Here is a 57,229-nt window from a genome sequence, read left to right on the forward strand (position 1 = left end):
GCCACGGCTAGGAACAGAACCACAAGGAACGCGAGCGCTCCGGCCCACCACAACATCGGGTTGGCCAGATCGGTGATCGCCGCCGAGCAGCTTTCATGGACGCACCCGTCTTCGCCACGTTTAGTGCCTTCGTAGAAGAACGATGTGGGCCGGCCCATGAACCACCACGTCCACGGGGTTGACGCGTAACTGTGCTCACTGGAAAGACCGGCGTGGAACTGTGTAGATTCCCGATGATACCGGTACAGGGAGCGGAACCAGTCCGGGAACAAGCCGCCGATGCCAGCAGAGGGATGCTCCGCGGACCACTGACGACCGTAGCCACCGCTGCCAAAAATCCAGCCGGACCACGTCGCCACATAGCTCACGGCATACAACGGAATGGCGGTGAGAAGAGCTGGAAACCAGTCATACAGGAACGTGGTCCGCAACGGTGCAGGCTGATCCGGCAACTCTTGGGCCAAGATACGGCGGCCCTGCCAGTCCCAGGCCAGCGATAAGAGACAGAACATGCCAACGAACGCCAAAGCCGAGAGCTTTACAGAGGTGGCACAGGCTAACAGGACCGCTGCCAGCAGCCACCACGGACGCCAAAGACGGGCGACGAAACGAGGCTGCTGGCCGGATACAGCGTGCTGAAGCAAACGCTGTCGGTGCCAGCGTTGGTCGTACAGCAGCGCCAAGAATGCGGCTAAGACGAACAGGGCCAAGAAGATATCGAGCAAGCCAGTCCGCGACAGCACCAGATGGTGACCGTCCACGGCCATGAGGATTCCGCCTAAGACGCCGAAAAACTGTGCCCGCAACATCCGGGTCACAATGATCATGAACAGGAACACCATGATGGTTCCGGCAGCTGCAGCGGAGAAGCGCCAACCGTAACCGTTGTCGACGCCGAAAATCGCCATTCCGGCGCCGATGATCCACTTGCCTAGAGGCGGGTGAACAACGTAGCCCGGCTCATCCAAAGGCTGAGGGTTCCCGGCCACAAAATCGGGGTTCGGTTCCTCCGGCCACTTCATCTCGTGACCAAAGTTCCACAGGGCCCAGCCGTCTTTGACGTAATAGGTCTCATCAAAAATGAGCCGGCCCGGATAATCCAAGTTCCAGAACCGCAGCAGTCCGGCAACCACCGTGACCACGGCGAAAGCCGCCCAGCCCCACCGCGTGAACACGACCGGGTCACCCGACAGACGGGCACGCAACCGCGCCGGCACACCCGTGGTGGGCCTGCGCCTTTCCGGTGCGGTGGTGGTGATACTCATCAGGCTTATCGTACCCAAGACTGGGCGTTTAGCCCCTGCGCATTACCGTGAAAGCTAAAGCCGGTAGGGTAGTGGACATGTCTGGAACCATCACGCTGGCGGCCACACCGATCGGCAATCTCTCCGATATCTCCTCCCGAGTTCTGGAACTGCTGCAGCACAGCCCGCTGATCGCCGCTGAAGACACCAGACGCACCCAACAGTTGCTCAACGCACTCGGGGTCACCGCTGCAGGCAAGCTAACCGCCTACCACGAGCACAATGAGGCAGCCAAGACCGCCGAACTGTTGGCCGCGGTGGAAGCCGGAACAGATCTGCTGGTGGTGACCGATGCCGGCATGCCCGCCGTGTCCGATCCCGGCTATCGGCTGGTCCAAGCCGCCATTGCCGCCGACATCCCCGTCACCTGTGCCCCCGGCCCGTCCGCGCCACTGGTGGCCCTCACTCTCTCCGGGCTACCCACCGACCGGTTCTGTTTCGAAGGCTTCTTGCCCCGCAAAGCCGGCGCCCGAGCACAACGCTTGCAGGAGCTCGCCGATGAGCAACGCACCCAAGTCTTCTTTGAGGCCCCGCACCGGCTGTCTGCATTTCTCGAGGCTGTTAGTGAAGCGTTCGGATCCGACCGGCAGGCGGCTGTCTGTCGAGAGCTGACCAAAAAGTTTGAACAAATCCGCAGGGGCACCCTGGCTGAACTGATCGCCGAGCAAGAAACCGATCCAGCCCGTGGCGAAATCGTGATCGTCGTGGCGGGCGCCGAACCACAAACGGTCGATCTCGACACGCTGGCCGCGCAAGCTGTTGAGCAGCATCGTGGCGGCGAACGGCTGAAGACCGCTGCCGCCGCGCTCGCCAAAGCGCACGGACACTCCACCCGCCAGATCTACCAGACTGCCTTAGATCTGATGGCCGAGCAGTCATAGCGCACAGCGAGAATCATTAGGCTCCTAGCGCACGATAGGCCGTTTCACCCTTCACGGACACCGTCCGTGTGCCGCGGTTGTCGTAATCTAGTAAGCGGAGAACAAACGTTGCCTGACCCCTTATCTTTCGACCAGAGGTGATTGACGCTATGAGCGTGACCCAAGAACGTGAACAACAGGTGCTTGACTCGGTGCCCACCGGCATCCTGATTAACGGTCAGTGGCGGGACGCCACCGGCGGCAAGACCTTGGATGTCCACGACCCAGCCACCGGCAAGGTGCTGCTGTCCATCGCGGATGCGACCACCGAAGACGCGCTCGCGGCCCTCGACGCAGCCTCCGAAGCCCAACGGGACTGGGCCCGCACCTCCGCGCGCGAGCGTGCCGAGATCCTGCGCCGTGCCTTTGACCTCGTGACCGAGCGTGCCGAAGACTTCGCGCTGCTGATGACCATGGAAATGGGTAAACCGCTGGCCGAGGCCCGCGGCGAAGTCAAGTACGGTGCCGAGTTCCTGCGCTGGTTCTCTGAAGAGACCGTGCGCGACTACGGCCGGTACTTCACCAGCCCAGAAGGCACCAACAAGATGATCGTCCAGCGCAAACCTGTCGGTCCATCGCTGCTGATCACCCCGTGGAACTTCCCGCTGGCCATGGCCACCCGCAAGGTAGCCCCCGCCGTTGCCGCCGGTTGCACCATGATCCTCAAACCAGCCAAGCTCACCCCGCTGACCTCCCAGCTCTTCGCCCAGGTCATGCAGGAAGCCGGCCTACCAGCAGGCGTGCTGAATGTCGTGTCCTCATCATCAGCCTCCTCCATCTCCGGCCCGCTGATGCAGGACGACCGCCTACGCAAGGTCTCCTTCACCGGCTCCACCCCGGTGGGCAAGCGGCTGCTCAAGGACGCCGCAGACAAGGTCCTGCGCACCTCCATGGAGCTGGGCGGTAACGCCCCGTTCATCGTGTTCGAAGACGCCGACCTCGACAAGGCTGTCCAGGGCGCCATCGATGCCAAGATGCGCAACATGGGTGAAGCCTGCACCGCGGCCAACCGTTTCCTCGTCCAGAAGTCCGTCGCTAAGGAATTCAACGAGAAGTTCGCCGCCGCCATGAGCGCACTGAAGACCGGCCGTGGCACCGAAGACAGCACCGATGTGGGCCCACTGGTCGATGACGGCGCCCGCAACGACGTGGACAAGTTGGTCCAAGAAGCCGTCAAAGCCGGGGCAACCGTCGCCGCCGGTGGCGCCAAGGAAGAGGGCCCAGGCTACTTCTACAAACCAACTGTGCTGACCGACGTGGCCAACGACAACCCGATCCTGCAGAACGAAATCTTCGGCCCGGTCGCCCCGGTGACCACCTTCGAAACCGAAGAGGACGCCATCCGCATGGCCAACAACACCGAATACGGTCTGGCCTCCTACCTCTACTCCAAGGACTTCAACCGACTCATCCGGGTCGCCGAAGGCCTCGAGTTCGGCCTGGTTGGTTTCAACGCCGGCGTCATCTCGAACGCCGCCGCACCATTCGGTGGCATGAAGCAGTCCGGTATGGGCCGTGAAGGCGGCGCCGAAGGCATCGCCGAATACACCACCACCCAGTACATCGGTATCGCCGACCCGTACGCCAACTAGTAATTTCCCGCACACACGTAGGAGCCCTGCCCACCATGACTGCGACCATTCCCGGTCACACCCCTGATGCCTACCTGCAGAAGGACACCACCGGTGACGGAGACCAGTCTGGTGGGCAGCGCGCTGCTACCGAAGAAAACACCGGGCGTCGGCGCAACCTCACCTACCCGCCGGCACCCGAGCCGTTGCCCGCCCCCGTCGTGGACAACCACACCCACTTGGACTTGCGCGACGGAAACATCAACCTGACCTACGCTTCAGCGCTGGACACCGCTGAAGCGGTCGGGGTGCCCGGAGTGATCACGATCGGCTACGATCTTGGCTCATCCGAGCGCGCCGTCCAAGCCAGCTACCTTGAGCCACGAATCCGGGCCGCAGTGGCACTGCACCCCAATGAGGCGCCGCAACGCGTGGCTGATGGCAGCTTCACCGAGGTTTTCGCGCAGATCTGCACGCTGGCAGAAGACGAACGCGTCGTCTCGGTGGGGGAGACCGGCCTAGATTACTTCCGCACTGGCGAAGACGGGATCGAGGCGCAAAAGTATTCGTTCGCCGAGCACCTGAAGCTGGCGCACCGGCTGAACAAGCCGGTGCAGATTCACGACCGGGACGCCCACGACGATGTTGTCGCGGAGCTGGAGAAGGCCCGCGAAGGTGGTTATCTTCCTCACAAAGTTGTTTTCCACTGCTTCTCCGGAGGCGAAGAGCTGGCACGGATATGTAACGAGAATGGCTGGTACATGTCGTTTTCTGGAACCGTGACATTCAAGAACTCAAAGGACTTGCAGGCCGCGCTACGGATCGCCGATCAGTCTCTGATTCTTGCGGAAACTGACGCGCCTTACCTGACCCCGCATCCGTACCGGGGACGGCCGAATGCTTCCTACTTGATGCCGAACACGGTCCGCTTTATGGCGGAGCATCTCGGAGTTGAATTGACCGCGTTCTGCCGCCAACTGCAGGACAATACCGACCGAGTGTACGGTCAGTGGTTGTTATCAATTTGAGCTAATGTCACGATTCGGTTACGATACTTAACCTAGAAGCTGGGATCAGGCCATTCGGCAGAACCGTTCGCATAACTTTTCTGTTTGGATGAACCCTGTGCCCAGAACCTGCAAAGTATTGGAACTTCGTGGCTCGACCAAAGAAAAAACTCGTCCTGATCGGCACGCAGCTTGCTGTAGTTGCCGCATTGATCCTCGGCCTGATCGGCTTCGTCGGTAACAACAAGACTGTTGCCGTGAACGTTGACGGCCAATCCCAAGAAGTAAGCACTTTCGCTTCTGACGTCCGCGGCGTCCTGGAATCCGGCAACATTGAACTTGCCGCCGGTGACGAAGTAACTCCATCCCTCGATGAGCCGGTGACCGCTGACACCGTCATCAACATCGCCAAGAACAAAGAGATCCAGTTGGAGATCGACGGCGAAACCAAGACTTACAACACCACCGCAGCTACCCTGGCTGAGTTCCTGGACAGCATTGAGCTGAAGAAGAATTCTGAAATCGCTGCTGACCTCGACGCGGAACTCGTCTCCTTCACCTCCCCAATCGAGGTGACCACCCCGAAGAAGATCATCGTGGTCCAGAAGGGTAAGAAGAACAAGACTTTCACCTCCACCGAGTCCACCATTGGTGACGCGCTGAAGGCTGAAGGCGTCAAGCTGGGTAAGAACCACAAGCTGTTCCAGGTGACCAAGGCCAAGGCCGAAAAGGGCAAGAAGGCCAAGACCGTCAACAAGGCCCTGAAGCCATCCGCCAAGTTGGAAAAGGCCGTCAAGGTCCTGATCCAGGTGCACTCCACCAAGTCCGATAAGGAAACCGTCGCGATTCCTTACGAGACCACCACCACCAAGGACAACTCCCTGTACGAAGGTGAAAAGAAGGTCAAGAAGGCTGGCGTAGCCGGTACCAAGACCATCACCTACAAGCTGAGCTTGGTTGACGGTAAGGTCACCGACAAGGTCAAGACCGACGAAAAGGTCACCAAGAAACCAGAAAACGCTGAAGTTCTGGTCGGTACCAAGAAGCGTCCTGCTCCAAAGCCAGCTGAGAACAACAACTCCAGCTCCGCCAAGAAGAGCAGCAGCTCCTCCTCTTCCTCCTCCAGCAGCTCCTCTGCTCCAAAGGCCAACACCACGAACGTTGGTGGCGCTTGGCAGAAGCTGGCTCAGTGTGAGTCCGGCGGTAACTGGTCCATCAACACCGGTAACGGTTACTACGGTGGCCTGCAGTTCTCCGCTAGCTCCTGGGCCGCAGCCGGTGGTACCAAGTACGCTCCGCTGCCACACCAGGCAACTCCAGCCCAGCAGATCGCAACCGCTGAGAAGCTGCGCGCCAACGGTGGCTGGGGCCACTGGCCAGCATGCTCCGCTCGACTGGGCCTGCGCTAAACGACAACACTAGAAGGCTCTTCGAGCCACATAACTGAAGAACCTCTCACGCTGGGCGGTATCGCGAATTTCACGCGGTGCCGCCCAGCGTCGTTGTCAGTCATGATGGACCGAGTGCAGGGCCAAAGTAGTTAAGATAGAAAACGTGAGTGAACCATCAAGGCTGTTGTCTGCAGCTGATATCCGGCTGCTAGCCGACAAGGCTGGAATCCGCCCGACCAAAACCCTCGGGCAGAACTTCGTCATCGACCCCAATACGATCCGTCGCATCGTCGCCGCAGCAGAAGTTACCGCTGACGAGCATGTTTTGGAGGTCGGTCCCGGGTTGGGCTCGCTCACTCTGGGGCTTCTCGACGCAGCTGAGAAGGTTACCGCAGTAGAAATCGATGCGGCGCTTGCCGGGCAACTGGCCGAAACCATTGCCGAGTATCGCCCTGAACGGGCTGGCCAACTGCACCTCATTCACTCCGATGCCATGGAGGTCAGCGCCGAACAGATCGCCCAGACGTCCGGATCCCTACCATCGGCGCTCGTGGCGAATCTGCCCTACAACGTTGCCGTCCCAGTCCTGCTGCACCTGCTCGCCGAACTACCGGAGCTGCAACACGCGCTGGTGATGGTTCAAGAAGAAGTCGCAGACAGACTGGCAGCCGACCCGGGCAGCAAGGTCTACGGTGTCCCCTCAGTGAAAGCCAGCTGGTACGGGCACGTACGCAAAGCAGGAGTGATTGGCATGCGGGTGTTCTGGCCCGAACCAAAAATCACCTCCGGGCTCGTGCACTTCCGGTGTTACGACGAACATGAAGCGGCACGGGTGCAACAGGGCGCAGACCGCGAACTGACTTTCGCGCTGATTGACGCGGCCTTCGCGCAACGCCGCAAAACACTGCGCGCCGCATTGGGGCCAGCCTTGGGCAGCCCCGCGCAGGCCGAGGATGTGCTGCGCAGCGCCGGTATCGACCACACCTTGCGTGGGGAACGGCTCACCATCTCCGACTTTGCCACTATCGCGCTTGCCGCCGCTGAGACGGAGGTCCGATGAGCCCGGAGCGTCAAAACGCCGCCGAACTGTTTGGCTACGCCACCGCCAATGCGCCGGGCAAGATCAACATCGCCCTGCACGTGGGTGCGCCGCGCGCCGACGGCTACCACGAGCTGCAAACCCTTTTCTTGGCGGTGAACTGCGCCGAACAGGTCCGTGCGACCTCGGTCACGGACGGATCCATTACCGCAGAATTCTCCTCTCAATCGGCCAGCCACATCGCCTATCAGGGGCTGCCTACCGACGAATCGAATCTTGCCGTCAAGGCCGCCTTGTTGCTGCAACGCGAATTCAACATCGACGAAGGCGCGCACCTGACCATTACCAAGAATGTGCCCATCGCTGGGGGCATGGGCGGAGGCTCCGCAGATGCGGCCGCAGCTTTGGTCGCCTGCGCAGCACTATGGGGCATCCAAATGGACCGTCGCGCGCTGGCCGAATTCGCCGAACCACTTGGAGCGGATGTGCCCTTTGCTGTCCTTGGCGGGGCCGCACTCGGCGCCGGGATCGGCCATGAGCTCACCCCGTTGCTCACGACCGCCCAGACGCACTGGGTCATCGTGCCGGCCACCGGCAACGGCCTGTCCACCCCGAGCGTGTACAAGGAGTTCGATCAGCTCCACGGGTACCGGCCGGGACAAAACGACACCGAACCGGAGCCCATCAGCACCGAACTGCTGCGCGCCTTTGCTCAAGGCGATCCACGCACCCTGGCGGGCTATCTGCGCAACGACCTACAGCCTGCCACCTTGGCGCTGTACCCGGAACTGTCCCAAACATTGGAGCTAGGGTTGCGAGAAGGTGCGCTCGCGACCATGATCTCCGGTTCCGGACCGACCATCATGATGCTCTGTGACGACGCGGAAGCCGCCAGTGCGCTGGCGCTGCGCCTCAATGACGAATACCAACTTCCCGCTTGGCCGGTCACCGGACCTGCCGCCGGGGCGACAATCTGTTAGGAAAGTACACCTACCTCTATGGCCCATCTGCTTGGCTGCGAAAATATTGGCATTTCATTTGGCACCCGCACGGTGCTCGAGTCCGTCTCCCTAGGCATTGACCGGGGGCAGCGGATCGGTATCGTCGGCCGCAACGGTGACGGCAAATCAACCCTGATGCGAATTCTGGCCGGCGTCCAAGAACCCGATCACGGCCGCGTCACGGCCCGCAACGACATTTCCGTGGGCTACCTAGCCCAGCGGGACAGCCTGGACGATGCCGACACGGTGTCCTTCGCGGTCGTCGGAGAGCGGGCCGAACACGAATGGGCGGCTGACCCAAAGATCCGTGACGTGATCGACGGGCTGCTCACCGGCATCGACTGGAACGGCACGGTAGGGGAGCTGTCCGGTGGTCAACGCAGACGTGTCGCGCTGGCACAACTACTGGCCGGCAATGACGATGTGCTCTTCCTTGATGAGCCCACCAACCACCTCGATATTGAGACGGTGCACTGGTTGGCCGAACACCTCAAGAACCGCTGGCGTCCCGGTGAAGGCGCGCTGCTGGTCATCACCCACGACCGGTGGTTCCTCGATGAGGTGGCCACAAACACTTGGGAAGTCCACGATGGCATCGTTGAACCGTTCGAAGGCGGCTACGCCGCCTATATGCTGGCCCGGGTAGAACGAGACCGACAGGCAGCCGTTGTCGAACAGAAACGCCAACAGCTAGCTAAGAAGGAGCTCGCGTGGCTGCGCCGTGGCGCACCAGCCAGGACATCGAAACCAAAGTTCCGGATCGACGCGGCCAACGCGGTCATCGCTGATGTGCCAGAAGTCCGTGACAAGGTGGCTCTGACAAAAATGGCGACAGCTCGACTGGGCAAAGACGTCATTGATGTCGAGAACATGAGCTACCAGCTGCCCGAAGGCCGCGAACTGTTCGACAAAGTCACCTTGCGTTTGGCGCCAGGTGAGCGCATTGGCATTTTGGGAATCAATGGTGCCGGCAAGACCACGCTCGTGCGCTTGATGACCAAAGATCTGGAGCCAACAGCTGGACGCGTCAAACACGGTAAGACGATTCAGACCGCCGTGCTGGACCAGAATCTTGCGGATCTGGCGGCGACCACCAACCGCCGGGTCATTGAGGTGCTCACCGAAGAAAAGAATGTTTTCGAAGTCGACGGTAAGGAAGTCTCTGCAGGTTCGCTGCTGGAGACCCTAGGGTTTGCCGCCAAGCGCCAGTGGACCCCCGTCAAGGACCTCTCCGGTGGTGAACAACGCCGCCTGCAACTGTTGAAGCTGTTGGTCACCGAACCGAATGTGCTGTTCTTGGATGAGCCCACCAACGATTTGGATACCGACACCTTGGCGGCGGTGGAAGATCTGCTGGACTCTTGGCCCGGCACCCTGATTGTGATCTCACACGACCGGTATTTCCTCGAGCGCGTCACCGATCATCAAGTGGCGTTGCTGGGTGATGGCAAGATTCGGGACCTGCCTGCTGGCGTGGATGAGTACCTGCGCCTGCGCAAGGAACAAGACCAGTCCGGGCCGGCAGCCTCCACCCGGGCGACCAGTACGACCGAGTCAGGCAGCGACTCCGGTCCGACGAGCACGCTGTCGGGTGCTGAACGGCAGGCGGCGCAAAAGGAAGCGAACGCGACCGAACGCAAGCTTAATCGGATCACGGAGCAGATCGACAAGCTCGAAGCTGCGATGCATGAGATTGACCCGCAGGACTTCGTGGCTTTGGGGGAGAAGTCGGCTGAAATAACCCAGCTGCGCGCAGAGCAGGAAGAATTGGAAGAACGCTGGCTGGAGCTCTCCGAAATCCTCGAAGGCTGAGCCGCTGCAACCCCGCTGTGTGAGTCCAATCCCTAGCCAAGGGCATCAGCAGTGCCAGACAATGGGAAGCATGAGGAACGGTATAGAGTCTCCGCAGAAACTCCCTTGGCGATGGGGGACTGACACCGGGCTGCAAGCCCCGCCATATTTGCAGCGCGAACCGGCATCCTCGTTCACGCTCGCTGCACGCGCCGTCTATACCGCAGCAGACACCCAGTCCCTCTACCTGTGGCTGTGCCAATTGCGTCGAGCACCCTACAGCTATGACTGGATCGACAATTTCTTTCGCCAAAGTCCGCGCACACCAGACCCGTCGCTGACGAATCTAAGTATCGGGCAGACCGTCATGACGATTTTCGACCTTGTGGACTTCCAGCCGCACCGGTACCTGACCCTGAAAATGAAACCGGGTCTACCGACACGAATCTTCGGTTCTTTGGTCGTGCACTACTCGATCGTCACCGAGGAGCACGCGCAGGTTTTACGCGGAGATCTCTGGATGGCATCAACCGGTCCCTACTTTGGGCGGCTGCGACGATTCCTGCTGGCGTGGGGAGACATCATCATGATGCGCAAACAGTTGCTCACCCTGACGGCGCTCGCGGAACAGACCGACATGGAGCAACGCCTAACCGAGCAGCGGCACTGAATGATCGGTGCCGAGCCGTTTGATCACTAGGGTAGCTAGAAACCTAACTACCCTCTCTATCCAATGTGGTTTCTCGGCCTGCGTCGTTGCGACTGACAAACTAGTTGGGCGCGAGATGGACTTACGGACTGGCTACCTGAGTTCGGAGAGCCTCACGCTTGTCTTCACCGACCCACCAAATGATGAGTAGCGCGACGAAGGTGATTCCCGTTCCTACAAGTTCACCAACCCTTGGTTGATCAACAATTGCGAAAAATATGCTGGCAACCAGGTAGAGGGATGGAATGATCCCACCGAGCCAGACCGGCGGACGACGGCTGAGCCAAACATGGAGGAATACCAGCGCCAGTCCAATGAGACCCCCAATTGCCAGTACCCAAGTAGGCAGGTCCGCTAGTGAATCAAATGACATGATTTGCTTCTTTCAAAACATTCGAAACTACATTGTCTGCCGCTAACCAACGTGGAGCAACGACCAACTCCTAAGAGATCTGTAAGCATAGCGCCAAAACCGAGTGTGACACGGCCATGATTCCGCCGAAAGATAATGGAGGATGACGGCAGGGAGCAAAACTTAACTGTGCAGCGGCACTGAATGATCGGTGCCGAGCCGCTTCATCACCAAGGTTGAGGTAAGCCGTTGAACCCCGGGGATAGCAGTTAATCGGGTGTCGAAGAGCTCCTGATAGTGCGTGAGGTCTTTCGCGAAAACTCGAAACATGTAGTCCGGATCCCCGAAAAGGCGCTGCGCCATCACGATGCTGGGTTCATCCATGACAGCCTGCTCGAACGCTTCAAGGGTTTCCACATCCGTGCGAGCCATCGTTGCGAAAACCAGTGCCTCAAAGTTCAGGCCAACTGCCTCCGGGGAGATCACGGCCCGGTAGCGTTCGATGGCTCCGGACTGTTCAAGATCCCGCACCCGCCGGTGACACGAAGACAAGCTCAGGCCGACCTGTGCGGCCAGATCTGTGGTGCTAATGCGACCATCTTCCTGAAGGATTGAAAGGATTTGTCGATTAAGGGCGTCCATAGCGAAAAATATACCGCGTTTACCCGGTTGACAGGCGAAAAAGCGAAGCACATTTCAGAAGAAAACAACTAGAGTTTTCAGATATCAAGCACATTCTCGCTTGAAGTGACCACATCTTTCGTAAGGGCCAGCCATGGAAATGACCGCCGTACTCGGCTTTGCGCTCATCGCATTCACGCTCATTGTCGTCCCTGGACCAGACTGGGCCTACATCCTAGCTGCCGGGGCTCGAGACCACGTCGTGGTCCCCGTGGTATCCGGGGTGATGGTCGGCTACGCCTTGATCACCCTAGTCCTCGTGGTGGGCCTAGGTGCACTCGTGGCAGCGGTACCAGCTGTGCTGCTCGGGCTAACCGTGGCAGGGTCCACCTACCTGTTGTACTTGGGCTGGAAAACCGTACGCAGCGCATCCGCCGCCGAGTACGGTCAAGTGCAAGGTGCCCTCGCTTCCAGCTCGCGCGCTTACTTTGCTCGAGGGGTAGGTGTCAGCGCGTTGAACCCCAAAGCCTTGCTGCTCTTCTTGTCGATCTTGCCGCAGTTCACCCGGGTCTCGGCAGAGTGGCCGATGCCCGCCCAATTCGCTGCCTTGGGTGGTATCTACATTGTGATGGCATCGCTGATCTACCTTTTCCTCGGCTTTGCTGCTGACAAAGTCTTGGGGTCTAGGCCGCAGGTCGCTCAGATCCTCACCCGGGTTGCCGGGATCGCCATGATCTGCCTCGGCGTGGGCCTGATCGGGGAACAGGTGCTGGAGTTTGTCTCCTAGGTGAGAGCGCTCACCGCCAAATAATTTGCTTTCCCCCTAGTGACTCATGGCAGAATAGAGAACTGTGCCAAGCAATGAAGCCGCTTTAAAGAAGCTGCTTTCAACGCAAGGTATGGTCCGCCCTGGTGTAATGGCAACACGCCAGCCTTTGGAGCTGTGCATTCTAGGTTCGAATCCTAGGGGCGGAACGCTATAAGCCGACCCTCAATCTTGAGTTACTGGAGGCACACATATGGTGGCACCCACCGCAGTAATCGTTCTCGCCGCGGGTGCAGGGACTCGCATGAAGTCTAATACACCAAAAGTGATGCACCAGATGGTCGGCCGCTCCATGGTGGGACATGCTCTGTTCGCCGCCAAAGCACTGAACCCGGAACACCTAGTTGCTGTGGTGCGCCACCAGCGCGACAAAGTTGCCGCGCACATCACAGCGTGTGAACCATCCGCGATCATTGTTGACCAAGACGAAATCCCCGGTACCGGTAGCGCTGTCAAAGCAGGTCTTCACGCCCTGCCCAATGAGCTGACCGGCACAATCGTCGTCAGCTACGGCGATGTCCCGCTACTCACCTCCGAACTCATCGCTGAATTGGTTGCCGAGCACGAAGCCCACGGCAACGCCGTCACCGTGCTGACCACCAAGCTCGAAGACCCAACCGGATACGGACGTATCATTCGATCCGCAGACGGTGCCGTCGAACGCATCGTGGAACAAAAGGACGCCACCGAGGAAGAACGCGCCGTGCAGGAAATCAACTCCGGCATCTATGCTTTCGACGCAGCCATGTTGCGCACCACCCTGCCGAAGGTCACGACCGACAACGCTCAGGGCGAGATGTACCTGACCGATGTCCTGGGTCTGAGCCGCCAAGCCGGCGGCCGCGTCGCAGCCCTGGTAACGGATGACCGCTGGCAGGTTGAAGGCGCCAACGATCGCGTACAGCTAGCCACCCTCGGCCAAGAACTGCAGCGCCGGGTCCTAGAAGGCCACATGCGTAACGGCACCACCGTTGTCGATCCGGACAGCACGTACGTTGATGTCACCGTGACGCTGGAGCAGGACACCACTTTGCTGCCCGGCACCCACCTGCACGGCACGACCCACATCGCGGAAGATGCCGTGATCGGTCCGGACACCACTCTCATTGACTGCCGCGTAGAAGCAGGCGCCACCGTCACCCGGGCCCACGCCACCGAAGTCGTGGTTGGCCCGAATGCTAAGGTCGGCCCCTTCACGTATATGCGCCCCGGCACCCAACTCGGGGAAGACACCAAGGTCGGCGCCTTCTACGAAACCAAGAACATCACCTTGGGCAAGGGATCTAAACTCTCGCACCTCGGCTACGCAGGCGACGCCGAGATCGGCGAGTACACCAACATTGGTTGCGGCAACATCACGGCCAACTACGACGGCCAAAACAAGCACCGCACCATCATCGGTGACTACGTGCGCACCTCCTCCAACACCGTCTTCGTGGCACCCGTGGAAGTCGGCGACGGGGCGTACACCGGCGCCGGTGCCGTGGTCCGCAAGAACGTCCCAGCCGGCGCACTGGCCATCTCAGTCGCGCCACAACGCAACTCCGAAGACTGGACCCTGACCAAGCGCCCCGGTACCCCAAGTGCAGAGGCTGCTCAGGCGGCCAAAGAAGCGTAGACTAAAACTTGTTTCTCTCACCAAAACCCGCACAGCATAAAGGACAGCGCACAGCGAATGCATGAGATTACCAAACACGTCGACAAGCGGATGGTTCTAGCCTCCGGACGTGCCCACCCGGAATTGGCGGAACAGATCGCCGAGCATCTTGGTACCGAGTTGCTGCCGTTGAGCGCATACGACTTCGCCAATGGTGAGATCTACGTTCGCAGCGCCGAATCAGTCCGCGGTAAAGACATCTTCATCCTGCAGTCCCACCCAGCCCCGTTGAACAACTGGCTGATGGAACAACTGATCATGATCGACTCCATGAAACGTGCCTCCGCAAAGCGGATCACGGTGGTGTCCCCGTTCTACCCGTACGCCCGCCAAGACAAGAAGGGCCGCGGCCGCGAACCGATCTCCGCACGTCTTGTCGCTGATCTGTACAAGACCGCCGGCGCAGACCGCATCATGAGCGTTGACCTGCACACCGCCCAGATTCAGGGCTTCTTCGACGGCCCCGTGGACCACCTGTTCGCCGTTCCTCTGCTGGCCGACTACATCCGCACCGAGGTCGCGGATGAAGAGATCACCGTGGTCTCCCCGGACACCGGCCGTGTCCGCGTCGCTGAACAGTGGGCCGAACGCCTTGGCGGCGCCCCACTGGCATTCGTGCACAAGTCCCGCGACTTGACCATGCCGAACCAAGCCGTTTCCAAGCAGGTTGTGGGCCAAGTAGAAGGCCGCACCTGTGTCCTGATCGACGACATGATCGACACCGGCGGGACCATCGCCGGCGCTGTCCGCGTCCTGAAGGATGCCGGTGCGAAAGACGTTATCATCGCCGCCACCCACGCCGTGTTCTCCGATCCAGCCGCCCAGCGCCTGGCTGAATGTGGCGCCCGCGAAGTCGTGGTCACCAACACCCTGCCGATCCCGGAAGAAAAACAGTTCGAACAGCTGACCGTTCTTTCGATCGCGCCGATCATTGCCCGCGCCATCAAGGAAGTATTCGAAGACGGCTCCGTAACCAGCCTCTTCGACGGCAACGCCTAAACTTTCCAAGACACATCGGACCGGCTCAGCCGCCACACAACGTGGGGCAGGGCCGGTCCAATGTCGTTAACGAGGAGTTGCCCTAGAAACTACCTCCACTACACGGTGCAGCCGTCGGGACCGCACGCCCCGCCGCGGCCATCGGCCTGACTTTGAGGCGGCGTTTCCGAGACGGCCCGCTGACGGTCGTGCCAAGCCCTTCTCAACGCCTCTAGGAAGACCTCTACGGGCTGAGCACCGGAGAGCGCCAGCTTCATGTCAAAGACAAAGAAACGCACCCCGCTGATCCCGAGCTGACGGGCCAGCGCAATATCTTCCGCCACGGCACCGGTTCGCGTGTTACTGCTGAACTCATCTCGGATCACAGCCTCGTCAAGACCATGCTTGGTACCGATCAGCACCAAGGTCTCAACATCGCCAATGTCCAGGCCCTCTTCGAAATGGGCTCTAAAGAGCGCATCAATGATCTGAGCCGCGCTTTCCTCCGACTCGGCAAGATGGATCAGTTGGTGAGCCTTCATAGAGTTAGCAATGATCTGCCCGGAAAAGTTCGGCTCTAGACCCTCATCCCGCAACTGCGTAGCCACCTGAGAAAACATTGCCTCAATGGCGGCCACATCAGCGCCCTTGCGCTGCGCCAAATATTCGGCAGCCGTCCCCTCGAAACGTTCGGGAGCATCCGGATCCAATTGGAAGCTGTGATACTTCACCGCCACCTCATCGGCATGCTCGAACTTCGCCAGCGCCGTTTCCAAACGTCGTTTACCGATGTAACACCACGGGCAATGAATATCCGACCAAACATCAATGTGCATACTGTCCACAACCACGTCGCACACCCGGCTATTCCATGTAAGACTGTCCGTGCTGGCCGGTACGATTGACAGCAACATGACATGGGAGTGCACATGCTTCAGACCGAGGTAACTTACACGACGTTCTACGATCAGGGGGTCTCCTTGATCGCCCTGTACACATCCTTGCTGCATCAATCCACCACGCTGGAGGACAAGAGTTTTTGGCAGCGGCACATCCGGCTGACCAGCGCCGAACTAGAAGCAGTCGCCCCCGATGACCGCCACACGCAGAGCACCCTGTATCACCGCTGGCAACCACTGGAAGAACAGCTCAACCAAGTCCGCTCCATGTTCTGAGCCGGCGTCGATTTTGTCCGGTGAGAAACCGTGCACTAAACTTGAACCGATTGCCCAGGCGAGGGAAGCCACCATGAGCTTCCGTTATCGACGAGGCTAAGAGTTTACCGCCCACTGCTGGGCACCGCACTCTTATGTTGCTTGTCTACTCGTTCCGGGACCGACAAGAAAACATAAGAGTTTTTTTGTTTCCTGACGAACATCCCGCAAGGAGAACACATGTCTGCTAACAAAATTCTGATCCCAGCAGAAAAGCGCACCGAATCCGGTAAGGGTGCCGCCCGCCGCGCCCGCCGTGACGGCAAGGTCCCAGCCGTTGTCTACGGTCACGGCACCGAGCCACAGCACCTGCTGCTGCCAGCCCACCAGACCTTCTTGGCTGTGCGTAACCCGAACGCTCTGCTTACCCTCGATATCGAAGGTGAAGAGCAGATGGTACTGCCAAAGGAAATTCAGCGCGACGTCATCCGTGAAGACCTGCTCCACGTTGACCTGCTGATCGTCCGCCGCGGTGAAAAAGTCATCGTTGACGTTGCCGTCAACGTTGAAGGTGAACCTGCCCCGAACACCGTGTTCAACCTCGAAGAGGTCACCGTGTCCGTGGAAGCAGAAGCCACCAACCTGCCAGACTCGGTTACCATCAACATCGAAGGTCGCGAAGCCGGCGAGCACGTCTACGCTGCTGACATCATCACCCCAGAAGGCGCAACGGTCCAGCTGGAAGACGACTACGTCATTGCCACCATTTCCGAGCCAGTTGAAGTTGACCTCGGCGAAACCGACGAAGACGAAGCCGCTGAAGCCGCCGAAGGCGCACCAGCTGCTGAAGCTGAAGAAGCAGACGAAGAGTAAAGAACTCCTTGTCAGCTGACACGTACCTCGTAGTCGGGCTCGGGAACCCCGGGCCCGACTACGCACGTACCCGCCACAACATCGGCCACATGGTCGTCGACGAACTCGCCGACCGTCACAGTGGCACCTTCACCGCGCACAAATCCAAATGTGTGCAAGCCAGCGTCCGAATCGGCTACGGCGGACCCAAAATGGTGCTGGCCAAAACCACCAGCTACATGAACGTCTCCGGCCCACCCGTCGCAGCACTCATGAAGTTCCTCTCCCTCGGACCCGAGAACCTGATCGTCGTCCACGACGAGGTCGACATCGCCTTCGATGCCATCAAGCTCAAACGTGGCGGCTCCGAAGGCGGACACAACGGACTCAAAGACATCTCCCGCGTTCTCGGCACCCGGGACTACCTGCGCGTGCGGGCCGGTATCGGCCGCCCACCAGGACGGATGGACACAGCTAAATACGTGCTCCAGCCCTTCAACGCGACCGAACGCGAGACCCTGCCACTGCACTTAGATCGCTGTGCGGACGCCGTGGAAGCACTCATCACTGACGGGCTCACCACAGCGCAAAACAAGTTCCACTGACACCTGGCTGAACTTCAGCAGGTGACAATGAATGACACAACGCTAGTTCGCGGCTGCGTCGACCGCTTCCAAAGCCTTCTTCAGCACGGCAGGCAGAGCAGACTCCACGCCCGCAGCCACCTTGTTGCCCACGAATGGGATCGTGCAGTTCACCACACCCTCCACCACGGCGTCACAGCCAGAGTCGGAGTCGGTCAGGGTCAGCTGCATCTTCACATCGGCCGGAACCTTCGCCGGATTCAGCTCAACATCCGCCTCATTACCGGTGAACTGAATCTTCATCGTCACCGAGAGCGGGTTCGGCAAGAACTTCTGCACCGTCTCCGGGAAATTCGAGGTCGGCACCAACAAGGTAGTGTGGATCTTTGGGTTGTTGGCATTACCCGCCGAGGAAAAGCTATGAACCGAGCCATCGAAGCGTTCTGCCATGTGCGTGACAAAATCCTCGTCACAAATCGTCCGCTTGACTGCGGCGGAATCATGGTTGAGAGATGACTGGACTTGGAAGCTCATCAGCTGCCTTTCTTACGGGGTCTGTCAAGAATACTAGCCTTAAGCCAGCTAAACGATGAAAGGTAACCGGTGTCACTAAACGGGATCACCAGCGTCTTGAACCGCAACCAGGGTTTCCGCACCTTGGCAACTGCGTCCGCGCGCCCCGGAGCGGATCGCACCCCCGAACTGCTGATCACCGGACCATCGGGCATGCGCTCGGCCGCCCTTGCCCAGATCGCCTCCGGCCTCGCCGACCCCGCCATCCTCTTGGTCACCACCGCCACCGGGCGGGAAGCCGAAGACCTCACCGGGGAACTGAGCAACTTCCTGCCGGCCGAAAAGATCGCCCTGTTCCCGGCGTGGGAGACCCTGCCACACGAACGCCTCTCGCCACGCTCAGACACGGTCGGTCAGCGGCTGAAAGTGCTGCGCAGACTTGCCCACCCAGAAACCTCACCGGATGGCGCACTGAAGATCGTGGTCGCACCGATCCGCTCCCTGTTGCAACCCCTCGTCAAGGGGCTGGGCGAGCTGGCCCCAGTTGAGCTGAAGGTAGGGGACGAGCACGACTTCAACGCCGTCCTGCAGCAGCTCAGCGCCGCAGCCTACTCCCGCGTCGACATGGTCGCCAAGCGCGGCGAATTCGCGGTCCGTGGCGGCATGATCGACGTCTTCCCGCCAACCGAATCCCACCCCATCAGGGTGGAGTTCTTCGGTGACGAAGTCGACCAAATGCGGTACTTCTCCATCGCCGACCAGCGGACCTTGCTCTCCGTGAACTCTGTCGAAGGGGCCGATGCCCACCCGCAGCGGCTCTACGCGCCACCGTGCCGGGAAATGCTCATAACCCCCTCTGTGCAGTCCAGGGCCGCGAAACTCAAGAACGAACTGCCCGGCGCGGCCGACATGCTGGAGAAAATCGCCGGTGGCATCGCCGTGGAAGGCATGGAGTCCTTAGCACCTGTCCTAGTGGACGGGATGGAACCCTTGAGTGATGTGCTGCCGGAGAACTCGCTCGTGCTCTGTTACGAACCGGAACGCGTCCGTCACCGTGCCCATGACCTAGTCGAAACCAACGAAGAGTTCCTGCACGCCGCGTGGGAGTCCGCAGCATTTGCCGGCGCGGCAGCGCCTGTTGACACCGTCAACGTCGGTGAGATCCCCGGCGGTTTGAGCTCCGGAAGCTTCGCCACGCTGGCCCAATTACGCACCCAAGTGCTCGAAGCCAACCAGTCTTGGTGGCAGTACGGTGTCATGGGGATGGACCTAGATCTGGAGCCAGAGTTAGCGGACGCCAACTCCATCACCCTGCCAGGCCGCGAGCCGAAGTCTTTCGGCGCTGACCTGGAGCGGCTCTGCGCCCATGTGCGGGAGCGCGCCGCGGAGAACTGGCAGATCGTGGTGGCTACCGAAGGCCCCGGTTCAGCCCAGCGCCTGGGCGAACTGTTTGTCGATGAGGGTATTTCCGTTCACCGCGTCGAAAACCTCGATGAAGAGCCGCCGGCCGGGCTGGTGACCGTAACCACCGCTGTGACCGGCCACGGCTTCGCCTCGGATGAACTGAAATTTGGGCTGCTCTCCGAAGCGGACGTGCTGGGCCGGTCCATGGCCTCCTCGCAGCGCTCCGGCAAGACCCTGGCCCGTAAACGCCGTAACGCGGTAGATCCGCTGACGTTGAAAGAAGGCGACTACGTGGTGCACGAGCAGCACGGTATCGCCAAGTTCGTGGAGCTCCAGAAGCGCCGCAGCGGCGGAATCAAGGATCCGGACACCTACCGCGAATACCTGGTGTTGGAATACGCGCCCACCAAACGGGGCGCACCCGGGGACCGCCTGTTCGTCCCGACCGATCAGCTCGACCAAGTCACCCTGTACGTGGGTGGGGACGCGCCTGCCCTGTCCAAGATGGGCGGCTCCGACTGGGCGAACACCAAGTCGAAGGCCAAACGTGCGGTCAAGGAAATTGCCGGGGAGCTTATCCGCTTGTACTCGGCCAGAATGGCTTCGCGCGGCCACGCATTCGCCCCCGACAGCCCGTGGCAGCGCGAACTAGAGGAAGCTTTCCCGTTCATCGAAACCCCGGATCAGCTGACCACCATCCACGAGGTCAAAGAAGACATGGAGAAGGACATCCCCATGGACCGGTTGATCTCCGGTGACGTGGGGTTCGGCAAGACCGAGGTCGCCGTCCGTGCCGCGTTCAAGGCGGTCCAAGACGGCAAACAGGTCGCCATGCTGGTTCCCACCACACTCCTAGCCAAGCAGCACTTCGAGACCTTCACCGAGCGTTTCTCCGGCTTCCCCGTTCGGGTCCGGTCCCTGTCCCGCTTCCAAACGGCCAAAGAGTCCAAGGAAATCTTGTCGGACCTCAAAGACGGCAAGGTCGACGTCATCATCGGTACCCACCGCCTGTTAGGCAAAGAGGTCCAGTTCAAAGACCTTGGCCTCGTCATTATCGATGAGGAACAGCGCTTCGGCGTTGAACACAAAGAAGCGTTGAAGAAGCTGCGCACCAACGTGGATGTACTGGCCATGTCCGCAACGCCCATCCCGCGCACCTTGGAGATGTCCCTGACGGGCATCCGCGAGACCTCCACCTTGGCCACGGCGCCGGAAGAACGCCATCCGGTGCTGACTTACGTGGGCGCCTACACGGACCGGCAAGTCACCGCTGCCATTCGCCGTGAACTCATGCGCGAAGGTCAAGTGTTCTACGTGCACAACCGGGTCTCTTCCATTGACAAAGTCGCGGCACAAATCCGCGAACTGGTTCCGGAAGCCCGGGTGGAAGTGGCGCACGGCAAGATGAGCGAAGCCCGGCTGGAACAGATCATCGTGGATTTCTGGGAAAAACGCTTTGATGTGCTGGTCTCCACCACGATCATTGAAACCGGGCTCGATATCTCCAACGCGAATACCCTGATCGTGGATCGGGCAGACGCCTACGGTCTGAGCCAGCTCCACCAGCTGCGTGGCCGCGTCGGACGTGGCCGCGAACGGGCCTACGCCTATTTCCTCTACGATGCAGGAAAACACCTCAACGAGACCGCCCTAGAGCGGCTGAAAGCCGTAGCAGCGCACAATGAGCTCGGCTCGGGTATGCAGCTAGCCATGAAGGACCTAGAGCTGCGCGGGGCCGGCAACCTGCTCGGTGGCGAACAGTCCGGCCACATTGCCGGGGTTGGCTTCGACTTGTACATCCGGATGGTCGGGGAAGCCGTCGCCGACTTCAAGGCCGAGGACGCCCCGAAGATCGAGGAAGTCAAAGTTGAACTTCCCATCAACGCTCATCTCCCGCACGATTACGTGCCGGGTGAACGCCTGCGCCTGGAGGCCTACCGCAACCTTGCCCAAGCCTACGACGAGCAGGCCATCGAAGAAGTCATCGACGAACTCAAAGACCGGTATGGGACCCCACCGGAACCGGTGGAGAACCTGCTCGGGGTGGCACGGCTACGCAACAAAGCCCGGGCGTTGGGTGTGCATGACATCGCGCTGATGGGTAAGAACATCAAGTTCAGCCCGGCCCACCAGGTGCCTGAGTCCCGAATGCTGCGGCTGGCCCGGATGTATCCGAAGGCGCAATACAAGAAGGCGCTGGATGCCATCTTGATCCCTAAGCCCATGGTGGGCCGACTGACCACTGAGCCGCTGGTTGATGCGGCTTTGCTGGAGTGGACGAACGAAGTACTCGATAACATTTTCACCTTCCAGCTGGGCGCCACGACGGAGGATTAGAGGCCGGGTCGCTCTAGACAAGAGCGTTGGCGGGGGAGAAGAATTGTCACTGTTACAGCTTCCCGCTTGTTAGGAGAAGGTCCATGCCTCAGTACTTGCTGTCCGTCTACCACGGTCTAGGAGCCCAGGACGATCCACTGGGCACCTACGAAACGGCAGAGGACCGAGACGCTGCGCTGGCCAGGGTCAGCCAATTCAATCAGCAACTGATGGATGAAGGGCGGTTCGTTTTCGCTTGCGGTCTGACCGACCCGAACACATCAATCACGGTTCACGCTGACGGCAAACCACGCAGCGCTCAGGCACCGCTGCCGGAAGCCGATGTGTTCATCAGTGGCTTCTGGGTGGTGGAGGCCGATGACCTTTCCGCGGCCGAACAGGTGGGCTTAGAAGCCTCCGAAGCCTGCGGGCAGCGCGTGGAGGTTCGACAGCTCCAAGAAGGTTAGGCAACGCGCAGCCGCGCCAAACAGGAAGGGCCCGGATCACCATCATTGGTGAGTCCGGGCCCTTGCCGTTCAGAACCGTGTGCTTGCCGTGGAAGCTACCTCAGATCTTAGAGGTCTGGGTGGTTGTCCATGGAGCGTGGCTGTACGGCCATTTCTTTGTGCATGTCTTCTGCCGAAGCGTTGCGGCCGGTGACAGTCTTCAGGACGAAGAAGACCACGGTCAGCAGACCCAAGCAGACCAAGCCTGGAATCCAGACGTTATCGAAGTCCCAGAAGCTCAACGCGTAAACGGAACCGAGGAACAGGCCGAAGAAAACAACAAACATGATGATGTTGCTGACCAGCTGACCCTGACCGGAGTAGTTCACGACTTTCCCATTGGAACGCATAGATGCTCCTCAACAATTGCAAGTGATTGGGGCCTTGACCCCGGCGGTGATGATGTCTCTGCGGTACAGCTTATCAAGTGACAGCCATTTTCTCGCATTAATACCCGGTGGCACCGGCCTCTTCGGCGCCCGAACAAATCTGCACTCCCGCCGAAGCGCCCAGCCGCGTGGCTCCGGCTTCGATCATGGCTTCAGCGGTGGCCCGATCACGGATGCCGCCGGAGGCTTTGACCCCCATTTGCTCGCCCACAGTAGCGCGCATGAGAGCCACATCTTCCACGGTGGCTCCCGCGGTGGAAAACCCGGTGGATGTCTTCACAAAGTCGGCACCGGCAGCCTTGGCTGCGCTGCAGGCGAGGATCTTCGCGTCGTGCTCCAGCAAAGCTGTTTCGATGATGACCTTCACAACAACTCGTTTGGAGCGCGCCGTGACCCGTGCAGCGGCAACCACGGCAACGATGTCCTCGTGGACGGTCGCCTCATCGCCGGCGATGGCAGCAGCGACGTTGATGACCATGTCGATCTCATCGGCGCCCTGCTCGATGGCCCACCGAGCTTCGGCAGCCTTCAGCGATGGTGGAAGGGCCCCTAACGGAAACCCGATGACGGTGCATACCTTCACCTGGCTCTCCGACAAGTTCTGCACGGCGCGCGGAACCCAGACCGGGTTCACACACACGGAAGCGAAACCGTACTTGTCGGCTTCTTGGCAGAGCTGATCGATGGCAGCCGAGTTGGCTGTGGCGGCCAACAGGGTGTGATCGATCAGGGGCGCGATCGAACGTGCAGTTTGTGTCACTGTGCTCCTTCAGTCTCAAGGATCGTCGTCATTTGGTCTGTCAAAACATTCAGCAGATTGGAAGATCTGCCTTCGGCCGGAGCCCACGTGTGGAGATAGATCTTCAGCTTCGGTTCGGTACCGGAGGGCCGCATGATGACACGGGCGCCTAAGGACTCATCGCCGGCCTCCAGCAGGATCCCCGGCGTCGGCGGTAGCCCGGAAGCCGGGCTGCGCAGATCGTAGGCCAGCCTCACCGGCAAGTCAGCTAGCTGCTCGAGTCGACGCAGAAGACCGCCGGTAATATCGCTGGCCTGATCGGCAGCTGCCAGCGGTAGGGTCAACTGTGCCGAGTGGGTGTGACCGTACCGGCGGGCCAACTGGTCCAAATACTCAAAGGCGTTGGTCTCTCGCTCGTACAACCAGTGATAGATCTCCACCAACGCAAGGGCCGCGCTGATCCCATCTTTGTCCCGCACAATGTTCGGAAACAGACAGAACCCGATCGCTTCTTCGTAGCCGTAGCGCAAATTGTCTGTGGCGGCGATCCACTTGAAACCGGTCAGTGTGCGGTTCACTTCAATGCCGTGGGCTGCACCGAGTGCCGGAAGGGCTGAGTGCGAGACCAAGGAAAGAGCAAACACGTCACCGGCGGTGGCCTGTTCCGTGTCGACCAGCCAACCGGCGATCAGCATCCCGGTCTGGTCTCCGGTCAATTGCCGGTATTGACCATCGGTGTCTCGGAAAGCGACTGCACAACGGTCCGCGTCCGGGTCGTGCGCCAACACCATGGGGATTTTGGCTTGATCGGCAACGCTGATGGCCAGATCCAGCACCCCGGGCAGTTCCGGGTTTGGGAAGCTCGTGGTGGGGAAGTTCCCGTCAGGATGAAGCTGTTCAGGAACCGGGATGAGACCGGAGAAGACGGATTTGGCGAGTGCGGCCGCGAAAGCCCGATATCCGACACCGTGCATGGCCGTGTACACAAACGGCAAATCCCCGTTAGGGGTGGCCATTTTCGTGGCCAACTCATGAGCGTATTGATCAATCAGCTCGGCCGGGTCCTCAGGGGTAGGGACATCACTTGAGTCTGGTAGATCCTGCTCCGCGACCGCAAGGATGGCCGCGGCAATCTCTTGGTCGTGCGGGGCGTTCAATTGGGCGCCGTTACCCAGCCTGCCGCCAAGGTAGACCTTCAGGCCGTTGTCCGCCGCCGGGTTGTGGCTGGCGGTGATCATGATGCCAACATCAGCGTTATGACGATTCACGGCGTACGCCAACACGGGAGTCGGAATCGGTGCGCTGTAGGTTCGGACGTGATGTCCGGCTGCGGCGCAGATGCCGCTGACCGTCTCGGCGAAACCGGCAGAGGATAAGCGCGCGTCAAAGCCCACGACGATGTTCGCTGGCCCGTCAATGCGCTCTGCTAGCCACGCGTTAATTCCGGCGGCCGTTTGCGCGACCACCAGCCGGTTCATGCGCAGCGGTCCGGGGCCAACTTCGGCCCGCAAACCGGCCGTGCCGAACTCCAGTCGCCCAGCGAAAAGCTCTTGGAGCTGGGCCTGATCATTCGTGTCCAGAAGTTCTTGGAGTGCGGCGACCGTGACCGGGTCGGGGTCTTGTGCCATCCACCGCTGCACGAGCTGCATGTCCAACGCCGTGTCCGCGCTCACGCTTGGGCCTCCGCCAGGATCGCGGTGGAGAGGGTCTGCAGGAGTTTGACCAGACGAGGTGCCGCTTCGGCGCCGGCGGCCATCACCTCTTCGTGACTGAGCGGGGTCGCACTAACTCCGGCTGCCAGATTTGTCACCAGCGATATCCCGAGTGTTTCCATACCCATATGTGCGGCCGCGATGGCTTCCAGTGAGGTGCTCATGCCTACGAGGCTGGCCCCCATGATCCCGGCCATGCGCACTTCGGCCGGGGTTTCATAGTGCGGACCAGGAAACTGTGCGTACACGCCCTCGGTCAGATCCGGGATGTGCTCGTGCGCCACCGCACGCAACCGGGCCGAATACACATCTGACAGATCCACGAACGTGGCACCGACCAGCGGGGAAGTGCCGGTCAGGTTCAGATGATCAGAGATGAGGACCGGGGTCCCCGGGGCAATCTTCGGATCCAGCCCGCCACAACCATTGGTCAAGATGAGCCGTTTACAACCGAGGGCAGCGGCCGTGCGCACCCAGTGGGCGCAGGCTACCGGCCCGTGTCCCTCGTACAGGTGGGTGCGGGCCCCAATCAGCAAAATATGTTGGTTGTTCGGGGTCCTGATGATGGTCAAGGTTCCCTTGTGGCCGGCGATTACGCCAGCAGGTGGGGCACCGTCGAGTTCTCCTGCCGGCAACACCGCCACCGTCTCACCCAGGTTGTGCTCATCGGCAAGCTGCGCCCAACCGGAACCGAGCACGATGGCCAGATCGAGTTGGGATACTCCGGTGCGGTCCAAAATATCGTCGGCAGAGGCGCGTGCGGCGGCAAAGCCGGGATGGTCAACGTCCAAAGCGGCAGCAAAAGAACTCATATTCCCATCCTATGGTGCCCCTGCCTCGCCATCGGCGAACGACCGTGCTGATCCGCGGCATCTAAGGTGAATTTTTGGCACCGATGGGAGAGAATGGGGCGTGTGAGTGAGCTGAAAAATAAGTCAAGAACATCCCTGACGATCATTGGCGGCGGGCCCGGCGGATACGAAGCAGCGCTGGTAGCAGCCAGACTCGGCGCACAGGTCACGGTTGTGGAACGGGCCGGCATCGGCGGTTCCGCAGTCCTCACCGACGTCGTACCCTCCAAATCACTCATCGCCACTTCAGATGCCATGCGCAGACTGCGCCAATCACCATCCATGGGCGTACGCTTCGGCACCGGAGAGCACAATGACGTGCGTGACCCGGACGCCTCAGTTGACTTGGCGGCCGTCAACAAGCGACTGTTGCGGCTGGCCCATTCACAGTCCACCGACATTCGCCGGCTCCTGCAGGCCAGCGGTATCCGCGTCATCAAGGGCACCGGCAAGTTGACCGCTGAGCGGGACGTTGAACTCGTTGAGCTCGCCGAAAACCCCGAAGAGGGCAACCGGGAGCTGCCCGAGACCCCGATCAAGGTCGGGGACGTGCTGCCTTCCGACGCCGTGCTGATTGCCGTCGGTGCCCACCCACGTGAGCTGCCCACCGCAAAACCGGACGGGGAGCGGATCTTCAACTGGACCCAGTTGTACGAGATGGAAGAGCTGCCCGAGCACCTCATCGTCATCGGTTCCGGTGTCACCGGCGCCGAGTTCGCCTCCGCCTACAACCTGTTGGGCTCACACGTCACCCTGATCTCGTCCCGTGACCGGGTACTGCCGGGGGAAGACTCCGACGCAGCCGAAGTTCTCGAAGATGTATTCGTCCGGCAGGGCATCGAGGTGTTAGCCCGTTCGCGTGCCGAATCTGTTGAGCGCATCGACGACGGCGTGCTGGTCACCCTCTCCGACGGTAGCCAAGTCCGCGGCTCACATTGCCTCGTGGCAGTCGGATCGATCCCCAACACGGCAGACTTGGGTCTTGAAGAAGCCGGGGTGGCGGTCAGCGAATCCGGCCACATCCAAGTTGACGGTGTCTCCCGCACCTCCGCGACCAACGTGTACGCGGCCGGTGACTGCACCGGGGTTTTCCAGCTCGCCTCCGTTTCTGCCATGCAGGGCCGCACCGCGGTGGCACACTTGCTCGGTGACGGCGTGAAACCATTCCGCCCCTACCAAGTGTCATCCAACATTTTCACGGCACCGGAAATCGCCACCGTCGGGATCACCCAAGCGATGGTGGACGCCGGCGACTATCAAGCCGACGTGGTCAAACTAGACTTCGCCACCAACGCCCGGGCCAAAATGCTCAACGTGCAAGACGGTTTCGTCAAGATCTTCTCCCGCACCGGTTCCGGTACAGTGCTAGGTGCCGTCGTGGTAGCCCCGCGTGCCTCCGAATTGATTTACCCGTTGGCGATCGCCGTCACCCAGAAACTGCATGTGGACGCGGTGGCCGAGACCTACACGGTCTACCCGTCGCTGTCCGGATCAATTGGGGAAGCGGCACGACGCCTGCACATGAACTCCCTGATGCTCTAACACGCGGCTTGGCGCCGTTAAAACTCTGTGGGCCCGACCAACACGGTCAGGCCCACAGGGTTATCTACGTCGTTTTTAGTCTTCGATGGTGGCGATCACGGCACCGGCGTTGACGGTGGAACCAATCTCAGCATCCAGGCCGGAGATCGTCCCGGACTTGTGCGCGGTCAGTGGCTGTTCCATCTTCATGGCTTCTAGGACCACGATCAGGTCGCCCTCGTTGACGGTGGCACCGTTCTCCACGGCCACCTTCACGATGGTGCCCTGCATGGGGCTGGTCAGCGAGTCACCGCTGGCGGTGGTGGTGGCGCTCAACCCGGACCGGGAGGAGCGTGGCTTCTTCCGACGCAGGGTGGACTTCACGCCGGCGCCGATGGCCTGCGTTGCCGCAGTCAGCTGAGACGGCAAGGTCACTTCAATGCGTTTGCCGTTGACCTCAACCGCGATCTTCTGCCGCTCCGCCTCGCCGTCTTCACCGGCCACACCGGGTGCATCGAACGGGGCAATGGTGTTATCGAACTCGGTTTCGATCCACCGGGTATGCACGGAGAAGGGGCCCTCCTCCGGAGCGAATGCGGGGTCGGAAACAACCGCGCGGTGGAAGGGCAGCACGGTGGGCATACCCTCGATGGTCATCTCTTTCAGGGCGCGACGGCACCGCTGCAGTGCTTCTTCACGGGTGGCGCCAGTGACGATCAGCTTGGCGATCATCGAGTCAAAGTTACCGGAGACGGTCTGGCCCGCCTCAATACCGGAATCGACACGCACACCGGGACCGGAAGGGATGTTCATGGCGGTGATCGTACCCGGGGCCGGCATGAAGTTCCGCCCCGCATCTTCACCGTTGATACGGAACTCGAAGGAGTGCCCGCGCAACTGCGGATCTTCGTAGCCCAACTCCTCACCGCGTGCGATGCGGAACTGTTCGCGCACCAAGTCCATGCCAGTGATCTCTTCGGTCACCGGGTGCTCGACCTGCAGGCGGGTGTTGACCTCAAGGAAAGAAATCGTGCCGTCTTGACCGACCAGGAACTCACAGGTTCCGGCACCCTGATAGCCGGCGGCCTTCATCAGGTCCTTGGAGGAACGGTAGAGCCGTTCATTCTGCTCATCGGCCAAGAATGGGGCAGGAGCCTCTTCCACCAGTTTCTGGTTGCGGCGCTGCAGGGAGCAGTCACGCGTGGACGCCACCACCACATTGCCGTGGGCATCCGCCAAGCACTGGGTCTCTACGTGCCGGGGTGCGTCCAAGAATCGCTCGATGAAGCACTCACCACGGCCAAACGCAGCGGTGGCCTCACGGACGGCTGAATCATACAGTTCCGGAATCTCTTCGATGGTGCGAGCCACCTTGATGCCGCGACCACCGCCACCGTAGGCGGCCTTGATGGCCACTGGCAGCCCGTACTCTTCGGCGAAGGCAACAACCTCGGAGGCGTCGGAGACTGGCTCTTTGGTGCCCGGGACCAGAGGCGCCCCCACGGACTGGGCCAGCTGACGGGCGGAAACCTTGTCGCCCAGGGTGGCGATTGCTTGCGGGGATGGGCCGATCCAGGTCAGACCAGCGTCGATGACCTTCTGCGCAAAGTCCGGGTTCTCGGAGAGGAAACCGTAGCCGGGATGGATTGCGTCGGCGCCGGCACGCTGCGCGGTCTCGATGATCTTGTCCATGTCGAGGTAGGACTCGGCTGCCGTCTGACCGCCCAACGCGAACGCCTCATCGGCCAACCGCACGTGCGGGGCGTCTTGGTCCGGTTCTGCGTACACGGCGACGGAGGCGATGCCCTCATCGGCGGCGGCACGAATGATACGCACGGCAATTTCACCGCGGTTGGCAATCAGCACCTTGGAAAACTGCGTGGGTCCACACGCGGTCGTGCTCAGTTTCTCTGACATGTATCTATTTTCTCCTACAGAAGGCTCCTAGGGGAGCCTATGCGTTCGTGCCGGTGTTTTGCCGTGGCGGGGCCGAGGCGCAACCAAATTCATCAGAATGTTGTGGGAATCCTACAAGGACTAGTCATCTGCAGGCGCACCCCACAGCTGCGTGATGTCTGCACCGAGTCGGGCCAACAGGTCGGCAAGGACCGAAACGGAGACACCGATCACCGCATTGTGGTCCCCGCGTACCTCGGTGACGAAGGCGGCGGCGTGCCCGTCAATCGTGAACCCGCCGGCACAGCCGAGCGGCTCACCAGTTTTCACGTAGCGGTGCAGCTGCTCATCGGTCGGCTCAGCAAAACTGACGTGGCTGCTGCTGAGCTGGCTGACCGCGGTGCCGAAGCCGGCCGAATCCGGGCGATTGTCGATCAGGGTGTGACCGGTATGCAGGATCCCGGTCTTCCCCCGCATCAACTGCCAGCGCTGAATAGCCTTCTCTTCCGTATACGGCTTGCCGTAAGGCACGCCGTCAAGTTCGAAAACCGAGTCACAGCCGAGCACGAAGGCGCCGGCCGCGGTCGGGTTCTGCGCAACGGACTCCGCTTTGATCCGGGCGAGGAACGCGGCCATCTGCGCCGGGGTGCCCGGTGCTGTGCCGGTGTCCTCAGCCGCCTGCAGCTCGGCATCCTCATCCACCGTGGAGACCAACTGGGTGAACCTGACACCTGCCCCACGCAGCACCCGAGCACGCGAGGTCGAGGCCGAACCCAAGATCAAGCTCAGCATTGGTTGCCTCTCACTCATGCCTGTGCCTTCAGGGCTTCACGCAACACGTCGAGGCCAACCGAGCCCAACTTCAGGGCGCGGGAGTGGAAGTCCTTCAGATCGAAGTCAGCACCGAGCAGTTCTTCTTGTTCGGCGCGGATGTCCTCCCATACGCGTTGGCCCACCTTGTAGGAGGGCGCCTGACCGGGCCAGCCCATGTAGCGCAGCCACTCGAACTCGCGTTCGCCTTCGGACATGTTGAAGTGCTGGTCGAGGAATTCACGACCGTTTTCCGCGTTCCAGATCTGCCCACCGTAGTGCTCCGGCTGGCGCAGACCCAAGTGCAGGCCGATATCGAAGACCACGCGGGCGGCCCGGAAACGTTGCGCATCCAGCATGCCCAGGTAGTCGGCAGGGTCATCGAGGTAACCCAACTCGTGCATCAGCTCTTCCGAGTACAGGGCCCAGCCTTCGCCGTGGCCGGAAATCCAGCAGCCGTGCCGGCGCCAGTCGTTGAGCAAATCCTTGTAGTAGGTCGCCAAACCCAGCTGCAGGTGGTGACCCGGAACCCCTTCGTGGTACACGGTGGTGGTTTCGATCCAGGTCGCGAATTCGGTGGTCGCCGGTGGGACTGACCACCACATGCGTCCGGGGCGGGAGAAGTCATCCGATGGCGGGGTGTAGTAGATCCCGCCCTCTTGGGTCGGGGCGATCATGCATTCGATGGTGCGAACCGGTTCCGGAATCTCGAAGTGTTCCTTGCCCAGTTCGGCCACAGCGGTGTCCGCTTTTTCCTGCATCCACGCCTGCAACGCGTCGGTGCCGACAATCTTTCGGGCCGGATCATTCGTGAAGTGCTTGCGCAGCGCCGCGACGGAAACCTCTGAGCCCTCGGGCAGGATGTTCCGGGCTAGCTCTTCTTCGGCGGCGACCAGTCGGTCAAGTTCTTGGATACCCCAACGGTATGTTTCCTCAAGGTCTACGGTGGCCCCGAGGAAATACCGGCTCGCTAACTGGTAGTACTCCTTGCCGACCCCATCCTCGTCCCGGGCCAGTGGGTCCAGCTCCTCGGTCAGGAAGGTGACGAAGTTCCCGTAGGCCTCAGTTGCGGCGGCGGCGCCGTCGGCGAGTCGGTTTTTCAGGTCTTCGTCGAGGTCTGCCGGTGCGGCGGCGATAAAGGTATGGAAGAAACCATCTGCTGAAGCGTGGGCGCGCATTTGGCCGGCGACGGTGTCGACTTGTCGGCGGGCCGGTGCCAGCGCGTGCTTGGCCGAATGCAGCAGCGAGTCCTGATAGCCGGACAGAGCGTGGGGCACATCGGCCAAGAAGTCTGCGGCGACCTCCCAGTCTTCTGCGGTCTGGGTTGGGATCAGGTCAAACAGGGTGCGAATGCCGTGGGCAGGGGTGGCAATGTTGTTCAGCAGGGTTACCTGCGAATCGATCATCTCGATCTGCAGTCCCATACGCTCCTGCATGGCGGCCCGGGTGACCGCATCAATCTCGTCGGCGTCAGGCAGCTGGGCCAACTTCTCTAGGGTGTCCTCGAGTAGCTCGCGCTCGGCGCGGGTGCCGGCAGGGGAGTAGTCGGCGTAGCGATTCGGGTAGGTGCGGTAGCCATTGATGTAGGCGGTAGCCGGGTCAAGGGCGTGCAGCTGAGCCATCAGATCATTGGCCAGTGCGTCCACGGCGCTGGTGGGCCGTGCAGGTGCTTCAGTATGGGTCATGAAAACCCATCTTAGTCACGTGTGACCCAGAACTCTTAAGCGACGTAGCGGCCGCGGGCCGATGCACGCCAAGCGGACCGGGATGGGCGCTCGCGCAGGCCCAACTGGCGGGAACGCTCAGCCACCCGGTCTGCACCGGAGACTGGTTCGGCAGCAGCGGCCTGCGCGGCGGCGGCCTCGGCCATCGCGTGGTTGAGCACCGCGGTCAGGGCGGCGAGTTCTTCGTCGGTCAGGTTGCCGTCAATTGAAAACTGGTGGTCCATGAAAAGCAGTCCTTGTGGTGAGTTACAGCGGGATGTTGCCGTGCTTCTTGGTGGGCAGGGTAGCGCGCTTGTTGTACAGGGCACGCAACCCACGAATGAGTTGGCCGCGGGTTTCTGACGGGGCGATCACCGCGTCAATGTATCCCAGTTCGGCCGCTTGGTACGGGTTGAGCAGCTCCGCTTCGTAGTCGGCGATGAGCTGGTCGCGTTTGGCGTCCACGTCTTCACCGGCTTCGGCAGCTGCCGCCAAATCGCGGCGGTACAGAATGTTGACCGCACCGAGGGCACCCATGACACCGATCTGGGCGGTCGGCCAGGCCAGGTTCAGGTCAGCGCCGAGCTTCTTGGAACCCATCACGATGTAGGCGCCGCCGTAAGCCTTTCGGGTAATGACGGTCAGCTTCGGGACGGTGGCTTCGGCGTAGGCGTAGAGCAGTTTGGCGCCGCGTCGGATGATGCCATTGAACTCCTGATCGGTGCCGGGCAAAAAGCCGGGCACATCAACCAGAGTCAGGATCGGGATGTTGAACGCGTCGCAGAACCGCACAAAGCGCGCCGCCTTCTCGGAGGCGGAAATGTCCAAGGTACCGGCGAATTGCATCGGCTGGTTCGCCACGATGCCGATGGTGTGACCCTCCATGCGGGCGAAACCAATCAGCACATTCGGGGCATACATGGCCTGCATCTCAAAGAAGTGCCCGTCATCGACTAGCGACTCGATCACGGTGCGCATATCGTACGGCTGGTTGGCCGAATCCGGGATGAGGGTGTCAAGCTCCTCATCTTCGGCGGTGATCTCCTCCGGCTGGTCAAAGTCCATCAGTGGGGCTTCGGCCAAGTTATTGGATGGCAGGAACTCCAGCAGTTCCTTACAGAACTCAATGGCGTCTTCTTCATCCTGGGCCAGATAAGAGGCGGTACCGGTGTTGGCGTTGTGCGCGGTCGCCCCACCAAGGGTTTCCATGTCCACGTCTTCACCGGTAACGGTCTTGATGACGTCCGGTCCGGTGATGAACATGTGCGAAGTCTGATCGACCATGATGATGAAGTCAGTCAACGCGGGGGAGTAGGCGGCACCACCGGCACACGGTCCCATGATCAGCGAGATCTGCGGGACCACACCGGAGGAGTGCACGTTGTTACGGAAGATGTCCGCGAACATCGCCAGCGAGGCAACGCCTTCTTGGATGCGGGCGCCGCCACCGTCGTTAATGCCGATGACGGGGCAGCCGTTCCGGGCGGCGAACTCTTGGACCTTGACGATCTTGTCGCCATTGACCTTCGACAGTGAACCGCCGAACACGGTGAAATCTTGGGAGTAGACAGCTACCAGACGGCCATCGACGGTACCGTAGCCGGAGACCAGCCCGTCACCGAGCGGTTTGCGCTTGTCCATCCCGAACGCAGTCGAGCGGTGCACCGCCAGGGCGTCGAACTCCACAAAGGAGCCCTCGTCCAACAGCATGTTGATGCGCTCGCGGGCGGTGTGCTTTCCGCGGGCGTGCTGACGATCCACGGATTCTGGACCCATCGGCATCTGTGCCAACTCGCGGCGTCGCTGAAGATCAGCGAGTTTGCCCGCCGTGGTCGTCACATCAATGGGCTCTTGAGACATGCAGACTCTGCCTTCCGTGCAAATCGTGGAAAAATGTTATCGAAACTCAACCTTAAGCCAGTCTAGTTCGGCGCTACGGGCCGTTCTTCTGTGCGAAACCTACAAAGTCCCCCCGGTTTTCTCTGATCCTTTTGAACGAGATCGCCGGGCAGCTCGGAGGTCACCATGCCCGCAATATCGCCGTCAGCACAGCCATCCCAGCCCATTGATGTCGACCGCTTGGCATCGCTGGTGGGAACCGGCCTTGCCGAGAAGCTCGAGGTTCTCGACAGTATCGATTCAACCAATACCGCGCTCATTCAGCGGGCCAAGGCCGGAAGTTTGCCGGACTTTACGGTGCTGACCGCCGAGGAACAGACAGCCGGTCAAGGTCGGCTGGCCCGATCTTGGCAAAGCCCGAAACACACCAGCTTGGCCACCAGCTTCTACTTAGAACCCGAACACCACGACTTCTCCTGGATCGTGTTGCTGCTGGCCGAAGCCGCGGTATCCGCAGCCCGCGCCCATGGTGTGCCGGCGGCCATCAAATGGCCGAACGACGTCATCGCGGTCGACACCGCAGCCGAGGCGGCCGGCACCGTGGTCAAACTTGGTGGGGTGCTGGCCCAACTTCTCTCACCAACCCAGCTGGTGGTGGGTATCGGGCTGAACGTGCTCGCCACCCCGGTGCTGCCAGAACCGGCCAGCGCACCCACCCAGCCCGCCAGCTTCGCCGATTTCATCCAGCAGCCCGATCGCACCGAGATCCTGGCGGCCCTGATCACCAACTTCTGGGACAATTACCGGGGCTTCGCGCAAGCCGAGCAACTCGGCTCCGGTGAGCGCTGGGCCCGCCAGAAGGTGACCGCCACCATGTCCACCCTGGGCCAAGCCGTGACCGTGACCCCGGCTAGCGGTCAACCTTTCCGCGGACGCGCCACAGGACTGGGCCCGCAAGCCGAACTCATCGTTGAAGCAGCCGACGGCACCCACACCCTCACCTCGGCAGACATCACGCATCTGCGACCAGCCGGCAACTAGCCTGCCTCGAACAGCTCGGGCGGGCAGCAAACATCGCTAAGATGGACTCGGTAGGGTAGTTGGTGACAGGGAGAGAACATACAGCACTGATGCGCATTGACGTGAAAAACGGTGAACGGCTCATTCTGCGGACCCGGCCCTCGGCCGTGATCCTCCGCAGCGCCGTCATCTGGGCGTTATTGCTGGCCGTCATCCTCGGCTTCGGGGCCGGCGCCTTCCACGTGCTGATGAACCAACAATTACTGGACCCCTCGTTCTACACCTATCTTGGCTACGCCTACTACGTGGCGTGGGCTCTCGTGTTCTTGTTGCTGATCTACCCCGGTGTGCTCCGGCCCTTGCTACGCTACGCCCGGCACCGCACCTGGCTAACCAATCAACGCCTCGTGCACCGACGCTATTTTCCGACGATGAGCACCCACGCCGGCCGCCGCCCAGCAGGTTTCCGGACCGTCACCATCGCTCTGGGCTCGATCACCGACCTACGTTACGGAAAATCTCGGGCCAACTCGGCGGATATCTGGGTACACTACGGATTCGGTGAAGCGGTCCGTTTACCCCAAATCCCGCAGCCTGCGCTGTTCGTGGAATCGGTTTGGGCCGAAGTGTCGAAAACGACACGACGTACTAATGTAGAGGCTGAAAGGTCTGCACCGGGGACTAGATGGGATTGAGCATGAGTGAATTCGGCACGCATGACTCTGCCGTACCCCCGGACCCGCAACGCCGGCCACCCGCATCCTATGAAGATGGCGACGAGGCATTAGCCGGACTGGTCCAATCCGAAGAGTCCGGTCCCCGTGCCAACATGCCCACCACGGCCAAACTGCGCAAACTAGCACCAGCCGACCTTGCCTCCGGGGAAATCGATCTGGCCTCCATCGACCCAGACCTGCTGCGCAAAGCCTCCCGGCCGCCTTCCGAAGACGACGACGATGACTTGGTGACCCGGGCCCCGGAAACCCAGGCCATCCCCGCACCGGCCGCCCAAGCACGCGACTGGCACGAACGCATCCGCGCCCTAGAAAAAGACCTCCTCGGCGGCGAACGAACCATGACCCGGCGGGACATCTCCCGCGAAGTCGGCGTCTCCTTGGTGGCCGCCCGCAAAGTCTGGCGCGCCCTGGGCTTCCCCAACCTCTCAGACGACGACCGGGCGTTCACCGTTGAAGACGTCAAGGCCGTCGGCACCATGATCGACTTGGTCCGCCGGGACATCCTGAACGAGGAAACCACCATTTCCCTGACCCGCTCCATCGGGCAGATGACTGACCGGATGGTGGTCTGGCAGGTCGAAGCCCTCGTTGAGGACCTCATCGACACCGAGCGGCTCTCCGACCCGGAGGCCCGCAAACGCATGGTGAACCTACTGCCGGATCTCATCCCAGCCCTCGAATCGGTGCTGCTGTACTCGTGGCGGCGCCAACTCAACGCCGCACTGCAACGTCTCAGCGTGCGCGTCGAGGCCGGACTGGCAGCCTCCGCCTCCGGGCGCAAAGGCGACGAAGATGACGCCCCGCTGCCGTTGGCCCGGGCCGTCGGGTTCGCCGACTTGGTCTCCTATACCTCCTTGTCACGGCAGATGAACGAACGTACGCTGGCCCAAATGGTCCAACGGTTCGAGAACAAGTGCGCCGAAATCATCTCCGTCGGCGCCGGACGCCTCGTCAAAACGGTCGGCGATGAAGTCCTCTTCAACGCTGAAACCCCCGAAGCCGGTGCAGAAATATCCCTAGCCTTGGCCGAGACCTTCGCCGACGATGAAGTACTGCCGCAAGCCCGCGTCTCCTTCATCTGGGGCCGAGTCCTCTCCCGCTTCGGGGACATTTACGGACCCACCGTGAACCTCGCCTCCCGACTCACCACACTGGCCGAACCCGGCACTGTGCTGGTCGACGCGCTCACCGCAGCCACCTTGGCCGGGGACGAACGGTACATCACCGAAGAACTGCAACCACGCTCGGTCCGCGGCTTCGGCGAAATCCGGCCCTACCTGCTCACCCGCGGGGTCGGGGAAGGGCTGGTGATTGACTAAATGGCACGCTTCACCACCACCGACGAATTCAACATCCGCTGCGGCTACGGCAGCGACATCGGCCTGCACCGCGAAATCAACGAAGACCACCTGCTCGTCTCCGAAACCGTCTTCGCGGTTGCCGACGGCATGGGCGGACACGAGGCCGGCGAAGTCGCCTCCCGACTGGCCATCCAGAACCTCGAAGCGCTCGCGGACGGCTACAACGGAGACATCAACGCCACCGCCCTACAAGAAGCCCTCGAGGACGCGGACAACAACATCCACGAGGTCGGTGCGGGCCGGGCCGGCACCACCGTCACCGGGGCCGCCCTCATCATGGAGAACGGCCAACCCTATTGGCTGGTCTTCAACGTCGGGGACTCCCGCACCTACCGGCTACGCGATGGCAAACTCGAGCTGCTCACCGTGGACCACTCCGAGGTCCAAGACCTCATCAACCACGGCTACATCACCGCCGAAGAGGCCCGCTTCCACCCCCGCCGCCACGTCATCACCCGTGCCCTCGGCGCCGGGGCCGCCAACCAGGCGGATTTTTATCTGTATCCTGTCATTGCCGGTGACCGGCTGCTGATCTGCTCCGACGGACTGAGCACGGAACTAGAAGACGACGAGATCCACGCGCTGCTCACCACTTACCCCGAGGCCCAAACCGCGGTCAATGAGCTCATCACCCACGCTCTGGCCCGTGGCGGCCGGGACAACGTCACCGTCATCGTGGTGGACGCCGTCCCAAACCCCAACACCGCTTCCTAGTTTTGAATAGGTGGTCTTGACCCCATGAATGCCACTGCTTCCGCAGGCCAGAATCAGGCGCAGGAAACCGCTGCCCTCGACACCGCCAAGTCCACCGCAGCCATGCCCAGCGCGCAGATTCGCGAGGAATACCTGGCGCTCATTGACGAGATCCGCACCCTGCGCGTCGCCTACTACCAAGAAGACGCCCCCGTTGCCTCCGACGCGGACTACGACCAAAAGTACCGCCGGTTAGAAGAAATCGAACAACTCTACCCGGCCATCGTCGCCAACGATTCACCCACGCAAGAAGTCGGTGGGGAAGTCTCCGAAGCCTTCGCCCCGGTCACGCACCTAGAACGCATGTACTCGCTGGAGGACCTGTTCTCCTTCTCCGAGCTAGCCACTTGGTACCAGCGCACCGTCACCAACGCCGCCAAACTTACCTCCAAGAAGATCGCCTGGCTCTGCGAGGTCAAAATCGATGGCTTGGCCATCAACCTGCTCTACCGCGACGGCGCCCTCGTGCGGGCCGCAACCCGCGGTGACGGCACCACCGGCGAAGACGTCACCCACAATGTGCTGACGATCAAAGACATCCCCACCCAGCTCAAAGGGGAGAACATCCCCGCCGAAGTGGAGATTCGCGGAGAAATCTTCATGCCGTCGGCCGCCTTCAAAGAGTTCAACGCCGCGCTCGCTGAGGCTGGCAAGCCACCCATGGCCAACCCGCGCAACGCCGCCGCCGGCTCCCTGCGGCAAAAAGACCCCGCCGTCACCGCCGAACGGCCACTGTCCATGTACTGCCACGGCATCGGCGCGGCCACCGGGCTGAGCGCCACCAGCCAACACGAAACCTACGAACTGCTGGCCAGCTGGGGTCTGCCCGTCTCCCCGTACTCGCATATCGTCACCGAGTTGGGTGAGCTCGACGACGACGGCGAACCAGCCAACGCCGGGGCAGCGCTGCCGAAAAAAGCGCAAGATACGACCAGCATCATCGACTTCATCCGTTACTACGGCGAGCACCGGCACGATCTGCGCCACGACATTGACGGCATCGTCATCAAGGTCGACGACTTCGAGACCCAGTCCCAGCTCGGCTACACCTCCCGGGTCCCGCGCTGGGCCGCCGCCTACAAGTACCCCCCAGAAGAGGTCCACACCAAACTCCTGGACATCCGCGTCCACGTCGGCCGCACCGGACGGGTCACCCCGTACGCCGTCATGGAACCGGTCTTCGTGGCCGGCTCCACCGTCGCCATGGCCACCCTGCACAACAAGGACGTGGTCAAGGCCAAGAACCTGCTCATCGGAGACACCGTCATCCTGCGCAAAGCCGGAGACATCATCCCGGAAATCGTCGGACCGGTGCTGGCCTTGCGTGAAGGCAACACCGAGCTGCGGGAGTTTGAATTCCCGCAACGCTGCCCCTCCTGTGACGCGGTGCTGGCCCCGGCCAAAGAATCCGATGTGGATATCCGCTGCCCGAACGCCAAGTCCTGCCCGGCCCAGTTGACCCAGCGGGTGGAATACCTTGCCTCACGCGCCGCGCTCGATATTGAAGCCCTCGGCGCCGAAGCAGCCTTGGCGCTGACCGATCCCCACGAACCTTCCCCGGCCCCGCTCACGACGGAGGCGGACCTGTTCGATCTGACGGTGGAAGACTTGGAAAACGTCACCACCCTGCGGGAAAAACGCGTCAAGGGTGAGCCCACCGGGGAGTTCGAACCGGTGAAATACTTCTTCACCAAGGGCAGCGCCAAAACCCCATCCAAGCCCAAGGCCAACGTCACCAAACTCTTTGACGAACTAGAAAAAGCCAAGTCCAAGGAACTGTGGCGCGTGCTGGTGGGCCTGTCTATCCGCCACGTCGGTCCCACCGCCTCCCGGGCTCTGGCCGCTGCCTTTGGGTCCATCCCGAAGATCGCCGCCGCCAGCGAAGAGGAACTCTCCGCCGTGGACGGTGTTGGCCCCATCATCGCCGAAGCCGTCGTGGAATGGTTCTCCGTGGACTGGCACCGGGAAATCATCGACAAATGGGCCGCCGCCGGTGTCCGGATGGAAGAAGAAGCCACCGAGGAACTACCCCAGTCACTGGCGGGACTGGCCGTTGTCGTCACCGGCTCGCTGGAAAACTACACCCGGGACTCGGCCAAAGAAGCCATCCTGGCCCGCGGCGGTAAATCCCCGGGCTCCGTCTCCAAGAACACCGACTACCTGGTAGCCGGTGCAGCCGCCGGATCCAAACGCGATCGTGCCGAAGAACTCGGCGTGCCCGTCCTTGACGAGGCCGCCTTCACCACGTTGCTGACAGAAGGACCTGAAGCCCTTGCCTAACACCGAATCGTTCTCCCGCCGCGGTACCGCCTTCGACGCCGCCACGCTGAGCCAACAGCAGGACGAACTGCTGACCGTGGCCCTGTGGGCGGCCTGGTCCGGTGCCACAGTGCTGGCTGGCCGGAGCGCGGACGCCACGCTCGAGAACCTAGGTGCGGACAACAAGTCCTCCGGTTCGGACTGGGTCACCGACTACGACCGGCGGGCCGAAGACGCCGTCCGCAACGTCCTCACCCAGGCCCGGCCGCACGATGCGATCACCGGGGAGGAACACGGCCACACCACCGTCACCGACCCCTCCGGCTTCCGCTGGTCGGTGGACCCGCTGGATGGCACCACCAACTTCATCCGGAACATCCCGCAATACGGCACTTCGGTGGCCGTGGCGGACGCCGAAGGCAACTGGCAGGTCGGCGTCGTCGCCGCTCCCGCCCTCGGCGCCACATGGTTCGCGGTGGCCGGCGTCGGCGCGTGGCGCTACCCGCACTGCCCGGCCATCAACATTGAATCCATCGCCGGCACCCCATCCCTGCGCGGCAACCCACTAGGGATGCTCTTGGGCACCAAAGCCCGGCCCCTGAGCTACAACCCGCAACCGGCTAACGCGGCGCTCATCGCCACCGGGTTCGCCTACCGGGCGGACCGGCGCAGCTTCCAATACCGGGCGCTGGAAACCCTGCTGGCCCAGGGGGCTGATGTCCGCCGGATCGGCTCCGCCGCCCTAGATCTCTGCATGGTTGCCGATGGCACTCTCGATGGCTACGCCGAATACGGCACCCAAGAATGGGACTGGGCCGCCGGCATGCTCATCGCCGAAGAATCCGGCGCCCCGGTCCTGCGGCAGCGGGCCATCAACGATTCGTGGTCGGCCGCCGGCAGTATCGACTTCAACACGCTGCCCAGCCCCACCACCCCGATCATCCGCGACGCCACCCCGGCCGATTACGCGGCCATCGGTGAGCTCACCGTCGCCGCCTATGTCGAGGGCGGCTACCTGCCGGCCGGCCACCCGTACACGGAGAACTTCAACAACGCCGAGCACCGCGCCAAGAACGCCCGCGTCGTCGTGGCCGAACTGCACCCAGCCGGCGGCCCCAACGATCCAGCCGAGCCCGTCATCGCCGGGTCCATGCTCATCACCTACCCCGGCCAGCCCTACACCGAGGTCGCAGGTGACGGGGAACTCGAATTCCGGATGCTCGCCGTACACCCGGACCACCAAGGCCACGGCATCGCCAAGGCCCTCGTCAACTACGTCCTCGAGCTGGCGGCGTCCGACCCGGCCATCCGCACCGTGGTGCTGACCTCCATGGAAACCATGACGGCAGCCCACCAGCTCTACCGCACCACCGGGTTCAGCCGAGCACCGGAACGGGACTGGGGTATTGAAGACCACACTTTCTGGGTTTTTACGCATCCGGTACCGGAGCACTAAACTAAATACGTACAATTTTTCCTGCTCACCACCGGTTGATCAGCGCCGGTGCGGCAGGACGCGCACAAGGAGTTTGATGTCTGAGATCACTCGGGAACAGGTCGCCCATCTGGCAGAGCTGGCCCACATTGACATGACCGACGCTGAACTGGATCACATGGCAGAAGACCTCTCCAGCATGGTCACCCTCTTCGGCAGCATCAGCCAAGTGGCCAGCGACGACGTCCCGGCCACCAGCCACCCGGTCCCGCTGACCAACGTGTTCCGTGACGATGATGAATCCCACGTGCTCACCAATGAACAGGCCGTCGCCTACGCCCCCGATGCCGAAGACGGCCAGTTCAAAGTTCCCGCCATTCTCGACGCCGAATAAGGCGCACGCCTGCAGATCTAAGGAGCACGCACACCTGTGAGCACCACCTACACGCCCGCCCAGCTGATTCGCCTTTCCGCCGCGGAAATGGCCGCCGGGCTCGCCGCCCAAGACTTCACCTCCGAAGCCCTCGTCCAAGCCCACCTCGACCGCATCGCCGAGATTGACCAGGGTGAAGGCAAACTCAACGCCTTCCTGCACGTCAACACCGAAGGTGCACTAGCCACCGCACGCGAGGTCGACGCCATCCGCGCCGCCGGCGGCGCCGAAGCCGAAGCCCTGCACCCGCTGGCCGGTGTCCCCATCGCGATCAAAGACCTCGTCGTCACCACGGACATGCCCACCACCGGCGCCTCCAAGTTCCTGGACGGCTGGATCTCCCCGTACGACGCAACCGTCACCCTGCAGATCCGCGAAGCCAAAATGCCAATCCTGGGCAAAACCAACCTGGACGAGTTCGCCATGGGTTCCTCCACCGAGCACTCCGGCTACGGGCTGACCCGCAACAACTGGGACGCCAACCGTATCCCGGGCGGCTCCGGTGGCGGCTCCGCCGTCGCCGTCGGCTCCTACCAGGCCCCACTGGCCCTCGGCACCGACACCGGCGGTTCCATCCGCCAGCCGGCCGCCTTCACCGGCACCGTCGGCACCAAACCCACCTACGGCGCCATCTCCCGCTACGGCGTGATCTCCATGGCGTCCTCGCTGGACCAAGTCGGCCCGGTCGCACGCACCGTTGAAGATGCCGCCCTGCTGCAGGACCTGCTCTCCGGCCACGACCCCAAAGACGCCACCTCGCTGCCTGAACCGATCGACGGTCTGAGCGCGGCTGCACGCTCCGGCAAGGACCTCACCGGGGTCAAGATCGGCATCATCAAGGAACTGCGCGGGGACGGCTACCAGGCAGAAGTTCTCGAACGGTTCAAAGAAACCATTCAGACCCTCACCGACGCCGGGGCTACTTGCCACGAGGTCTCCCTGCCGAACCTCGAACACGCCCTGGCCGCCTACTACCTGATCATGTCCTCGGAAGTATCCTCCAACATGGCCCGGTTCGACGGCGTACGCTACGGCAAGCGGGTCACCCCAACCGAAGGACCGCTGACCATCGAACGCGTCATGGGCGCCTCCCGCGCCGCCGGCTTCGGCGACGAGGTCAAACGCCGCGTCCTGCTGGGCACCTACGCCCTATCCTCGGGGTACTACGACGCGTTCTACGGCAAAGCCCAGAAGGTCCGCACCCTGATTCAGCGCGACTTCTCCGCCGCGTTCGAAGACGTGGACGTGCTGATCTCCCCATCGATGCCGTCCGTCGCATTCGAGATCGGTGCCAAGGTCGATGACCCCACCGCCATGTACCGCGCCGACGTCACCGTCATCCCGGTCAACCTCGCCGGCATCCCGGCCATCTCCGTCCCCTCGGGACTGGTCAACGGCCTGCCGGTCGGCGTCCAGCTGATGGCCCCCATTAAGGAAGACGCCCGCCTGTACCAGATCGGCGCCGCACTTGAGTCCATCCTGACCGATCAGTGGGGCGGACCACTGCTGGCTCAGCAGCCCGGTGAAACCGCCGCCAACGCCTAAAAAACTTTTTTCAGAACAAGAATCGGGAAGTACAGAACTTCAATGAGCGAAACTATCGTTGCTTTCGAAGACGCCGTCGCCACCTATGACCCCGTGCTCGGGTTCGAGGTGCACGTGGAGCTGAACACCAAGACCAAGATGTTCTCCTCCGCCCCCAACGCGTTCGGCGACGCCCCCAACACCAACGTCAACGAGGTAGACCTCGGTCTACCCGGCGCGCTGCCCATGGTCAACAAGCAGGCCGTCGAATATGGCATCCGCCTCGGACTGGCCCTGAACTGCCAGATCGCCGAATACTGCCGGTTTGCCCGCAAACACTACTTCTACCCGGACCTGTCCAAGAACTACCAGACCTCCCAGTCCGATGAACCGATCGCGTTCGACGGCCACCTGGATGTGGAACTCGAGGACGGGACCGTCTTCCGGGTCGAGATCGAACGGGCCCACCTGGAAGAAGATGCCGGCAAGCTCAACCACTTCGGTGGTGCCGGCCGCATCCACGGTTCCGAATACTCGCTGGTGGACTACAACCGTGCCGGTGTTCCCCTCATCGAAATCGTCACCAAGCCCATCGTCGGTGCCGGTGACCGCGCACCCGAGCTAGCCAAGGCCTACGTCGCCGCCATCCGGGACATCGTCAAAGCCCTAGACATTTCCGATGCGCGCATGGAACGCGGCAACGTCCGCTGTGACGCCAACGTCTCCCTGATGCCCAAGGGCGCGGACAAGTTCGGCACCCGCTCGGAAACCAAGAACGTGAACTCGCTGCGTGCCATCGAGGCCGCCGTTCGTTTCGAGATCGGCCGCCACGCCGCCATTTTGGACGCCGGCGAAAAAGTCATCCAGGAGACCCGCCACTGGCACGCCGACACCAAGTCCACCACCTCCGGCCGGCCGAAGTCCGATGCGGACGACTACCGTTACATGCCGGACCCGGACCTAGCGCCGATCGTCGTTGACCAAGCGTGGATCGACCGCGTCCGGGCCGAATTGCCGGAGATGCCAGCCGAGCGCCGCAAACGCCTGCACACCGCCTGGGGTTACTCCGACGAAGAGTTCCGGGACGTCATCAACGCCGATCTGCTCGACGAGATCGACGAGACCGTCTCCGCCGGCGCTTCCGCCGCCGCTGCCCGCAAGTGGTGGATGGGGGAGATCGCACGGTTGGCCAACGCCAAGGACATCGCCCCTGCCGAGTTGGGTGTCACCCCGGCCCACATCGTGGAGATCGAAGAGCTGATCGGCGCGAAGAAGATCAACGACAAGATCGCCCGCCAGGTCATCGAACACGTCGTCGACGGCGAAGGCACCCCGGGCGAGATCGTCGCTGCCCGCGGCCTGGAAGTCGTCTCCGACGACGGCGCACTCACCACCGCCGTGGAAGAAGCGATGGCCGCCAACCCGGATGTTGTCCAGCGCATCAAGGACGGCCACATGCAGGCCGTCGGCGCCCTCATCGGCCCGGTCATGAAAGCCACCCGCGGTCAGGCCGATGCCGGCCGTGTCCGGGAGATCATCCTCGAGAAGATCAACGGCTAACACACAGCACCTAAACGCACGAAAGGCAGTGGCTCGGAAAAATCCGGACCACTGCCTTTTTGCGTCACTACCTGATGCTGGAGCCTCTCAGCCCCAAGTACTGGCCGAGCATCGAAAAACCGACGATGAGGGCCGCTGCCACCGCGAGCCACCACAGCTGAAAGTTGTTGAGGTGCTCGATCAATTGTGGAGCAAAGAGCAACCCGACCCCGGCTAAGAGAATCACGATGCCAGAGGCCACGAAGATGGGGCCACGGGAGCCGTAGCGCAACCAAGCGGCGGCAAAGACTGCCCCGATGGAGAGAAAGGTCAGGGTTCCCAAGAACGCGATGATCCCTGCTCGCAAGAGATCACCGCCGCCGAGTAAGTGAATGTCAAAAATGTGGATCCCAGCAAACCAGTGCCCCGTTGCTTTCTCCACCACGATCAACGCGATGATGAGCACGGCAAGATAGGCTGCCTGACCAACGTGGTAGAACAAGGTGCCAGCGACGAATGATCGCCGCGTACTCCCCAGCGACAGGGCAAAGGGGAAACTCATCGAGACGGAGGAGACGCCCAAATAGACCAAGAACCCAGCCAGCATCCAGCCGAGCATGAAATTCATCTGGGCACCCTCATCTGGGCCCATCCCGCTGAAATCCACACCTGCCCGGAGCAACACAAAATGGATCAGCACCGCGAAGACTGCCGCTGACAGCAGCAGGAGCACCGGCACCAAGAAGGCGGTGAAACGATTCAGAAAGTGTAGTTGGGTAACATTGAACATCGTTTTCATGATCGAGCCTCTCCTCGCGTCTTGCCGGTTTCCGCAGCCGACTCATGGACACCCAGAGCAGCCACCACGTCCTGCAGCGATGCTGTTGTGATCTCTGCTCCGTGGTGTTGCGCCGTCGCGACTTGGTTCGTATCAAAGCTACGTTCCACCAAGGCGCTACGGAGCCCACCGAGAGTGAAGGTGGATAGCGGCGTTTTATCTTTTGTCAGTTCGGCGACGATACCGGCGGGCCCGGACACCGATTGGTAGCGGTGCCGGATGGCATCGACCTCGTCGTCTAGAACGAGCTTTCCCCGGTCAACCACCAGCACATGCTCTAAGATCTTGTCGATCTCATCGATCAAATGGGTGGAAATAATAAACGTGCGCGGGTGTTGCAAATAGTCGTCTAACAGCACCTGATAAAGAGTGTTGCGGTTTGTCGCGTCAAGGCCTAGGTACGGTTCGTCCAAGAACGTCAGCGGGGCGCGGGACGCCAAACCAATCGTGAACGCCACAGAAGATATTTGGCCGCGCGAGAGCTTTTTGATCATCGTGTTCACCGGGATCTCGAACTGATCGATCATGGTTTCGGCGAGTTCCTGACTCCACCGAGGGTGGAAAATCTTGGCAGCAGCGAACGCTTTGGCCGGAGTGAAGTCCTCCGGGTAGCGCTGATTATCACGGATAAAGGAAATCTTTTCTTGAACCTGCGGATTCTCCACGGCACTTTGGCCAAAAACCTTGATCGAGCCAGCACTCGGGCGGTCCTGGCCGGTGATCAATGCCATGAGGGTCGTCTTACCGGCACCGTTTCTGCCCAGGAGCCCGACGATGGAGTCTTTGGCGACCGTGACAGAGAGGTCATCGATAGCGGTGGTCTTTCCAAAGGTGCGCGTGAGGTGGGAAATTTCAATCGCGGTCGGAGTGGTCATTGTCTCGGTCCTGTCGAGTGTGGGTGGTGATGAGGTCAATGAGTTCGTCGAGGCTGATGCCTAGGCGATCCGCTTCGTTCAACAAAGGCTCGATGTAGGTCAGGGCGAATTCCTGTCGGCGAGCTGCCAAGAGCCGTTGCCGGGCACCTGCGAGGACGAACATGCCGATGCCCCGTCGTTTTTCGATGACGTGGAGAGCGACGAGGAGGTTAACTGCCTTATTCGCCGTTGCCGGGTTTATTCGGTAGAACGCCGCCAGTTCATTGATGGAGGGGACCGCGGTGCCCTCGGCATACTCTCCAGACAGAATTCCAGCGGTGATTTTGTCTGCAAGTTGTTGAAAGAGGGGACGATCGTCATCAAACATTCAATCCGTCTCCTTCGGTGGGGGTGAGGTTCGGCAACTGACCTGAGGTGCTTCATTGGTTAGTTAGTGTAGTAACTAACCTAGCGTGTGCTCCAACGTATTGTCCAGCTCCCGCGACAGTCGTTAACCATATCTGAGACATTCTGATACCATTTCTGTCCATGGGATCATTAGTTTTCGCGTCATTCTTGGCGCGCAACCTCGTTTACCGCGACCGCGGCGCATCAGCGCGCGCATAGAGTCGCTAGCCGCCTTCGTGCGCGCCATGTTCTGAAGCTGTCATCAGCACCTCGAACTTGGCTTTTCTTATCCATTCTTTTCGGCCTTCGGCCTGCCTTCGGGGTGCTCCAGAACAATTTTTCTCAGGAGCGCACATGGCTCGATCCATCCACGGCGGAGCTCACGAGCTTGGCCAAAACTACCTACATCACACGGCAACCCTCGACCTTTTAGTCCGTCAGATACAGGCCACCGAGGGCCCAATCCTAGAAATCGGCCCCGGCCGGGGCGCCTTGACCACAAGACTCGCCGGACTCGGACGTACCCTGCGGGCTGTCGACATCGACGAACACAACGTCTCAGTGCTGCGGAAGAAGTTCCCTTGCGTCACCATCGAACACGCGGACATCTTAGATGCGGCTCTCACCGAACCCGTCGTGGTCGGCAACTTGCCGTTTCACCTCACCACCCCGATCCTGCGCAAACTCTTGACCAGCTCGTGCTGGCAGCACGCCATCATTCTGGTGCAGTGGGAGGTAGCGCGGAAGCGTGCCGGAGTAGGTGGCGCAACAATGCTGACGGCCCAAAGCGCGCCGTGGTACGAGTTCACCCTGGTAGGCCGGGTTCCTGCCCAGCATTTTCGCCCGGTCCCGACCGTCGACGGCGGAGTGCTGCACATCCACCGACGCGCCAAACCACTGGTGCCTGAGCCGCAACGGCGTGACTACCAGCGCTTCGTCAAAAGCGTCTTCACCGCACGCGGGCGGGGCCTGCGACAAATCCTGACGCGGGGTTTGGGGTACGCCGGACCAGCGGTAGGAACCTCATTGCAACAGGCTGGACTCGCCGCCACTGCGCTGCCACGGGACATCAACGCACACCAATGGGCGCGGCTTTTCGCCGGATTGGCCTCGGGCGGGAAAAACCGCAAGACCGGCCCTTCAGGCCGCCGCCGGTAAGCGTATTCCGTGTGCTGGGTGGGGGCTGGTTAGGCGCGTGGCAGTTCAGGGTTGAGATCAGCGATCTCGGCGGCCTGAATCTTGCCACCTGCCACAGCCAGTCCCTTCCCGAGGGCCGCATCAGCCCGCAACGCCTGCTTGATGCCAAGTTTGGCCAGCTTCAGCACGTACGGCAGGGTGGCGTTTGTCAGGGCCGAGGTCGAGGTAGCGGGTACCGCGCCAGGCATGTTGGAGACACAGTAGAAAATGGTTTCTCCCACCGTGTAAGTCGGTTCCTGATGGGTAGTCGGGCGAGAATCCTCAAAGACACCACCCTGATCCACCGCAATATCGACGAGCACGGAGCCCGGGCGCATCCGCTGAACAAGCTCGCTTGAGACAAGACGCGGGGTCTTCGCGCCCGGCAACAGGACCGCACCGATCACCACATCGGACTCCAGAACAGCGCGTTCGACCTCCAGAGAGTTCGAAGCAACCGTCTTGACGCGGCCACGGTAAAGCTCATCAATGTGGCGCAGCCGCTGCAGCGAAAGATCGAGGACAGTAACTTCGGCGCCCATCGCCACAGCCTGGTTCACCGCATTCAAGCCTGCTTGTCCGCCGCCGATGACGCAGAACTTCGCCGGCCGCACGCCGGGAACGCCGGGGGCCAAGAGACCGGAACCGCCCTGATGGCTGAACAGATGATAGGAGCCGACGATGGCGGCCATGCGGCCTGCAATCTCACTCATGGGTGCCAGCAGTGGAAGCGAACGGTCTGGCAACTGCACCGTCTCGTAGGCGATGGCGGTGGTGCCAGAGTTGACTAGTTCTTCCACCAGGCGTGGGTTGGCTGCCAAGTGCAAATAGGCGAAAACGGTTTGGTCGGCACGCAAGAACTGAAATTCGTCCGGTGTCGGTTCTTTGACCTTCAGAACCAACTCGGCGCCCCAAGCGCCTGCCGTGTCGACAACGGTGGCTCCGGCCTGTTCGTAGTCCTGATTGGTGATCCCGGAGCCAAGCCCTGCGTCCGCTTCTACGGAGACTGAGTGGCCTGCGTGGACTAATTCCCGCACCCCCGCCGGGGTCAAGGCAACCCGTCGTTCTTGATTCAAGGTCTCAGCGGGAACACCAATATACATATAACTTCCGTATCGTCGGCAGGCAGTTCAATTGATGCCAGTGTACCGGCTCACAGTTGGGCCACGCTGCAACCTACGCCACATTCAAGGCTCGGCCTAAACAAGTGCTCTGCGTAAGCGGAAGTTGATCTATCCCTGTGGTTTCTCTTCCTGAAAGAGGGAGTCGCAGCCGAAGCCGTTGGGGTTTTCGTCGCAGTTTTCATCGACCGGGTAGACCTTTTTGCGCCAGATATCCATGGATGCTGTTTCCGAAGGGATCTCTAAGAACCCCACCACGGGCACCCACTCCCCAGCGCCGACCCGGAATTGTCCGCCATATGACACCGTGACTTGGGCGGTGTAGGTGCCGGTCTCGGTGTAGGCGTGACTGGTCTTGGTCTCACCTTCAAAGGTGCTGTCCACGGCCCCGCCACCGGTGGTGGTGGTTTGGGTGCTGCCATCTCCGTAATCCCACAGATACGACACCGGGGTGAGCTTGATCTGAACCTGCTGGCCCAGCATGGTGATGGTTCGGGTGATTTCCCCGGCTTCGGTCCACATATGGATCGGTTGCTTGCGCAACCCGACGTATTTGCCCTCGCGCTTAAAATTCGCAGACAACACCTTCGTGGGCGAAACCTTCAACTTTTGCAGGTCCTCAAGGGTGACGACGATCTGGACGGTTTGGCCTTCGGCTGGTTCGACTACGGTGCCGGGGGCTGCTTCAACATCATCGGTGGCGCTGCACCATTGATGACCGGTTGGGATCTTGGTGTTGTTGTTCCCGATCCGGTATTCCACCATCAGGTACTGTCCGTCAGGGCATAGACCTAGATCGGTTTGCATGCACTCAACATCAAGGGCATCAGTCTCTGATAGCTGGGTGCAGTACGGCAACGAAACCGTCGGCGGCTTCTTCGGCGCCACAGGCTGATGGGCTTGTTGCTGCTTTTTAGGGACGGGCGCACCATCGAAATAAGTCATCGCAGGAGACGCCTTTTCATTCACGATGACGCTATGAGTTTTTCCTTCAACTTGCGCCCCAGAACCCATCATGTTGCTGCTAAAGTCTGACTCTGGAACAGGTGTCTGGGCAACGGCTGCTCCCAGACACAAGATCAGCGAAGTAAATCGAATCATTCGACTTCTTCAATCGAGTAGCTCTGGAATTTCATGACGACATTCCGTTTTTTCTCCGGCCAATACTGAACCCAAATAGTTCCTTTTGCTTCGCTCGATTTGTCAATTTGAGGCTCTCGTCCGGTCTCCTTTGGGTAGACCACGGTATTTTCATGCTCGACCGTTACGTAGTTAATTCGGTATTGGCCTTTTTCATCAGCCTCGGGTTGTTCTTGGAACTTTCTTGAAATATCAGGGCCACTGATGACCCATCCTCCGGATTCGTAGAATTTTTCCGCGTTGCTTTGATACATCCAGCACTCATGACAATCGGGGTACGAAACCTCGTCTAGGACAGTGCTTTTGCCTGTTTGTTTGGCGTAGAGCAACCCATCGATGAAGTAATTAACAGCCGCTTCTCGACCTTCCTTGTTGTCCTTCTTGCCCGCTTCCGGATACTTGGGGACGGGAACGTTTTGCGCAGGATGCTCAAGCGTAGCTGGCTTGTATTCTTTGGCTGTAGCTGGAGACGATTCATTCTTGGCCGGAGATTCTCCGGATTTGGGAGTTTCAGAAGCAGAGCTAGAACTTTCCGGAGATGGTGTCTGCTCCGGAGTGTCGTCGCCACCGCAGGCAGTTACGAGAAATAGGGGAGCAGCCAAGGCTAATGCCAAGATTCGCTTCGTCAACTTCACAAGAATCTCCAACGTGGCGGCAGTCACTAATTTTCAGGTGGGCACCACTTTAGCCACGTCTTTCGATCCTCACGAAGCGTTGTCCACAGTGTTGCTCGCCCCGCGCTCTTGCGGAAAACCGCAATGGAGCCTTGAATTCACGGCTAACACGCTCAAACACATAGAAAAACCCCGTCGACTATGACGTTACGTGAACGTCTAGCCGACGGGGTGCTGAATCTTTAGTTATTGAGTCTAAGCATTAGTTCTTGGACTCGGTAGGGGTACGCAGCTCAGCGCCGATGAACCAAGACTGCTGTTCCAACTTGTCAATGTATTCGTGCAGGATGTCAGCAGAAGTTGGGTCATCCTCGTCAACGGCATCGTGCACGTCGCGGATGGTTGCGACCGTGGTGTCGATTGCCTTCACAACCAGCTCGATGGCGTCATGGGTGAGGATCTCACCTTCAGGGAATTCATCGATTGCGCTCTGGGACGCGACGACGGCGGCACGACCATCCGGAACCGCGTGCATGGCGCGCATCCGCTCTGCGATCACATCGGTGGCATCGCGGGCGATGTCGACAACTTCGTCGAGATTCAGGTGTAAATCGCGGAAATTCGGGCCAACGATGTTCCAATGGGCCTGCTTGCCGACCAAGTTCAAGTTGATCATATCGACCAAGACCAGCTGCATCGATTTGCGCAGGCGAGCCGGTGCCTTGAAGCCGCTCTCGGCGTTCTGCCGCTTAGTGCCGGCGCTTCCATGTGGGGTAGGTACGGTTACGGTTTCCTTCTTAGCTGACATGCAAAATTCTCCTAGGCAGTCAATGTTTCGCACATCCCGTCAGCCTCTAGGCAGGGATGGCGTGGAACCAATGCTCCGACACCCCTGACACTAGTAAGCGTGCTTCGTTCTATGCAAGATGAGAGCGTCGAGTTTCACGATCAGAGAAGTCAGAGAAGTAAGCCCGCTTCCCAGATTCGCTCTACTGCCTCCGACCCCGCGGACAGACGCGGGCCAAGCTTGGTAAACAACCGTCGCAGCGCTCCCGGTTTGATGGTGGTGAACCCGGCGATGCCAAGTGCAGCCTGACGTTGACGATCCGCCGCATGCCACAGATTCTCAGCGGCCCACACACCCGACCAAAACCGCGCCCGAGCCACATACATGGAGGGCGATTCGATGCCCTCGGCCTCGAGCAGCCCCCGCTCCTGAAGAGAAGCCACAACCGGTTCCAAGATTTGCTCACCGTGCCACAAACTCAGATGCATCAGATTGATGGCCGGGTCCCACCGACTGGCAAGATCCCAATCTAAGACCCCGGTCACGGCAGAAAGCTCCTCGTTCCAGACCATGTTTTGGCCCGCCAAGTCACCATGTACCAGTCCTAGCTTCGAGTCGAATCCTAGCGGATGGTTTATGAGAGTCCGCAGCAGTAGGGAAGTGGCGGCCATGAGCTCCGGTGCCTGCTCTCCAATGAACTCGAGGACGGTAGCTGTCTTGGCAGTGGTCCATTGACCACGGTAGGAAAAGGGCGGGGCCAAGTCCGCTTCTACCGTCTCGATCGGCACCTGCTGCAAGGCTTCAAGCACATCGGCTAACGCTTTCGTCATCACCCCCAAGTCGTCACCGCCGCGTGCGAACTCACCTGGGTTACCTCGCGCCGGCGGATGATCCCGACCGTCGATGAAACTGAACGCCATCGCCGGACCCAAGCCCGTCTGATGCACTGTGCCGAGCGGTTCCGGAATCCTGACTCCGGTTCCGGCTAGGCCCCGAGCCAACGCGGGGTGTAGCCGCCCCATCCGTTCCAGTGCCGCGGCCGAGTCCGGACGTCGTCCGAAGCGAATCACGGCCCGACCAGCCTGCTCTGACGCTGGGGATCCAGGTTGAACCGGTGCGCTGATCGCTACTCGGTAGGCAGAGCCTTGCTCGGTCATCTGTCCGCCAGACCAGCGGGCGGCCGGAAATATTCCCGTACAGAGTGTGACTTCTTCGTCAGACAAATCCCGAGCCATCTGCTCTCCAATGCACTAAAATAGATGCTGATGTTGCGAACAATGTTTAAATCCAAGATCCACCGGGCCACTGTCACCGAGGCTGACCTGCACTACGTCGGCTCCGTCACGGTGGACCTTGACCTGCTCGAAGCCGCCGACATCCTACCCGGAGAGCTCGTGTCCATCGTGGACATCAACAACGGCTCCCGGCTGGAAACCTATACTATCCCCGGCGAACGTGGCTCCGGCGTCATCGGCATCAACGGTGCTGCCGCGCACTTGGTCAAGCCCGGAGACCTGGTCATTCTGATCACCTACGCGCAGATGACCGATGCCGAGGCCAAGACCTTCGTCCCGAACGTTGTTCACGTCGATGAGAACAACAAGATCATTACCATCGGGGAAGACCCAGCCGAGGCCATCGGACCGAACCAGCAGACCCCTCCACACGCACTCTCCTCCGAATCCGTGCGCGACGAGGAAGCCGAGGAGAAACTCCTGCCCGCTGGACACCCGGAGCCCGTCGCGTAACCTCGCGGCCGCCAACCCATCCCTGAAGCTCCCACGCGAGTGACACCAACCCCAGCAGCGACACGTCCTACCCGGCGCTACCTGTACTGGGAGTTGGTGATCGTCCTTGCCCTCTCACTGGGCAAATCCGGCATCTATGCCATCGTCAACCTCGCCGAACGGTACTGGCGAGACATCGCGGGTCAAACCGTCACCCTCAACAAGGCGCAAGCCGATACCCAAGTCTTTGACCTGATCTATCAACTGCTGGGGATCTTCTTTGCACTCGTCCCGGTCGCCCTTGTGATCTACCTGTTCGCTAGGGAGGGACGCTCCCTGCTGCGCGAATCCGGTGTCTTCGGACCGCGCCGGGCCGTCCTCCTCGACTGGCTCCACGGCCTAGCCATCTTCCTCATCATCGGGTTCGGCACCCTCGGGGTCTACCACCTCTCCCGAGCGCTCAACCTCTCACCTCCGGTCGAATACGCAGCCGGCACCCTCTACCCGCACGAAGTCCTCGTGCTCATTCTCCGCGCATTCGAGAACGGGATCCTCGAAGAACTCATCGTCATCGCCTACCTCTTCCTACGCGCCAAAGACCTCGGCCTCATCCCAGCTCTGCCAACCAAACTGACCGCCCTGACCACCCCCACCATCTGGGTGCTCATCGCCACCAGCCTCATTCGCGCCAGCTACCACCTCTACCAAGGCATCGGAGCCGGCATCGGCAACTTCCTCATGGGCCTGCTCTTCGGTGCCTACTTCCTGCGCCGCGGACGGGTGGCACCGCTCATCATCGCCCACATCATCATCGACCTCGTCGGCTTCCTCGGCTTCCGTTTCTTCGGCCCGTTCCTCGGCCTCGGCACCTAACCCAAGGCCCGGCTGAACCCGGCGCAAGCGCCAGCCCACACGCTCTGCTCCACAGCCCGCTGACCGGTACGTACTATCCTCAAGCGCCCGAGGACGATCTCTGCCAGTTGCCCTAGCTCGTCATACCGTGGTTTCACGTTCGCACCACCAAGCACACGTTAGGGAGGAACTCGTGGGCGCCACCAGCATCGCAGCCGAAGCCACCGTCACCACCGAACTCTCCCTGCCAGAGCTGGCGAATGCAATCGAAGAGACTGAAAAACTGGCTCGTCGGTGCGCCGCCGAAAGCTACGCCCACGGTTTCCGCTTCCTCCTGACTACGATGCGGCAAGAACGCCCAACCTTCAGTCCGGAAGAGCTCACCCCACATTTTCTGCAACACGTCGATAAGGGCAAACTACTGCGCAAGGCCGCACCCAGCTTCGCCCAGCTCAAAGGCATCACTGACCGCAAAGCCGCACACTTTCTCCACCTTGCGGTCAACCTCATCCAGCACGCACCCGAACTCATCAACAAACTAGCCGCCGGGCAGATCCCAGCCGAACACGTCCGGGTAGCGGGCGAAAAGCTCAAGTCCGTCACCCCGCCCAACCCGAGTCGTGACGCCGACGGCCACCCCTGGGATCCAGAAGCCTACCCGCAAGCCGTCCTGGACACCGACAACGCCAAGGACCTGCTCGGCGCTAGACTCACCGAGCTGGCGGCACCGGGCATCCCCGAACAGGACTTCACCACCGAAGCCGCACGCCTCCGGGAAACGCATCACCCGCACAACCCAACCGCTCGGCATGCCACCGCGTTGAAGCGCCGCTACCTGCGCATCGGACCAGCGAGGGATGGGATGAGTAAGCTCGAGGCACTCATCAGCTCCGACGACGCTGACCAACTCGTGCAACGGCTACGGCATCGAGCAAAAACCGCCAGTCGGCAACAGGGCGAAACCCGGACGATCCGCCAACTCGAAGTCGATCTTCTCCTCGAAGCTGTCCAGAATACCGCTGAGCAGAACACCCCGAGCGCAGGCCATGACGAGCCCCCAACGCATAAGGACACAGCCGATTCAGTCATTCGCGTTGCTGAAGTGCAGTCTCCGCAGCCGTTACTGCCCGGCCTCGACACCGGCCCCCAAAGTCCCACCTTGAAGCCGCAAAACAGCAATGTTTGCAGCTGCCAGCAAGCCGGGGGACACGACCGTCCTCAATCCGGACGCAACGTGATGGTCTACCTAAACTACTCTTTCGAAGCGTGGATCCTCTCCGGCGGAACGATCGCCGACGGCCAGCTTGAATTCATGAAGAGCTACGATCCGCACCTATGGGAACAAGCCCAACGCAACCGCCAATACCACCTGAGAGCGCCTGCTTCTCGGAGCGGTTCGCACCCACCGGGCGTCAACGAATCCGGAGCCCGCGCAACCAACATCGGCACCGGCCAACAGCTCAGCCCCGAACTCAGCGCCGCCCTGTTACCGCAGGCAGCCATGATGCAGGCAATCATCACCCACCCGGCTACCGGTTACCCCATCGGCTTGGGCAAACGTGCCCGCCACCCGAATAGACGCGTCAAAGACTTATTGCTCTACCGTGACCGACATTGTCGGTTCCCCGGCTGCCACGTTCCCGGCACCGACTGCGAGGTCGACCACGTCCACGATTGGGTGCTGAGTAACACCTCAGAACTTTACGGCCTGGCATTGCTCTGCAAACAGCATCACGGCGGCAAAACGGCGCGTTGGTGGCAGGTCGAACCCAAACCAGAGTTAGGCGACGGGGTTCTAGAATTCACCTTCAACACCGGCAAGAAAATTCTCACCCATCCGCAGCAGCCACTAGACCCACGGGCGTGGGCAGACATCAGACAACAACTGGAGACCCCGCCCTTCTAAGGCCGCCGTACACACCACTTAAAGATGGAAGCCGCGAACCACCGTCCTTGGTCGTTCGCGGCTTCCGCGCAGCAACCGCCTATATCAGCGTTTCTGCAGGATCGTTTAGAGGGTGATCTCACCCAGCGGGGTATTGAAGGTCACGGACATCAGACCCGGGTGACCGGATGGGTTGACGTACTCCACCTCGAGGTCTTCAACCTTCTCATCGTCATGCAGGCCCAGCCACTCGCGGACGCGCGGACGGGAGCCGGCAATGACAATCTTGCGGATCTCGGCCTGTGGCTCGGAAGCGCGAGACGGGTGGAGTTCTTCCATCCCATCGTCCCACTGCAGCATGTACGGCACCTGCGGGTCGGCGATGAGGCCGCGGATACCGATCTGACGCCAAGTGAGTTCCTGACCATCGGGGAATTTTCGGTTACCCGGAACGGCATTGCGCTCCAAGCGTTCTTCAAAGGGGGCTAGATCGTCCACAGCGACGGCCCATCCCAGCCAGCCGCCACCCATTTCTGAGCGGGCGCGCACGGCCTGACCAAATGGAGCTTCCAGAGCTGCCGGGTGCTCAAGCACCTCGACGACTTCGAGGTACTGCGTCTTCGCCATCGGGAAAATGGCGTTACGGGTACCAAAGCGGGGGTGAATACCGCCCTTGACTCGGTCGATCCCCAGTGCTTCCGAAATTCGGGCAACCGTAGCATCGAGACCGTCAGGGCCACAAGCGTACGAAACGTGATCCAAGCGCATCATGTTCCTATGGTGTCACTCATCACACCGCGTTTCAGCTTA

53 protein-coding genes and 1 tRNA gene (1 of these 54 running past the window's edge) are annotated in these 57,229 nt (G+C 61.0%); 31 read left to right on the forward strand and 23 right to left on the reverse strand.

The window, feature by feature from the left end; all coding sequences use genetic code 11:
* Positions 1 to 1,265 carry the 5' portion of a dolichyl-phosphate-mannose--protein mannosyltransferase gene (locus ACFFFR_RS06550; protein WP_377458906.1) on the reverse strand. 340 nt of this gene lie to the left of the window's left edge, so the window shows 1,265 of its 1,605 coding nt (coding positions 1-1,265); the start codon lies at positions 1,263 to 1,265; its stop codon lies beyond the left edge, outside the window.
* A gap of 77 nt (positions 1,266 to 1,342) precedes the next feature.
* On the opposite strand from ACFFFR_RS06550, the gene rsmI reads away from it, so the two are divergent.
* From rsmI to ACFFFR_RS06590, 8 genes are all read left to right on the forward strand, one after another.
* Positions 1,343 to 2,185, forward strand: coding sequence for a 16S rRNA (cytidine(1402)-2'-O)-methyltransferase (gene rsmI / locus ACFFFR_RS06555; protein WP_377458908.1), 843 nt, complete (start codon positions 1,343 to 1,345; stop codon positions 2,183 to 2,185).
* A gap of 149 nt (positions 2,186 to 2,334) precedes the next feature.
* A complete protein-coding gene (locus tag ACFFFR_RS06560; protein ID WP_377458910.1) occupies positions 2,335 to 3,816 on the forward strand; it encodes an NAD-dependent succinate-semialdehyde dehydrogenase in 1,482 nt (493 codons plus the stop codon).
* Positions 3,817 to 3,851: 35 nt separating this feature from the next.
* Positions 3,852 to 4,823, forward strand: coding sequence for a TatD family hydrolase (locus tag ACFFFR_RS06565; RefSeq protein ID WP_377458912.1), 972 nt, complete (start codon positions 3,852 to 3,854; stop codon positions 4,821 to 4,823).
* A gap of 128 nt (positions 4,824 to 4,951) precedes the next feature.
* Positions 4,952 to 6,211 carry a resuscitation-promoting factor gene (locus ACFFFR_RS06570; protein WP_377458914.1) on the forward strand — a complete coding sequence of 420 codons (1,260 nt, stop codon included), beginning with the start codon at positions 4,952 to 4,954 and terminating at the stop codon, positions 6,209 to 6,211.
* A 136-nt stretch (positions 6,212 to 6,347) separates the two neighbouring features.
* The gene (gene rsmA, locus ACFFFR_RS06575; protein WP_377459029.1) at positions 6,348 to 7,253 is read left to right on the forward strand and encodes a 16S rRNA (adenine(1518)-N(6)/adenine(1519)-N(6))-dimethyltransferase RsmA; all 906 of its coding nucleotides are present in this window, start codon (positions 6,348 to 6,350) and stop codon (positions 7,251 to 7,253) included.
* The gene (locus ACFFFR_RS06580) at positions 7,250 to 8,212 is read left to right on the forward strand and encodes a 4-(cytidine 5'-diphospho)-2-C-methyl-D-erythritol kinase (protein WP_377458916.1); all 963 of its coding nucleotides are present in this window, start codon (positions 7,250 to 7,252) and stop codon (positions 8,210 to 8,212) included. The genes rsmA and ACFFFR_RS06580 overlap by 4 nt, the downstream gene beginning before the upstream one ends.
* Before the next feature lie 18 nt (positions 8,213 to 8,230).
* Positions 8,231 to 10,045 (forward strand): ABC-F family ATP-binding cassette domain-containing protein, encoded by a 1,815-nt coding sequence (locus ACFFFR_RS06585; protein WP_377458918.1) that lies wholly within the window; start codon positions 8,231 to 8,233, stop codon positions 10,043 to 10,045.
* A 70-nt stretch (positions 10,046 to 10,115) separates the two neighbouring features.
* Positions 10,116 to 10,694, forward strand: a complete 579-nt coding sequence (locus ACFFFR_RS06590) for an SRPBCC family protein (protein WP_377458920.1) — start codon at positions 10,116 to 10,118, stop codon at positions 10,692 to 10,694.
* A gap of 121 nt (positions 10,695 to 10,815) precedes the next feature.
* On the opposite strand, the gene ACFFFR_RS06595 is transcribed toward ACFFFR_RS06590, so the two are convergent.
* Complete coding sequence (locus ACFFFR_RS06595) at positions 10,816 to 11,106, reverse strand: hypothetical protein (protein WP_377458921.1); 291 nt, start codon at positions 11,104 to 11,106, stop codon at positions 10,816 to 10,818.
* A 162-nt stretch (positions 11,107 to 11,268) separates the two neighbouring features.
* Entirely contained in the window at positions 11,269 to 11,727 is a 459-nt protein-coding gene (locus ACFFFR_RS06600) for an Lrp/AsnC family transcriptional regulator (protein ID WP_377458923.1), read from the reverse strand.
* A 133-nt stretch (positions 11,728 to 11,860) separates the two neighbouring features.
* Between ACFFFR_RS06600 and ACFFFR_RS06605 the strand changes: the two genes are divergently transcribed.
* From ACFFFR_RS06605 to ACFFFR_RS06620, 4 genes are all read left to right on the forward strand, one after another.
* Positions 11,861 to 12,493: a LysE family translocator gene (locus ACFFFR_RS06605; RefSeq protein WP_377458925.1), complete on the forward strand. Its 633-nt coding sequence runs from the start codon at positions 11,861 to 11,863 to the stop codon at positions 12,491 to 12,493.
* A gap of 116 nt (positions 12,494 to 12,609) precedes the next feature.
* Positions 12,610 to 12,681 (forward strand) — tRNA-Gln (locus ACFFFR_RS06610).
* A gap of 44 nt (positions 12,682 to 12,725) precedes the next feature.
* Positions 12,726 to 14,150 carry a bifunctional UDP-N-acetylglucosamine diphosphorylase/glucosamine-1-phosphate N-acetyltransferase GlmU gene (glmU, locus tag ACFFFR_RS06615; protein ID WP_377458927.1) on the forward strand — a complete coding sequence of 475 codons (1,425 nt, stop codon included), beginning with the start codon at positions 12,726 to 12,728 and terminating at the stop codon, positions 14,148 to 14,150.
* A gap of 57 nt (positions 14,151 to 14,207) precedes the next feature.
* The gene (locus tag ACFFFR_RS06620) at positions 14,208 to 15,188 is read left to right on the forward strand and encodes a ribose-phosphate diphosphokinase (protein WP_377458929.1); all 981 of its coding nucleotides are present in this window, start codon (positions 14,208 to 14,210) and stop codon (positions 15,186 to 15,188) included.
* Between the two features lie 98 nt (positions 15,189 to 15,286).
* On the opposite strand, the gene ACFFFR_RS06625 is transcribed toward ACFFFR_RS06620, so the two are convergent.
* On the reverse strand, positions 15,287 to 16,003 hold the full coding sequence (locus ACFFFR_RS06625; protein WP_377458931.1) for a DsbA family oxidoreductase: 717 nt from the start codon (positions 16,001 to 16,003) through the stop codon (positions 15,287 to 15,289).
* 93 nt (positions 16,004 to 16,096) lie between these two features.
* Here ACFFFR_RS06625 and ACFFFR_RS06630 point away from each other — a divergent pair, with 93 nt between their 5' ends.
* The 3 genes from ACFFFR_RS06630 (at position 16,097) to pth (ending at position 17,778) form a co-directional block, all read left to right on the forward strand.
* Positions 16,097 to 16,342 carry a hypothetical protein gene (locus ACFFFR_RS06630; protein WP_377458933.1) on the forward strand — a complete coding sequence of 82 codons (246 nt, stop codon included), beginning with the start codon at positions 16,097 to 16,099 and terminating at the stop codon, positions 16,340 to 16,342.
* 219 nt (positions 16,343 to 16,561) lie between these two features.
* The gene (locus tag ACFFFR_RS06635; protein ID WP_377458935.1) at positions 16,562 to 17,194 is read left to right on the forward strand and encodes a 50S ribosomal protein L25/general stress protein Ctc; all 633 of its coding nucleotides are present in this window, start codon (positions 16,562 to 16,564) and stop codon (positions 17,192 to 17,194) included.
* Positions 17,195 to 17,202: 8 nt separating this feature from the next.
* The gene (pth, locus tag ACFFFR_RS06640) at positions 17,203 to 17,778 is read left to right on the forward strand and encodes an aminoacyl-tRNA hydrolase (RefSeq protein ID WP_377458936.1); all 576 of its coding nucleotides are present in this window, start codon (positions 17,203 to 17,205) and stop codon (positions 17,776 to 17,778) included.
* Between the two features lie 42 nt (positions 17,779 to 17,820).
* Here the strand turns inward: pth and ACFFFR_RS06645 are convergent, their stop codons facing one another.
* Positions 17,821 to 18,291, reverse strand: a complete 471-nt coding sequence (locus ACFFFR_RS06645) for a DUF2505 domain-containing protein (RefSeq protein WP_377458938.1) — start codon at positions 18,289 to 18,291, stop codon at positions 17,821 to 17,823.
* Between the two features lie 69 nt (positions 18,292 to 18,360).
* Here ACFFFR_RS06645 and mfd point away from each other — a divergent pair, with 69 nt between their 5' ends.
* Both mfd and ACFFFR_RS06655 read left to right on the forward strand, forming a co-directional pair.
* A complete protein-coding gene (gene mfd / locus ACFFFR_RS06650) occupies positions 18,361 to 22,011 on the forward strand; it encodes a transcription-repair coupling factor (RefSeq protein WP_377458939.1) in 3,651 nt (1,216 codons plus the stop codon).
* Between the two features lie 83 nt (positions 22,012 to 22,094).
* Positions 22,095 to 22,457, forward strand: a complete 363-nt coding sequence (locus ACFFFR_RS06655) for a YciI family protein (protein WP_377458941.1) — start codon at positions 22,095 to 22,097, stop codon at positions 22,455 to 22,457.
* A gap of 107 nt (positions 22,458 to 22,564) precedes the next feature.
* On the opposite strand, the gene ACFFFR_RS06660 is transcribed toward ACFFFR_RS06655, so the two are convergent.
* The 4 genes from ACFFFR_RS06660 to ACFFFR_RS06675 all read right to left on the reverse strand — a co-directional run bounded on the left by ACFFFR_RS06660 (position 22,565) and on the right by ACFFFR_RS06675 (position 26,148).
* Positions 22,565 to 22,846, reverse strand: coding sequence for a hypothetical protein (locus tag ACFFFR_RS06660; RefSeq protein WP_377458943.1), 282 nt, complete (start codon positions 22,844 to 22,846; stop codon positions 22,565 to 22,567).
* 97 nt (positions 22,847 to 22,943) lie between these two features.
* Positions 22,944 to 23,645 carry a deoxyribose-phosphate aldolase gene (gene deoC / locus ACFFFR_RS06665; RefSeq protein WP_377458945.1) on the reverse strand — a complete coding sequence of 234 codons (702 nt, stop codon included), beginning with the start codon at positions 23,643 to 23,645 and terminating at the stop codon, positions 22,944 to 22,946.
* Positions 23,642 to 25,297: a phospho-sugar mutase gene (locus tag ACFFFR_RS06670; protein ID WP_377458947.1), complete on the reverse strand. Its 1,656-nt coding sequence runs from the start codon at positions 25,295 to 25,297 to the stop codon at positions 23,642 to 23,644. The genes deoC and ACFFFR_RS06670 overlap by 4 nt, the downstream gene beginning before the upstream one ends.
* Complete coding sequence (locus tag ACFFFR_RS06675) at positions 25,294 to 26,148, reverse strand: purine-nucleoside phosphorylase (RefSeq protein ID WP_377458949.1); 855 nt, start codon at positions 26,146 to 26,148, stop codon at positions 25,294 to 25,296. Before ACFFFR_RS06675 ends, ACFFFR_RS06670 begins: the two co-directional genes overlap by 4 nt.
* A gap of 102 nt (positions 26,149 to 26,250) precedes the next feature.
* Between ACFFFR_RS06675 and ACFFFR_RS06680 the strand changes: the two genes are divergently transcribed.
* Positions 26,251 to 27,729: an NAD(P)H-quinone dehydrogenase gene (locus tag ACFFFR_RS06680; protein ID WP_377458951.1), complete on the forward strand. Its 1,479-nt coding sequence runs from the start codon at positions 26,251 to 26,253 to the stop codon at positions 27,727 to 27,729.
* Between the two features lie 75 nt (positions 27,730 to 27,804).
* On the opposite strand, the gene ACFFFR_RS06685 is transcribed toward ACFFFR_RS06680, so the two are convergent.
* The 5 genes from ACFFFR_RS06685 to ACFFFR_RS06705 all read right to left on the reverse strand — a co-directional run bounded on the left by ACFFFR_RS06685 (position 27,805) and on the right by ACFFFR_RS06705 (position 33,977).
* Entirely contained in the window at positions 27,805 to 29,625 is a 1,821-nt protein-coding gene (locus tag ACFFFR_RS06685; RefSeq protein WP_377458953.1) for an acetyl/propionyl/methylcrotonyl-CoA carboxylase subunit alpha, read from the reverse strand.
* Positions 29,626 to 29,745: 120 nt separating this feature from the next.
* Entirely contained in the window at positions 29,746 to 30,414 is a 669-nt protein-coding gene (locus ACFFFR_RS06690; RefSeq protein ID WP_377458954.1) for a Maf family protein, read from the reverse strand.
* The gene (locus tag ACFFFR_RS06695; RefSeq protein ID WP_377458956.1) at positions 30,411 to 32,099 is read right to left on the reverse strand and encodes a DUF885 domain-containing protein; all 1,689 of its coding nucleotides are present in this window, start codon (positions 32,097 to 32,099) and stop codon (positions 30,411 to 30,413) included. Before ACFFFR_RS06695 ends, ACFFFR_RS06690 begins: the two co-directional genes overlap by 4 nt.
* Before the next feature lie 35 nt (positions 32,100 to 32,134).
* Complete coding sequence (locus ACFFFR_RS06700) at positions 32,135 to 32,362, reverse strand: acyl-CoA carboxylase subunit epsilon (RefSeq protein ID WP_377458958.1); 228 nt, start codon at positions 32,360 to 32,362, stop codon at positions 32,135 to 32,137.
* Positions 32,363 to 32,384: 22 nt separating this feature from the next.
* Positions 32,385 to 33,977 (reverse strand): acyl-CoA carboxylase subunit beta, encoded by a 1,593-nt coding sequence (locus ACFFFR_RS06705; RefSeq protein WP_377458960.1) that lies wholly within the window; start codon positions 33,975 to 33,977, stop codon positions 32,385 to 32,387.
* A gap of 165 nt (positions 33,978 to 34,142) precedes the next feature.
* Between ACFFFR_RS06705 and ACFFFR_RS06710 the strand changes: the two genes are divergently transcribed.
* The 9 genes from ACFFFR_RS06710 to gatB all read left to right on the forward strand — a co-directional run bounded on the left by ACFFFR_RS06710 (position 34,143) and on the right by gatB (position 45,038).
* Positions 34,143 to 34,997 (forward strand): biotin--[acetyl-CoA-carboxylase] ligase, encoded by an 855-nt coding sequence (locus ACFFFR_RS06710; protein ID WP_377458962.1) that lies wholly within the window; start codon positions 34,143 to 34,145, stop codon positions 34,995 to 34,997.
* An 89-nt stretch (positions 34,998 to 35,086) separates the two neighbouring features.
* Positions 35,087 to 35,671 (forward strand): PH domain-containing protein, encoded by a 585-nt coding sequence (locus ACFFFR_RS06715; protein ID WP_377458964.1) that lies wholly within the window; start codon positions 35,087 to 35,089, stop codon positions 35,669 to 35,671.
* Positions 35,672 to 35,673: 2 nt separating this feature from the next.
* Positions 35,674 to 37,032: an adenylate/guanylate cyclase domain-containing protein gene (locus ACFFFR_RS06720; RefSeq protein WP_377458965.1), complete on the forward strand. Its 1,359-nt coding sequence runs from the start codon at positions 35,674 to 35,676 to the stop codon at positions 37,030 to 37,032.
* Positions 37,033 to 37,788, forward strand: a complete 756-nt coding sequence (locus ACFFFR_RS06725; protein ID WP_377458967.1) for a PP2C family protein-serine/threonine phosphatase — start codon at positions 37,033 to 37,035, stop codon at positions 37,786 to 37,788.
* 24 nt (positions 37,789 to 37,812) lie between these two features.
* Positions 37,813 to 40,107, forward strand: coding sequence for an NAD-dependent DNA ligase LigA (ligA, locus tag ACFFFR_RS06730; RefSeq protein ID WP_377458969.1), 2,295 nt, complete (start codon positions 37,813 to 37,815; stop codon positions 40,105 to 40,107).
* Complete coding sequence (locus tag ACFFFR_RS06735; protein ID WP_377458971.1) at positions 40,100 to 41,542, forward strand: inositol monophosphatase family protein; 1,443 nt, start codon at positions 40,100 to 40,102, stop codon at positions 41,540 to 41,542. The genes ligA and ACFFFR_RS06735 overlap by 8 nt, the downstream gene beginning before the upstream one ends.
* Before the next feature lie 76 nt (positions 41,543 to 41,618).
* Complete coding sequence (gatC, locus tag ACFFFR_RS06740; protein ID WP_377458973.1) at positions 41,619 to 41,915, forward strand: Asp-tRNA(Asn)/Glu-tRNA(Gln) amidotransferase subunit GatC; 297 nt, start codon at positions 41,619 to 41,621, stop codon at positions 41,913 to 41,915.
* An 87-nt stretch (positions 41,916 to 42,002) separates the two neighbouring features.
* Positions 42,003 to 43,499: an Asp-tRNA(Asn)/Glu-tRNA(Gln) amidotransferase subunit GatA gene (gene gatA, locus ACFFFR_RS06745; protein ID WP_377459031.1), complete on the forward strand. Its 1,497-nt coding sequence runs from the start codon at positions 42,003 to 42,005 to the stop codon at positions 43,497 to 43,499.
* 42 nt (positions 43,500 to 43,541) lie between these two features.
* Complete coding sequence (gene gatB / locus ACFFFR_RS06750; RefSeq protein ID WP_377458975.1) at positions 43,542 to 45,038, forward strand: Asp-tRNA(Asn)/Glu-tRNA(Gln) amidotransferase subunit GatB; 1,497 nt, start codon at positions 43,542 to 43,544, stop codon at positions 45,036 to 45,038.
* Positions 45,039 to 45,105: 67 nt separating this feature from the next.
* Here gatB and ACFFFR_RS06755 read toward each other — a convergent pair whose 3' ends face one another.
* Genes ACFFFR_RS06755 through ACFFFR_RS06765 form a run of 3 tightly spaced genes read right to left on the reverse strand, consistent with a single transcriptional unit; the run spans position 45,106 to position 47,097 of the window.
* Positions 45,106 to 45,816, reverse strand: coding sequence for a hypothetical protein (locus tag ACFFFR_RS06755; RefSeq protein WP_377458976.1), 711 nt, complete (start codon positions 45,814 to 45,816; stop codon positions 45,106 to 45,108).
* Positions 45,813 to 46,730, reverse strand: coding sequence for an ABC transporter ATP-binding protein (locus ACFFFR_RS06760; protein ID WP_377458978.1), 918 nt, complete (start codon positions 46,728 to 46,730; stop codon positions 45,813 to 45,815). The genes ACFFFR_RS06755 and ACFFFR_RS06760 overlap by 4 nt, the downstream gene beginning before the upstream one ends.
* Positions 46,708 to 47,097 (reverse strand): GntR family transcriptional regulator, encoded by a 390-nt coding sequence (locus ACFFFR_RS06765; protein ID WP_377458980.1) that lies wholly within the window; start codon positions 47,095 to 47,097, stop codon positions 46,708 to 46,710. Before ACFFFR_RS06765 ends, ACFFFR_RS06760 begins: the two co-directional genes overlap by 23 nt.
* 374 nt (positions 47,098 to 47,471) lie before the next feature.
* Between ACFFFR_RS06765 and erm the strand changes: the two genes are divergently transcribed.
* On the forward strand, positions 47,472 to 48,275 hold the full coding sequence (gene erm / locus ACFFFR_RS06770) for a 23S ribosomal RNA methyltransferase Erm (RefSeq protein WP_377458982.1): 804 nt from the start codon (positions 47,472 to 47,474) through the stop codon (positions 48,273 to 48,275).
* Between the two features lie 29 nt (positions 48,276 to 48,304).
* Here erm and ald read toward each other — a convergent pair whose 3' ends face one another.
* From ald to ACFFFR_RS06795, 5 genes are all read right to left on the reverse strand, one after another.
* Complete coding sequence (gene ald / locus ACFFFR_RS06775; protein WP_377458984.1) at positions 48,305 to 49,396, reverse strand: alanine dehydrogenase; 1,092 nt, start codon at positions 49,394 to 49,396, stop codon at positions 48,305 to 48,307.
* A gap of 129 nt (positions 49,397 to 49,525) precedes the next feature.
* Positions 49,526 to 50,359: a PKD domain-containing protein gene (locus ACFFFR_RS06780; protein WP_377458986.1), complete on the reverse strand. Its 834-nt coding sequence runs from the start codon at positions 50,357 to 50,359 to the stop codon at positions 49,526 to 49,528.
* Between the two features lie 152 nt (positions 50,360 to 50,511).
* Positions 50,512 to 51,189, reverse strand: coding sequence for a DUF6318 family protein (locus tag ACFFFR_RS06785; protein WP_377458987.1), 678 nt, complete (start codon positions 51,187 to 51,189; stop codon positions 50,512 to 50,514).
* Between the two features lie 241 nt (positions 51,190 to 51,430).
* Entirely contained in the window at positions 51,431 to 51,976 is a 546-nt protein-coding gene (locus ACFFFR_RS06790) for a Dps family protein (protein WP_377458989.1), read from the reverse strand.
* A 149-nt stretch (positions 51,977 to 52,125) separates the two neighbouring features.
* Entirely contained in the window at positions 52,126 to 53,190 is a 1,065-nt protein-coding gene (locus tag ACFFFR_RS06795) for a phosphotransferase family protein (protein ID WP_377458991.1), read from the reverse strand.
* Between the two features lie 30 nt (positions 53,191 to 53,220).
* Here ACFFFR_RS06795 and panD point away from each other — a divergent pair, with 30 nt between their 5' ends.
* The 3 genes from panD (at position 53,221) to ACFFFR_RS06810 (ending at position 56,440) form a co-directional block, all read left to right on the forward strand.
* The gene (panD, locus tag ACFFFR_RS06800; protein ID WP_377458993.1) at positions 53,221 to 53,703 is read left to right on the forward strand and encodes an aspartate 1-decarboxylase; all 483 of its coding nucleotides are present in this window, start codon (positions 53,221 to 53,223) and stop codon (positions 53,701 to 53,703) included.
* 39 nt (positions 53,704 to 53,742) lie between these two features.
* Positions 53,743 to 54,555 carry a CPBP family intramembrane glutamic endopeptidase gene (locus tag ACFFFR_RS06805; RefSeq protein WP_377458995.1) on the forward strand — a complete coding sequence of 271 codons (813 nt, stop codon included), beginning with the start codon at positions 53,743 to 53,745 and terminating at the stop codon, positions 54,553 to 54,555.
* 172 nt (positions 54,556 to 54,727) lie between these two features.
* The gene (locus tag ACFFFR_RS06810) at positions 54,728 to 56,440 is read left to right on the forward strand and encodes an HNH endonuclease signature motif containing protein (protein WP_377458996.1); all 1,713 of its coding nucleotides are present in this window, start codon (positions 54,728 to 54,730) and stop codon (positions 56,438 to 56,440) included.
* Positions 56,441 to 56,545: 105 nt separating this feature from the next.
* On the opposite strand, the gene ACFFFR_RS06815 is transcribed toward ACFFFR_RS06810, so the two are convergent.
* Entirely contained in the window at positions 56,546 to 57,190 is a 645-nt protein-coding gene (locus tag ACFFFR_RS06815) for a VOC family protein (RefSeq protein ID WP_377458998.1), read from the reverse strand.
* Between the last annotated feature and the right edge of the window lie 39 nt (positions 57,191 to 57,229).

The organism is Micrococcoides hystricis (assembly GCF_042434215.1).
Lineage (GTDB): Bacteria > Actinomycetota > Actinomycetes > Actinomycetales > Micrococcaceae > Micrococcoides > Micrococcoides hystricis.

Bases quoted from the DNA above. Each gene is read 5' to 3' on its own strand.
- rsmI (WP_377458908.1), top strand. From the start codon at position 1,343: ATGTCTGGAACCATCACGCTGGCGGCCACACCGATCGGCAATCTCTCC.
- ACFFFR_RS06560 (WP_377458910.1), top strand. From the start codon at position 2,335: ATGAGCGTGACCCAAGAACGTGAACAACAGGTGCTTGACTCGGTGCCC.
- ACFFFR_RS06565 (WP_377458912.1), top strand. From the start codon at position 3,852: ATGACTGCGACCATTCCCGGTCACACCCCTGATGCCTACCTGCAGAAG.
- ACFFFR_RS06580 (WP_377458916.1), top strand. From the start codon at position 7,250: ATGAGCCCGGAGCGTCAAAACGCCGCCGAACTGTTTGGCTACGCCACC.
- ACFFFR_RS06585 (WP_377458918.1), top strand. From the start codon at position 8,231: ATGGCCCATCTGCTTGGCTGCGAAAATATTGGCATTTCATTTGGCACC.
- ACFFFR_RS06590 (WP_377458920.1), top strand. From the start codon at position 10,116: ATGAGGAACGGTATAGAGTCTCCGCAGAAACTCCCTTGGCGATGGGGG.
- ACFFFR_RS06595 (WP_377458921.1), bottom strand. From the start codon at position 11,106: ATGTCATTTGATTCACTAGCGGACCTGCCTACTTGGGTACTGGCAATT.
- ACFFFR_RS06600 (WP_377458923.1), bottom strand. From the start codon at position 11,727: ATGGACGCCCTTAATCGACAAATCCTTTCAATCCTTCAGGAAGATGGT.
- ACFFFR_RS06605 (WP_377458925.1), top strand. From the start codon at position 11,861: ATGGAAATGACCGCCGTACTCGGCTTTGCGCTCATCGCATTCACGCTC.
- glmU (WP_377458927.1), top strand. From the start codon at position 12,726: ATGGTGGCACCCACCGCAGTAATCGTTCTCGCCGCGGGTGCAGGGACT.
- ACFFFR_RS06620 (WP_377458929.1), top strand. From the start codon at position 14,208: ATGCATGAGATTACCAAACACGTCGACAAGCGGATGGTTCTAGCCTCC.
- ACFFFR_RS06625 (WP_377458931.1), bottom strand. From the start codon at position 16,003: ATGCACATTGATGTTTGGTCGGATATTCATTGCCCGTGGTGTTACATC.
- ACFFFR_RS06630 (WP_377458933.1), top strand. From the start codon at position 16,097: ATGCTTCAGACCGAGGTAACTTACACGACGTTCTACGATCAGGGGGTC.
- ACFFFR_RS06635 (WP_377458935.1), top strand. From the start codon at position 16,562: ATGTCTGCTAACAAAATTCTGATCCCAGCAGAAAAGCGCACCGAATCC.
- ACFFFR_RS06645 (WP_377458938.1), bottom strand. From the start codon at position 18,291: ATGAGCTTCCAAGTCCAGTCATCTCTCAACCATGATTCCGCCGCAGTC.
- ACFFFR_RS06655 (WP_377458941.1), top strand. From the start codon at position 22,095: ATGCCTCAGTACTTGCTGTCCGTCTACCACGGTCTAGGAGCCCAGGAC.
- ACFFFR_RS06660 (WP_377458943.1), bottom strand. From the start codon at position 22,846: ATGCGTTCCAATGGGAAAGTCGTGAACTACTCCGGTCAGGGTCAGCTG.
- ACFFFR_RS06675 (WP_377458949.1), bottom strand. From the start codon at position 26,148: ATGAGTTCTTTTGCTGCCGCTTTGGACGTTGACCATCCCGGCTTTGCC.
- ACFFFR_RS06685 (WP_377458953.1), bottom strand. From the start codon at position 29,625: ATGTCAGAGAAACTGAGCACGACCGCGTGTGGACCCACGCAGTTTTCC.
- ACFFFR_RS06690 (WP_377458954.1), bottom strand. From the start codon at position 30,414: ATGAGTGAGAGGCAACCAATGCTGAGCTTGATCTTGGGTTCGGCCTCG.
- ACFFFR_RS06695 (WP_377458956.1), bottom strand. From the start codon at position 32,099: ATGACCCATACTGAAGCACCTGCACGGCCCACCAGCGCCGTGGACGCA.
- ACFFFR_RS06700 (WP_377458958.1), bottom strand. From the start codon at position 32,362: ATGGACCACCAGTTTTCAATTGACGGCAACCTGACCGACGAAGAACTC.
- ACFFFR_RS06705 (WP_377458960.1), bottom strand. From the start codon at position 33,977: ATGTCTCAAGAGCCCATTGATGTGACGACCACGGCGGGCAAACTCGCT.
- ACFFFR_RS06710 (WP_377458962.1), top strand. From the start codon at position 34,143: ATGCCCGCAATATCGCCGTCAGCACAGCCATCCCAGCCCATTGATGTC.
- ACFFFR_RS06715 (WP_377458964.1), top strand. From the start codon at position 35,087: ATGCGCATTGACGTGAAAAACGGTGAACGGCTCATTCTGCGGACCCGG.
- ACFFFR_RS06720 (WP_377458965.1), top strand. From the start codon at position 35,674: ATGAGTGAATTCGGCACGCATGACTCTGCCGTACCCCCGGACCCGCAA.
- ACFFFR_RS06725 (WP_377458967.1), top strand. From the start codon at position 37,033: ATGGCACGCTTCACCACCACCGACGAATTCAACATCCGCTGCGGCTAC.
- ligA (WP_377458969.1), top strand. From the start codon at position 37,813: ATGAATGCCACTGCTTCCGCAGGCCAGAATCAGGCGCAGGAAACCGCT.
- gatC (WP_377458973.1), top strand. From the start codon at position 41,619: ATGTCTGAGATCACTCGGGAACAGGTCGCCCATCTGGCAGAGCTGGCC.
- gatA (WP_377459031.1), top strand. From the start codon at position 42,003: ATGGCCGCCGGGCTCGCCGCCCAAGACTTCACCTCCGAAGCCCTCGTC.
- gatB (WP_377458975.1), top strand. From the start codon at position 43,542: ATGAGCGAAACTATCGTTGCTTTCGAAGACGCCGTCGCCACCTATGAC.
- ACFFFR_RS06755 (WP_377458976.1), bottom strand. From the start codon at position 45,816: ATGAAAACGATGTTCAATGTTACCCAACTACACTTTCTGAATCGTTTC.
- ACFFFR_RS06760 (WP_377458978.1), bottom strand. From the start codon at position 46,730: ATGACCACTCCGACCGCGATTGAAATTTCCCACCTCACGCGCACCTTT.
- ACFFFR_RS06765 (WP_377458980.1), bottom strand. From the start codon at position 47,097: ATGTTTGATGACGATCGTCCCCTCTTTCAACAACTTGCAGACAAAATC.
- erm (WP_377458982.1), top strand. From the start codon at position 47,472: ATGGCTCGATCCATCCACGGCGGAGCTCACGAGCTTGGCCAAAACTAC.
- ald (WP_377458984.1), bottom strand. From the start codon at position 49,396: ATGTATATTGGTGTTCCCGCTGAGACCTTGAATCAAGAACGACGGGTT.
- ACFFFR_RS06780 (WP_377458986.1), bottom strand. From the start codon at position 50,359: ATGACTTATTTCGATGGTGCGCCCGTCCCTAAAAAGCAGCAACAAGCC.
- ACFFFR_RS06790 (WP_377458989.1), bottom strand. From the start codon at position 51,976: ATGTCAGCTAAGAAGGAAACCGTAACCGTACCTACCCCACATGGAAGC.
- ACFFFR_RS06795 (WP_377458991.1), bottom strand. From the start codon at position 53,190: ATGGCTCGGGATTTGTCTGACGAAGAAGTCACACTCTGTACGGGAATA.
- panD (WP_377458993.1), top strand. From the start codon at position 53,221: ATGTTGCGAACAATGTTTAAATCCAAGATCCACCGGGCCACTGTCACC.
- ACFFFR_RS06815 (WP_377458998.1), bottom strand. From the start codon at position 57,190: ATGATGCGCTTGGATCACGTTTCGTACGCTTGTGGCCCTGACGGTCTC.